The organism is Nonomuraea mesophila (assembly GCF_004352805.1).
Classification (GTDB): Bacteria; Actinomycetota; Actinomycetes; order Streptosporangiales; family Streptosporangiaceae; genus Nonomuraea; species Nonomuraea longispora.
On record NZ_SMLD01000050.1, the window covers coordinates 1 to 53,691 of the forward strand.

The following is a 53,691-nucleotide window of genomic DNA, read 5'->3' on the forward strand; positions in this document are numbered from 1 at the left end:
CCCCCGCGACCACTCCCGTGGTGCGCTGCGAACCCGAGCCCGGCGTGGCGGAGGTCACCGGCGAGCCGTGGCCCCAGCAGCGGCTGCGCTTCGATCGGGTGTGGCGGCTGACCAGGGGTGAAGGCGTGACGGTGGCCGTGGTCGACAGCGGCGTGGACGCCACGCACCCGCAGTTGTCCGGCGTGGTCGTCCGGCAGGAGGACCTCACCGGAACCGACCGACGCGACTGCGTCGGCCACGGCACGGCCGTCGCCGGGATCATCGCCGGCCGCGACCTCACCTCGCGCGGCGTGCCCGTGATGGGGGTCGCGCCGGACGCCAGGATCCTGTCGATCAAACAGACCGAGGGCCGCTCCGGCGACGTGTCGCGGCTGGCCAGGGCCATCAGGCGGGCCGCCGACCTCGGCGCGGACGTGATCAACGTGTCCGTGCAGGCCCAGGACCATCCGGCCCTGAAGTCGGCCGTGACGTACGCGCACGACAAGGACACGGTGATCGTGGCGGCGGCGGGCAACGTCAAACAGGACGACGGCGCGGTCGCGGCCGCGTACCCGGCGGAGTATCCCGGCGTGATCGCGGTCGGCTCGGCCTCGCCCGACGGCGCGAAGTCGGAGTTCTCCAACGGCGTCACCCGCATCTCGGTCACCGCACCGGGAGCCGGGATCACCAGCGCCTGGACCGGCGGCGGCTACCGTACGGAACTGGACGGCACCAGCTTCGCCGCCCCCTTCGTGTCCGGCGTGGTCGCGCTGATCAGAGCCAGGCATCCGGAGCTCGACCACTGGCAGATCAAGCGCAGGCTGGAGCGCACCGCCGAGGGCGGCGGCGCGGCGGGCACCGGAGCCGGCCTGGTCAACCCGCTGCTCGCGGTCACCTCGGTGATCCCCGCCACCGAGGAGAGAGAAGCCGCCGCCCCGCCGATCGTGCTGGCCAGAGCGCCGGTGCCGGACGCGCGGAAACAGGCCATCGCGGTCGCCATCGCCGCGGGCGCGGTCGGAGCCACCGCACTGGTGGTCTTCGTGGCGTTGATGCTGCCCAGGGCCCGTGGCAGGGGCTGGCGTGCGGGGAACGCACAGAGGCCCGCACGGGCGTCCGCACGGGAGACACGGTGACACTTACAGGAAAGTTGAAAGGGTGGATCGCCTCGTCCCGGCCCACTTACGTTGATCGGAAAGTACGGGAACCCGGTCGATTTCCGGGCCACGAGACCGAGAGGTGCACGTGCCAGAGCCCACACGGTATGAGACGGGCAGCCAGCACAGCGCCGCAGAACGCGCGCTGATCGCCCACCAGAACATCATGCAGATCCACAACCGGCTCACCCAGATCCCGGCGACGCTCGGCGCCGCGTGGCAGGGCCAGTCCGCCACCGTCTACTCGCAGGTGCTGAACGAGTGGAACCCGCAGTTCAAGAGGGTCATCGACGCGCTGCACACGATCGCGGAGAACCTGAAGGGCTCGGGCATCCAGTACGACGAGGCGAACACCAACGCGAGCGACGTCGCCGCACGGCTCAAGGCCGCGCTGAGCGCCGGCCAAGTCTGACGAACGGAGATTCACCATGAACGGTGGCGGAGAGATCATCCTCGCGAATTTCGACGAGATGGATGAGATCGCCACGGAGCTCGGCCGGGCCTACGCGAACCTGACCGGCGAACTCGCCGACCTGGAAAGCGACCTGAAGATCCTGGAGACCTGGGACGGCGCCGCCAAGGACGTCTACCTGACGGCCAAGAACGAGTGGAACAGCGCCGTGGTGGCCATGGGCGACACCATGCAGCGTTTCGGTCCCGCGCTGCACGACGCGACGCAGATCATGCGCGACGCCGAGCACGCCAACATGCGCCGCTGGGGCACCTGACCCACGGTGGACGAGCCGCTCATCGACCCGGCCACCGCGGGGGACGTGGTGAAGTGCGAGCCGGAGGCGCTCCTCGACGTGGCCGGCAAGCTGACCAGGGAACTACTGCCCCGGCTGGAGGCGGCCAGATACCAGGTGCCCGACCTGTCCCCGGCGGCTCCGGGCGACTGGGACATCGCCCAGGGGTACGCCGGCACGGTGGTCCGCGCCAGGATGGCCACCTGCGACTCGCTCGACTTCGTGCTGGAGCAGGTCCAGCGGGTCATCGACGACCTGGCGGCCACCGCCGGCACCATGCGGGACGCCGACCAGAGGGCCGCCGCTGCGCCGGGCAAGGAATAGAGGACAACGCGTGCCGGAACCGAAGCCGATCAGGAACGGCTGCCTCCAGGGCGGGAACGCCGACGGGTACGGCGGGCGCGAGGAGATCCGGCGGATGGTCATGGGGACCAGGCCGGAGGAGTTCGGGCCCGTCTCGGAGGCCTACAAGTCGGCCTCCGAACTGCTCACCACCACGATCGCGACCCTGGGCGACAGCGCGGCCCGCCTGGTGGCCGACGGCGCGTGGGGCGGGGAGTCGGCCAGGGCCATGCTCGCCCGGATGAAGCGCCTCCAGACCTACCTTCAGGCGCTGCGGGAGGGCGTGGACGCCGTCCCGCCCTCGCTGGAGAGGGTGAGCCGCGAGCTGACCTCGGCCAAGGAACGATTCGACCAGGCCACGGAACAGCGCACGTACTGGGTGGAGGCCAGTGGCATGGGAGCGGGACAGTCGATGCCGGCCAACGATCCCGACGCCGACGCGCGGGAGTTCATGACGAAGCTGAACGGCACCTACCACCAGGCGTACCAGGACATCCCGGAGCGGCTGCCCTGGGACGCGGAACTGGCGTCGCCCGCGCCGTACCTGCCGCCGTCCGAGCGGGCCGCGACGCCGCTGCGCGGCGGCCACGGGACCCCGCCGTACGACGGCACGGCTCCGGCCGCCACCGACCTGGCCGCGACGCCGGGCTCCCAGCCCGCGCCCGCCGGTTCGCCGCCGGGAGCCCTCGCCGGCGGGCCGGGACCAGGACCCGGACCAGGACCCGGATCAGGAACAGGCCCAGGACCAGGACCAGGAACAGGGCCGGGAGCAGGGCCCGGGTCGGGGAACCCGGGCGGCGGGCCGCCGACGGGGATCGCGGGCACGCCGCAGCCCGTTCCCTCCACGACAGCGACCGGGCCCGCCCCCGCGGCAGCGCGCCCTCCAGCAACGCCCCCGGCCGGCGTACCCGTGTCCGGCCCGCCCGCCACGACGCCCTCGTTCAGGCGCGACGGCGGGCCGTCCCCGTCCACGGGTCATGATCCGTCCGACTCCAGGGACCCGGCGCGTACCAGGAGCGTCGCGGCCGAGACCGGCCCCTCCGTGCGGCCGGGCACCGTGCCGGTCGTGGGCGCCTCTCCCTCCCCGGCCGTGACGCCCGCCGGCGCGCGGGAGCCGGGCGTGACGGCGAGCGGCGGAGTGCCGTTCATGCCCATGGGCGGAGCGGTCCCGCAGGACGGACGGGCGGGCCGCCGCTCGCTCGCGCCGAAGGGCGACGACGACTTCTTCCGGCCGGCGATCGACTCCGGCCCGCCGGTGGTGGGGTGAGGCCATGACCCAGAATTCGGTCGCGGCCCAGGTGGAGTCGATCCGCGAGATGGGCCGCAACATGGTCGCCGCGCCCATGCACGACCTGGAGGAGATGAGCCGGGCCATCGGGCGGGTGGAGCTCACCTCCGGAGCGTACGGCGCCTTCGGGTTGCTCGGCGGGTCGCTCGGGCAGGCCTTCGACGACGTCAAGGCGGCCGCGCGCACCTATCTGTCGGCCAAGCGCGACGAGGTGGCCGACATCCACGACAGGGCGTACGGCACGGCCAACGACTACACGGACGGCGACGCGAGCGCGGCGGGGCTGGCCGCAGGCATGCCGGCCGACCCGCGAACCCAGTCCCAGACCGGCATGCAGGCGTGAAAGAGAGGCTCCGTGCTTGAACAACCGGACTCGGTCATCGCGGGCACGGGTGCGGCGGTGTTCGGCTCGCAGCTCCTCGGCTGGAACCGCGCCCGCTACGCCACGCTGATCCTGCCCCTCATGTACGGCCTGCCCGCCCAGCAGCAGGCGGCGGCCGACGAGTGGGAGCGGCTGGCCGCGGCACTGGAGCGGCACCCCGACCGGGTGGACTCCGCCACCCGCGACGTCGAGTGGTCCGCCGCCAGCGCCGAGCTCTACAAGGACACCGTGCTGGCCTACTCCGACGACGCCGCGCAGAAGGTCGCCTCGCCGAGGGCGACGGCCGACACCCTGCGCGTCACCGCCAACGTGTACGACGTCCTCGGCAAGGCCGTCTTCGCCACCGGCACGGGCATCGCCCTGGCGGGATTGATGCACAGGTTCGCCGCCGCGAACCCGTTCACCAGGGTGGCCGCCGAGGTGGCCGCCACCGGGTTCGGCCGCAGGGCGGACCACCAGGCCGCGACGATCGCGGCCAGGGCGAGAACGTTCGCCGAGGGCGGCAAGGGCGTGCTCGGCAAGGCGGTGCAGATGATGGCGAAGACTCGGCCGCGCACGAAGGCGCTGCTGGGCGGCGGGTTCGCGCTGATGGCCGGGTGGGAAGCTCAGTCGGCGGTCGCGGGCCGGCTCAGCGACACCCGGCTGGAGAGCTCACCGCAGGCGACCACGGGCCTGCCCGGGTCCACGGGGAGCGCGGGGCTGACCGGATCCGGGACCGCGGACCAGGCCGGGCCCGGGGAGAGCGCGTGATGGCGGGGGAAAGGGTGACGGGGTGATGGCGACGTTCGAGGAGGAGGCCATCGACCGGCTGGTGGGCGAGGCACAGCGGCCCGCCGCCGAGATGGACGAGCTCTACCAGCAGGTGCTCGCCGTCACGGGCGTCGCGCGTGACCAGGCCAAGCTGGTCACGGTCGAGTGCTCCGCGCAGGGCGTCACCGGCCTGGACATCGACCCGCGCGCCATGCGGTGGGGCTCGCAGCGGCTCTCGGAGACGATCCTGACCCTGATCGCCGAGGCCCTGGCCGACATGCAGGCCAAGTCGGCCGAGCTGCTCCGCGACGTCCTGGGGGAGGGCCCGCTCGACCTGGCCGCCGAGGCCAACCCCGCCGATCTGCGCATGAGGGAGGCGCGGGAGGCGTACGAGGCCGCGATGGACCAGGCGACGGCAGAACTGGCCCGCATCCAGCGCGACCTCGGCCCCTGAGACCCGAAACCCCCGGAACCCTCGAAGTCCTTCACCCCAGGTAGGCGGTCTGGATGAGCTTCTCGCCCGACCGCCGGTCCACGTAGAGGCCGCGTCCCACCGGGAGCTTACGCGGCCGTACGTTGCCGAACAGCTGACCCTCGTCCCTCGGCCCCGACAGCAGCACGGTCGGGGAGTTCATCTCCTTCAGCCGCCGCACGACCGGGTCGAGCATGCTGCGCCCCGCACCGCCCATCGAGCGGGCCAGCACCAGGTGCAGGCCGATGTCCCTGGCCTGCGGCAGCAGGTCGCCGAGCACGGTGAGCGGGTTGGCGGAGGTGGCCACGAGGTCGTAGTCGTCCACGATCACGTACAGGTCCTGCCCGGTCCACCAGCTGCGCGTCCGCAGTTGTTCCGAGGTGAGGTCGGGCGGCGGCAGGCGCGTCTGCAGCACCTCCTGCACGCCCTGCAGCAGGGTGGCGGCGGCGGTGCTCGAGGCGGCGTAGCCGATGCGGTGCTCGGTGTCGGTGGCGTCGAGCAGCGTACGGCGGTAGTCGATGACGACGAAGCGCGCCTGCAGAGGCGTGTGCGTGTCCGCGATGCCGCCGGCGACCAGACGCAGCAGGTTGGTCTTGCCGGTCTCGGTGTCGCCGAACACGACGAAGTGCGGGTCGGCGTCGAAGTCCAGCGACACCGGCGCCAGGGCGGCCTCGTCGATGCCGATCGGCACGCGGGCCGGGTCCCCGGTGCCGCGCGGCAGCGTGTGCGCGGGCAGCAGGGCGGGCAGCAGGCGTACGGGCGGGGCCGGGTGGTCGTGCCAGGCCGCCGCGGCAGCCTCGACGAGGGCGGTCACGCCGTCGGGCAGGTCGTCCACGGTGGAACGGCCGTCGATGCGCGGCAGCGCGGCGAGGAAGTGCAGCGCCTCGCGGGTGAGCCCGCGTCCAGGAGCCCCCTCGGGCACGTTGGCCGCCGCCTTGCGGTCGATCTCGCTGTCGAACGTGTCGCCGAGCCGCAGCTCCAGCCGGGTGCCGAGCAGGTCGCGGACGGCCGAACGGAACTCCATCCACCGGTTGGCGGTGGCGACGAGGTGGATGCCGAAGCCGAGCCCGCGGGTGACGAGGTCGCCGAGGTCGGGTTCGAGCTGCTCGTACTCCTGGCGCACGATCGCCCAGCCGTCCACGACGAGGAACACGTCCCCCCAGCCGTCGCCCTCGTACGCGCCCGACGCGACCATCCTGCGGTAGGTGGCCATGGAGTCGATCCCGCGCTCCACGAACAGCCGCTCGCGGCGGTCGAGCAGCGTCTTCAGCTCGGCCACCGTCCTGCGCACCGCGTCGGCGTCGAGCCGGGTGGCGACGCCGCCGACGTGCGGCAGCCCGGACAACGACGACAGGGTGCCGCCGCCGAAGTCCAGGCAGTAGAACTGCACCTCCTTGGGGGTGTGCGTGAGCGCGAGCGAGGCGATCAGCGTGCGCAGCAGCGTGCTCTTGCCGGTCTGCGGCGCGCCGACGACGGCGACGTTGCCCCCCGCTCCCGACAGGTCCAGCCAGTACGGGTCCCGCCGCTGGTCGAACGGGCTGTCCACGATGCCGGCCACGGCGTGCAGCCGCCCCGGCCGCTCGCTCGCGACGCCCGCCGCGGTGAGGCCGTGCCCGGGGGTGGCCTCGATGGGCGGCAGCAGCCGGTCGAGCGAGGCGGGCTCCTTGAGCGGCGGCAGCCAGATGCGGTGTGCGGGGGGCCCCTGGCCGGTCAGCCGCCCGACCACGATGTCCAGCAGGCTGTCCTGTTTAGCCTGCTTCTCCTCCTCGTCCTCCCGCGGGGGCGCCTCGGTCACGGGCGGCAGGGGGACGCGCTCGGGGCCGTACCAGATGATCTTTCCGCGGTGGCCCGAGCGGGCCGGCGTCGCGCGGTTGCGCGCCGCGTCCGGCTGGTACGGCCCCGACACGTACGCGGCCTTGAACCGGGTCATGCCGGTGGTCTCGAACATCAGGTAGGCGTTGCCCGGCTCGGGCGGCAGCGAGTACGCGTCCGCCACCCCGAGCACGGCCCGGCTCTCGGCCGCCGAGAAGGTGCGCAGCCCGATCCGGTACGACAGGTGGGTGTCGAGCCCGCGCAGCCGCCCCGATTCGAGCCGCTGGGAGGCCAGCAGCAGGTGCACGCCGAGCGACCGGCCCAGCCGGCCGATCATCACGAACAGCTCGACGAACTCCGGTTTGGCCGTCAGCAGTTCGCTGAACTCGTCGAGCACGATGAACAGCGTCGGCAGCGGACGCAGGTCGGCGCCCTGCTCGCGGGCCTGCTCGTAGTCGCGCAGGGAGGCGTAGTTGCCGGCCGCGCGCAGCAGTTCCTGCCTGCGTACCATCTCGCCGTGGAGCGCGTCGTGCATGCGGTCCACCAGCGGCAGCTCGTCCTCCAGGTTGGTGATGACGGCGGAGACGTGCGGCAGCGTGTCGAGGCCGAGGAACGTGGCGCCGCCCTTGAAGTCGACGAGCACGAAGTTCAGCGTCTCGGACGAGTGCGTGACCGCCAGCGCCAGCACCAGCGTGCGCAGCAGTTCCGACTTGCCGGAGCCGGTCGCTCCGACCACCAGCCCGTGCGGCCCCATGCCGCCCTGGGCGGCCTCCTTGATGTCCAGCTCGACCGGCCGCCCGTCGGCGCCGAGCCCGATCGGGACCCGCAGCCGGTTCCTGGCCGGGCGGGGCTGCCAGGTGGAGGCGGGTGACAGGCGCCGCGCGTCGCCGATCCTGAGCAGGTCGGTGAGGGTCGTGTTCGTGGCGAACACGTCCTGCTGCTCCTCCTTGCCGCCGGTGCCCGACCGCATCGGCGCGAGCTGCCTGACCAGGGCGGCGAACGCGGGCCGCGCCATCCGGTCGGGCCGGCCGAGCCCCGTCCTCTGCTCCTTGCCGAGTTCGTCCTCGACGACCCTGACCACCTCGTCGGGACCGACCTCCAGGCGCAGGGTGAGCTGCGAGGGGGCCTGCGGAACCGTGCCGCCGAGCTCGACGACGGTGACGCCCTCGATGACGTCCAGGGCGAGCTGGCTGCCCGCGGGCACCGTGCCGCCGTCCACCACCACGACGTGGTACGGCAGCGCGTCCGGCGAGAGCCCCTTGCTGAACCGGGACCGGTCCTTCAGCTCGAAGCCCAGCAGGGTGTCCAGCTCGCCGAGGTCGCGTACGACCAGCCGCACCGGGCCCGCGCCGTCCTCCTCGGTCGGGTGCAGGGCGTGCGGCAGCCACTTCACCGGCTCCCATTCGGCGGCCCGTTCGCCGCCGGCGCACACCGAGATCCGCAGATCCTCCGGCGAGTGCAGCGCGGCCGCCTGCGCCAGCGCGGCCCGGACGAGGTCGCGCACGGCCGCGGGATCCCCGGTGACGGAGATCCTGGCGAACGAGTGCAGCGCCAGCGCGACGGGCAAGCCCGGCACGGTGGCGTGCGTGCGGACGAAGCGCCGCAGCGCCCCCGCCGTCATCGGGTCGAGGTCCTCGATCGGCTTGGTCTCCGGCGGGATCATCGGCAGCGCCAGCCGCTGTGCCGAGGTGGCGATCCTGATCTGGGCGAAGTCGTCGTCGCGCGGCCGCCGCTCCCACAGCCGGCTGGTCATCACCAGCGACCAGAGCGCGGCGGGGTCGGGATGGTTCCACGTCATGGCCCGGTGCTGCTGCGCCGCGGCGCGGCGGACCCGCTTCCTGACCTGTTCGAGGTAGCGGTAGTAGTCGCGGCGCTGGCCGTTGAGCTGGTTCTTGCGCTCGCCGGCGTTGCGCATCATCTGGCCCACGGTCATGCCGATCATGGAGACCGCGAACAGGCCGCTGGACACCATCATGATCGGGTTGCCGGTGCCGCCGCCGGTGACCATCAGCGCCATCGCCCCGGCTCCGGCGATCATGGGCAGGTACGTCAGCAGCTGCGTCAGCCCGCCGCCGGTCACGGTCTCGGGGATCTCCGGGGGCGACTCCAGCAGCACCTCGCCGGCGGGAGGCTCGGGCGGGGTGCGCCGCTCGGGCCTGCGGACCACGATCAGGCTGCCACTCATCAGGGCCCATAAAAGCCGCTGACATAGCGTTTTATGCGATATTTCAAAATTCCTCGATGTTTTTAGCGCGTCGCGCACGATGAGCAATCCATAAACTCGGCTGGATGAGTGCCACCGGAACCGACCTGTGCCGGGTCACCGTCGTGACCCCGCGCGGATTCCTGGATGTCGGCCTGCCGCCCGACATGCCGCTCGGCAACCTGCTGCCCACCCTCCTGCGCATCGCGGGGGAGGGGCTCGCGGAGGCGGGCCTGGCCCATGGCGGCTGGGTGCTCCAGCGGCTCGGCGGCCCGCCGTTCGACCTCAACGCCACGCTGTCCGAGCTGGCCGTGCGCGACGGCGAACTCCTGCACCTGCGCCCGCGCGGGCACGAGCTGCCCGAGGTCGTCTTCGACGACGTGGCCGACGCCGTGGCGACGGGCGTGCTGGAGCGCACCGGCCGCTGGGAACCCGCCACCACCAGGTCGTACGGCCTGCGCGCCGCCGCCGCCCTGCTCGGCGTGGGCGCCGCCGCGCTGCTCGCCACCGGCCCGCCCTGGACGCCCGCGGCCCTGGTCGCGGGCGTCGTCGCGCTGGTCCTGCTGCTGGTCGCGACGGCGCTGTCGAGGGCGCTCGGCGACGCGCGCTCGGGTGCGATCATCGGGTACGCCGCCCTGCCGTACGGGTTCGTCGCCGGGCTGCTCGGACCGGCCACGGACGGCGCCATCCTCCAGCCGGCCAACCTGCTGTCCGCCTGTGGCGTGGTGCTGATGCTGGCCACGGCGACCGGGTTCGCGGTCGCGGAGGGGCTGCCGGGTTTCCTCGGCGTGGCCGCCGCCGCATTCTGCGGGCTGCCGGCGTCGGGGCTGGTCATGGGCTTCGACCTGGCCGCGGCCGGAGTGGCGGCGGTGCTGGCCGCCCTCGCGGTGGGGCTGACGACGGTGATCCCGTCGCTGTCGTTCCGGCTGGCGGGCATGCCGCTGCCCGCGCTGCCGACGACGGCCGAGGAACTGCGGCGCGAGGGCGGCGACCTCGACGGCGAGCTGGTGATCGACAAGACGGTGGCCGCCGACCGCTTCTGCGCCGGGCTGCTGGGCGGGGCGGCGCTCGTCGTGCTCGCCGCCCAGGTGCTGCTCGTCCTCGACGGCGCCTGGGCCGCGACCGCGATGAGCGCGGCGTTGTCGTTGTCGATGCTCATGCGGGCCCGCGTGTTCGAGGGCCGTGGCCAGCGCGTCCGGCTGCTGACCACGGCTCTGGCGGGGGTGGTGCTGGCCGCCGCCGGGACCGTGCCCGTGGCGGCGGACGGGACGGTGCTCTACGGGATCGTCCCCGCGCTGGTGGTGCTCGCCCTGGGCGTGGCGGGCACGGCGTTGTGGCTGACGTCGGGGCGGCCGTCCCCGTTCTGGGGGCGGGTGGGCGACATCGCCGACATCCTGCTGATGATCGCGCTGATCCCGCTGGCGCTGGCCGTACTGGACCTGTACGAGACCATCCGCGGCCTGGTCGGCTAGCTCCTGTCCCTGACCACGTCATCCAGGCTCATGTCGCCGCCGGGCGTCCTGACCCGCCACTCGAAGGACCGGGCGGCGTCCGGCAGGGGCCTGCCCCGCTCGGGCTCGGCGAACGTGCCCGCCCTCGCCGTCCGGGCGGCCGCCTCGGTGAAGTCGACCGCCGCGCCCCCGTCCGGCCGCATGAAGGCGAGCTGCACGGCGGCCGAGCCGCCGATCCCGGCCGCGACGCCGCTCAGCACGTCCTTGGAGCCGAGCGAGCCGAGAAACCGCCCCAGCCGCTCGGTCGACGCGGCCAGCGCCGCGCTTGCCTGCGCGCCCGTCCTGCGCATCGCGATCCTCGCCGCCACCCTGGTCTGCGGGGCCAGCGCGAGCACCCGCAGCGCGGCCAGCCGCAGGTACGTCTCCTGCGCGATCTTGAATGCCGCTCCCCAGTAGACGGCGAAACCGTCGCCGACGCCGTCGACGTGCCCCGCCGCCCACTGCACGTTGGTGCGCAGGACGTCGAGGTGCGTCCGGAGCACGGCGGCCGCGTCGGCGAACGCCTTCTGGTCCTCGGCGATCCACCTCTGCCCCGACGCGTTGATCAGGCCGGTGAGCACGTTGTTGGCGCCCTTGTCGAGCCGGCCGCCCACGCCCGCCTGGAGGTTGGCGGCGGCCGTCCAGATGGCCGGCACGTTCGCCACTGCGGGGGCGGTGGCCGCCAGGCCGGCGAGCACGGACGGCTCCAGCCGCCCCGCCCTGCGCAGGATGTCCCGCACGGCTCCGGGGTCGGGCGGGAGCTTCGGCGAGGGGCGCAGCGGTGAGCCGTCCCTGGCCAGGCCGGCGACCCTGCGGGTCACGGCCGCCCCACCCGCCGTACGGCGAGGTCCTCGGCCGCGCGCCAGTTGTGCTCGGCGAAGCGCAGGTGCTCGCCCTCCCACGTCCTGACGACGCCGAGCGCCGCGTCGGTGTCACGGACGAACGCGTCGATGAGCGACCGGTAGAGCGCGCCCGCCGTCCACTCGCCCAGCGGCCCCCAGGCGGGGAAGTCGAGCGACCTGTTCTCCTCGAGGATCCGGCGGATCTCCGCGAAGAGCGGCAGCAGGTCCTCCCTGAGGTCGCGGCGGACCTCGCCGATCGCGTCGGGGGTGATGTAGCGGGTGTCCTGATCCACGATCATCATTGTGCGACGCCGCCGGGGGAGCGGCCGGGAACGTCATTCACCGGCCCGCTATTGTTCGCCTCTGCGATACCGTGCGGCTTCGCATCTTTTATCCCGATAAATTGGGTTTAGTAAGTACTAGTGGGAAGCAAGGGGCGTTAGTGCACAGCCAGCGCGACCTTTACCAGGCGTACCGCCTCACCATCCAGCGCATCGGGCTGGCTCTGCTGCGCGCCCAGCCCAACCAGCCCGAGTGGCCGCTGCGCCGGCAGAACATCGGGTTCCTGGCCGGGATCATGGTGGCGGTCCTGCTGTGCGTCGGCTTCGCCGTCTACGGCCTGCTGCGCCCCAGCGGCACGAAGTCGATCGAGGAGCCCGGCACGCTCGTCATCGAACGCGAGACGGGCGCCGGCTACGTCTACAGCCACGACCAGCGCAGGCTCATCCCCGTCGCCAACTACGCCTCAGCCCGCCTCGTGCTCGCCTCAGGGCAGATCAAGGAACGGGTCGTGGCGCGGGAGGCCCTGGCCGGGTACGAGCGCGGGGCGCCCATCGGCATCCCCGGCGCCCCCGACTCGCTGCCCACCCCCGAGCACCTGGCCAAGGGGCCCTGGGCGGTCTGCGTGCAGGAACGCGCTGAGCCGACCGGGCGCAAGCCGTACGTGACGCTGGTCGCCGGTCGCGGGGTCGGCGGCGAGCAGGTCGCGGACGGCGACGCGATCCTCGTCGACGTGGGCGGCCGGCAGTGGGCCATCTGGCGCGGCACCCGCATGCGCGTGGCGGGCGGCATCGCCCGCGGGCTCACCCCCACGACGCCCGCCCCGGTGCCGGTCGCCTGGCTCAACGCGCTGCCGGAGGGTCCCGACCTGGCCGCCCCCGACATCAGCGGCCGCGGCAGGCCGGTCACCGGCCCCGGGGGCAAGGCCGCCGCCGTGGGCCAGGTGTTCCGCGCCGCCGGCGTGGCCGGCGGCGAGCCCCGCTGGTACGTCATGCTGGGCGACGGGCTCGCCCCCGTCACCCAGGGCCAGGCCACGCTGCTGCTCAGCGACCCCGAGAGCAGGCAGGCCTACCGCGGCGGCGCCGTGATGGAGATCGCCATCGACGCGGCCACCGCCAACGCCGCCCCCCGCTCGCGGACCACGATCCCCGCCGACGGCCTGCCGCCCGTCATGCCGCGCATGACCGCCTACGACCCGGCCCGCCCGCTGTGCGCCGTCTACACCGACACGGGCACGGGATCCACCCGCGCCCGCCTCACCACCGGCGCCACGCTGCCGCAGGCGCACGGCGACGCCACCGACCTCGTACGCCTGCCGCCGGGCAAGGCCGTGCTGGCCGGCGTCCTGCCCGGCGACGGCCAGCTGAAGGCGGTCCGGTCCTACTACCTGGTCACCGCCGACGGACGCCGCTACGCCGTGCCGGGCGCAGACGTGCTGGGCAAGCTCGGCTACGACGCGAGCCAGGCCACGCCCGTCCCGGCGAACGTGCTCCAGCTCATCCCCGAGGGCCCCGTGCTCGACCCCGCGCGGGCGGCGAAACCCGCGTTCGAGCAGGCTCAGTAGCCGCGGTAGCCGCTGCCGGTCTTCATGCCGACCACGCCCGGCACGTTCGAGACCGAGCCGTAGCGGTCGATGGCGTAGCGCACGCCCGCGATGATGTTGTCGACCGGGTCGTAGATGTTGCCGTGTCCCGGCAGCTTGTGGGCGTCGAACGTCGGGTCGATGGTCTGCATCAGCCCTTTGGAGGGCGTGCCCTTCGCCGCGTTGGAGTCCCAGTTGTTGATGGCGTGCGGGTTCCCGCCCGACTCGTGCCTGATGATCATCCAGATGTCGTTCGCGTTCATCTTCTCCAGGGGGTAGCCGTGCGCCCTGAGAACGGCGATCGCCTGGTTGATCCAGCCGGCGACCTGGCCCTGAGGGGCGGGCCCGCCTCCGGGCGGCGGCGGGCCGCTGGGGCCGTACCCGCCGAAGCCGCCGGCACCGCCCACCGCGCCCGGCGACGAGGCCAGCGTGGTGGCGGGCGGCTTCCCCTCGGCGGGGGACCAGTCGAGCCTCCTGCCCGGGGCGGGCGCGAAGGACTGCGCGTCCGGCTCGGGCAGCTCCTTGGCGACGTCCGGGATCGTGCCGAGCGCGCTCCGGAGTTTGCCCGCCAGGTCGTCGAGCGTCTTGCCGGTGTCGGTGACCAGCTTCTGCAGCGCCGCGCGGGCCTCGCCGAGCGTCGGCCGCATGCTCTCGGTGACCTGCTGCTCGGTGGGCGGGGGAGTGCGCCCGCGCACTTCCCGTGCGGCGGCGGCGTACCCCTGGCAGGTCTCGAGCGCCAGCGTCTCCGCCGAGCCGAGTGTGCTCGCGGCGGCGTCGAGATGGCCCGCGCAGTCCCGCAGTGCCTGCTCGTAGCGCTCGCCGCAGCCCGCGAGGCGGCCCATGTAGCCGGTGAACGCGTCGGCGCCGGCCCCCTGCCAGGCCTCGTCCACGTCGGAGACCGCACCGCGCAGCGCGCCGGTGTGCTCCCTGGCGGTGCCCGCGGCGGTGCGCCAGGCAGTCGCCGCCGCGGTGATCGTCTCCGGCGTCCCGATCACCTTGGCCGCGAGGTCGGCCAGCTCGCCGCCGCCCGGCGCGGCTCTGACGTCGTCGAGAACGCTCACCGCCGGACCGCGGCGTCGTCGGCGGCGACGACCGTGCGCTCGACGGCGTCGAGAGTGCGCTCCACCGCCTCCAGACGGCCGCCCAGGGTCCTGGCCGCCTGCTCGGCGGCCCGGAGCAGGTCGCCCGCGGCCGTCGCCATCGCCGCCGACCCGGACACGTGGCCGAAGGCCGCCACGTCCGGCGCCTGGCCCGCCGGCCCCGCGAAGGCCCGTGACGCCGACCTGGCCGCGGTCGCGCAGGTCTCCAGCGCGCCGCGGTGAAAAGTGAGTCCCACGCTCACTCCCCTCTCTGTGCTCAGCGCCGGAAGAGCTCCAGCAACTCCTCCGCCCGGCGGGTGCGGGCGATCCACACCTCACGCCCGCGACGCTCCCGCGTGATCAACCGCCCGGCGCGCAGCCGGTCGCAGTGGTACGTGAGACCGCTCGGGGCGATCTTCATGTCCGCGGCCAGCATGGACATGGTCATGGGCTGGTCGAGGGCGCAGAGCAGGTCGGCCCTGATGGGGCCGACGAGCGCGGACAGCTCGTCCACCGAGGGCCTGACCGGTTTGCGCCACAACGAGTCGGCGCCCCGTACCGGATAGGCGATCCACACCGCCTCCGGGTCGTCCAGGCTGACGATCACGGAGTCCTTGCCCGCCAGCGTCGGCACCAGGACGATCCTGCGCTCGCCCAGCTCGAACCCGCCGGCTTCGAGGTCGGAGATGAGCAGGCCGCGCTCGGTGCTGACGATGCGGTCACTGAGCGAGCCGAACAGCAGTTCGGGGCCGCCGCGCACGGTCGCCACGCCGACGCGCTCGATCTCCCTTTCCAGCAGCGGGCGGGCCCGCTTCCACAGGGGCTCCGTGGTGTTCCAGACGTCGGCCAGGGCGCCGGCGTAACCACGCAGCCAGTGGCGCGGCCGTTCGGCGGCCGCGCGCCAGTGCGCGGGCGGCGTCCCCGGCCCGAACGTCTGCTCCAGGTCCTTGATCAGGGCGTCCGGCGGGGTGTCCTGGAGCGCGCTGATCTGACTCTGCACGGTGACGTCCGCGTCGATCGGGGATCTCGCCACGAGACTGTCGGGCGCGACCGTGCGACCGGGCACGGCCAGCGGTCGCACGGCCTCGTGCCCGTGCGGGCCGACGCGCGCGCTGATCGCCCTGCGCCAGAGCTCGGGCAGGCCGCGGCGACGGCCCGCGAGGGCGTCGGCGATCATGGCGAGCACGGTCAGGTGGGGGGAGATGGAGATGGAGATCTGCGGCGTGGAGGTGAAACGCAGTTCGCACCACGCCTCGGAACTCCTGACGCGAGTTCCCATGGGCCGGACTGTAGGCAGCGCTGTCATCACTAAAGCAGTGCTTCGCGAAGCTCTAGGTGATGCGGACACTCCGGACGGGTGTACGGTGGTCCGTCTGCTTTGAGGTCAACTGCATGACATGTCCTCTGTGTGGTGTCGTGTCGTCGAAGTCGTCAACGTACGCACCACCGCTAACTTCTCGCTTAAAAAGTGCCGTGCACCCCATCCGACCAGCGGTGAACCCCCGAGCCTGGCCCTGTGACCGCGGCCCCGTCAGCGCGGAGCCGTGTGGATCGCCTCGCGGCGGAAGTCGCGGGGCGAGACGCCGTATGCGCGGCGGAAGGCCCGGCTGAAGTCGGCGGCGTGCGAGAAACCCCACTTGGCCGCGATGCTGTGGATCGGCACCGCGCGCAGGGCGGGGTCGGCCAGGTCGCGCCGGGCGCGGTCGAGCCGCTGCGCCCTGATGTAGCCGCCGACCGTGAGGTCCTGATCCTGGAAGAGCCGGTGCAGGTAGCTGGTGGAGATGTGGTGCTGCACCGCGAGCGCGCGAGGGCTCAGTTCGGGGTCGCTCAGATGCTCCTGCACGAACGCCTGCACGCGCAGGATGAGCGCGTCACGGTTGGACGCCGGGACGGTGGGGCTGGTCTCGATGGCGTGCGCGAACAGCGCGGAGACCAGGTCGAGCACCACCATGCCGAGCCGCGGGCCGTCGGCCGGCCGGTAGGAGCCGGGGTTGTCCGCCAGCCCGGTGACGACGCTCGACAGTAGGGCGCCGATCCCGCGGGTGGCCGGCATGGTGTTGCCCAGCATCGCCTCCACCTGGTGCGCGGGCAGGGAGACCAGCGACCGGGGCACGTCGACCAGGGCGGCCTGGAACCTCAGCCCCCGCTTCGGCGCCCGGAAACGCGCGGCCAGCACCTGCGTCATGTCGTGCACCAGCAGGTCGCCGACGCCCGATGTCGCGTGGCCCCGGGCCCAGATGACCTGCAGCGATCCGGACAGCGGGACCAGCAACTGGCAGGTCTCCTCCAGCCGGGGGTCCATGGGATGCTCGGCCGCCCGCCACAGGCGCAGCGGCTCGAAACTCCTGCGCGACACGGTCACGGCCCCGAACTGCGCGGTGGTGTCGCGTACGTCGAGAACCGGCGCGGGCTGAGGGAGGCCGTCTTCGACGCGATGGTTGTCGTATGGCTCGGCCAACGGCATACCGGCAAGCCTATGTCGATCAGGCGCGTCGCGAGCGGGCCCGCACGCGAGTGGCCGCCGGCGCGGGTACCGCACCCGGGCGGGGAGGGCATCTTTGCACCGAGGCTCAAAGATCGACGCCCGCGAGTTGCATTTCCCACCCGGACGCGGAGGGACGGCGCTGGCCTGTACGGCCGCCCGATGGAAGGCTTCCCCGCAACCGCCCCGGTCCGCCTGCGAACGGGGGGCCGGGGCGGATCCTCCGCAACGTAGTGAAAGGAGTGCTGCAGATGACCTACGACGCCGGCCGCGTCGCGGCCAAGCGGATCAACGACCACGTGGAGGTGGTCCACGTCGACCACCCCGACACGGTGCTGGAAGTGCCCCGCCGCGACTGGGCGGCCTTCACCGCGGCCGTCAAGTCGGGTGCGTTCGACCTCGAGACCCTCGAGCGGGCGCGGGAAGAGAACGTGGCCTGACGCGGCACCACCGGCGCCCGCCCGCCCCGCCGGCGAGCGGGCGCCTTCCCGGCGCCGTCTTCGGCGGGACGCTCAGGGCAGGCGCAGTTCGGCGAAGACGCCACGGTGGTCGGTGTTCGGCACGTCGAAGATCTCCACGCGGCGCACGCTCACCCGCCGGTCGGCCAGGATGTGGTCGATCGAGATGATGGGCGGGACCTTCCTGAAGTTCGGCCAGGTCGGCACCAGGCCCATGCCCACCTGGTCGGCGGCGTCCACGTAGCCGCGGCCGAGCAGGTCGCGCATGGCGCGGTGGTCGAGGCTGGCGTTGAAGTCGCCCGCGAGCACCCGGATCGTCGACGAGGTGGTGGCCGCGGGCAGGGCACGCAGTGCGGCGTTCCATTCCTCGGTCTTGCGGCCGAGCGGCGGGTTGGGATGCACCGCCACGAACTCGACCGTGCCCCCGCCCGGCAGCGTCACGGTGGCGGCCGGCATGTTGTGCCCGATCGGCGTGAACAACCCCGTCAGCTCCTTGACCGGATGTTTGGAGAAGATGCCGCTGCCGGTGGCGCCGAAGGAGGGCTGCAGCACCCGGTGCGGCAGGAGCCGCCCCAGCCCGGCCGCGTCCAGCCTCTCCACCTCGGCGTGACTGAGCTCCAGGGCGCTGAACACCTCCACGTCGTGCTCGCGCACCAGGTCGACCACGGTCTCGGCGTCGGCCCTGGCGAACAGATTGATCGTCAGCACCCGCAACGGGGTGCCCCGCGCCGCCGGCTGCTCCGCGGCCACCGCGCGCGGCGCCACGACGGAGACCATCACCGCGCACACCACGGCCGCGGCGAGCGCGGCCGGGCGGTTGCGCCTCAGCAGCGACAACACCGCGGTCAGCGCCGCGATCCCCGCCCCGATGGGCGTCACGGTCATCAGCTGCGTCAGGAACGATCCCTGCTCCAGGCCGCCCGCGCGGATGACGGCCCAGACGGCGAGCAGCGTGACGACCGTCCAGGACAACCACCGCCTGCGGCGTCTTCCCCGAACCGGCGCGGGAGCGCCCGTCGTGACCTCCCCGGCGCCGACCGCCGCGCTCACTGCGCCGTCCTGTCCCGAAACCGCTTCACATGTTGAATCTTAAATGGCTATGGAACGGATCAAGCAGACGCGTTGCCATCGATCGATCGATGTTCCGGTCTGTGCCCCCTCGGCGCCGTGCCCGCCGGTGTGTCACGCCGCGTCGAGCCCGTCACCGTACGAGGCTCGACCCGTTCACGCGGTGACCACGTCCGCGATGATCACCGTGGCGTCGCCCTCGGGTTCGAGGGCGGCCATCTCGTCGTACAGGCGGTCCAGACAGGCCGCGGGCGAGGACCGGCTCGCGAGCAGCGCTTCGAGCCGGTCCGTGCCGAGGGCGCGGGTGACGCCTCCCGTGACGATGGCCACGCGGTCGCCGGAGCGCAGGGGCAGCGTGCCGATCTCCGGGGCGAGCGCCGCCGGCAGGCCGAGCCCGCGCGTCATGGCGCCGCTGTCGCAGACGTGCGCCGTCGTGATCGGCCGCGGCTCCGCACCCTTCGCGCAGTGCCAGATGGCGCCGTCGCCGATGTGGGCGTAACGCAGGCGGGAATGCTCGTCCTGGTCGAGCACGACCAGGTCCAGCGAGCTGGCCACGCCGTGCCCGTCACGCTCGGACGAGCCCGGCCCTGCCGGGGCGCACTCGACTGCGGCGCGTACCGCGCGATGCGCCGCCTCGGTGCACTCGCCGAGGTCCGCCTCCCGCGCCCCCGCGTGCTGCGGGCGGGCGGCCACCACCGCGGCCAGGGCCAGGGCGGCAGCGGTGTGGGCGAGGTCCGCGTTTCCCGTTCCACCTGCGCCGCCCTCGCCGCTCGTGCTCTGCGCGCCGCCGGGGGCGGGGGCGCCGTGGGCCGCCGCGATGAGGCGTTCCTGGATGACGTACGCGTCCGACGACTGTCCGCGCGTGCCGTCGTACGTGCCGCCCGCCGCCACCAGTCTCGGGCGGGCCACCGGCGCGCCGGTCTGCCAGCTCTCCCTGCGGCCGCGGACCGTCATGACGGACAGGCAGCCCACCAGGATGGGGATCACCACGAAGGTCATCAGGTTTGCCTCTCTTCCGTGTTCCCAGCGGCCCGGGCATCAGTACAACGCGTGTACAAGGAGACACGACTGACGGCTGTTCGGACGTCGTGGCGGATGACGGCCGATCAGCCGTCATGCCGCAGGAGGAACAGCGGATCAGGGTCAGGGAGGGCGGTGATCGACCGCCGCCGAGCCGGCCCGAGGAAGCGACCATGCCACCCATCCCCTTACCCGCCGAGACGGCCGGCGCGATCTTCCCGTACACCCCTGCGGCGTGCGTTAATCTGAGACTCGTCCTGTGCTCTCACTGCGAGCGGGCGGCGCATGTCTCACCGCGGTTCCACGAGGTACGACTCGGCGGCCAGGCAACTGGAGCAGGCCGCCGCGCGCATCGGGTCCGGCTCCCGCGCCGTGATCGGCCTGGTGGCGATCGTCGCGGCGGTTCTCGGCGCCGTGCCCCCCGTCAGGTGGTCGTGGCTGGTGCCCGCGCTGACGGTTCATGTGCTCTGGACCGTTCTCTTCCTGCGGGTGGCCTGGCTGCGCGGGCCGCTGCCTTCCTGGCTGGCGGCCGGTGATGTCACGATCACCGTCGCGTTCTGCCTGGCCCAGCGTCACCTCGTGGCGCTGGACGCGCTCGCCGCGAACGCGAGCTGGGTCTCCGGGCTGGTCACCATGAGCGTGGTCGTCGCCGGCATCGCCTGGCGGCCCTCGATCGCCGTGCCCGCGGGGCTGGCCGTGGCGGCGGCGTACCTGATGGGGGCCCGGTTCGCGGCGCCGCAGCAGGACGTCGTGAGCACGCTCGCGATCCACCTCCTGCAGATCCTTTCCATCGCGGTGCTGATGACGATGCTGCGCCGATCGGCCGCCTCGGCCGACACGTCCCTGCGCGACAGCGCCCGTGCGCAGGTCGCGCTCATGGTCGAGCGGCTGCGCCGCGAGGACGAACTACGCCAGGTCGGCAGCGTCCACGAGACGTCGTTGCACACGCTGACCATGGTCGGCCTCGGCACGTACGAGGGCCCGTCGGACACGCTGCGCCGCCAGGCGGTGACCGACCTCGCGGCCCTGGAACGGCTGCGCGACACGCCGCACGCCGGTGCCGCGGCCATCGCTCTCGACGCCCTGCTCGACGAGGTGGCCGGCCGGGCCACGAACCTGGAGGTGCGCAGAAGCCTGACGCCGGAGACGGTGCCGGGGGAGGTCGCGGAGCGGTTCGCCCGCGCCGTCAACGAGGCGCTGGCGAACATCACCCGGCACGCCGGCGTGCGCGAGGCCGAGCTGGTCTCCAGCAGCCGCGACGGCGAGATCCGGGTAGAGGTCGCCGACGCGGGCGCGGGCTTCGACGTCGAACGGGTGCCGTCCGACCGGTTCGGCGTACGCGGCTCGATCCTCGGCACGATGCGCTCCCTGCCGAACGCCGGCGCCGACATCCGCTCGGGCAGCGAGGGCACCCGGGTGAGCCTGTGGTGGCGGCCATGACCGGTGACATCGAGGAGGTGGCGCACCGCTACACGCTCTACACCGCCATCGGCGCCATCGTGATCACCACGGTCTGGCACACCGGCTACGACCTCACCGTCACCGTCACCGGCTGGGACTCCTTCCGCTGGCCCCTGCTCGCGGCGGCGGCCTGGATCGCCTACACCGTGATCGGCGTCGTCGCCGCGCTGTCGTTGTTACGCACGTACACCGGGCCGGCCCGGGCACGTGAGCTGGCCGTCGCCGTGCTCGTCATCGACGTCGCGGTGATCGTGGCCTGCCGGCCGCAGGACCTGATCGGTCCCATCGACTGGGGATGGGGGTCGGTGGGGTGGCTCGGCGTCATGCTGCTGTGGAACCGGCCGCGCTGGCGGGCCGAGGCCATCGCGTTCCTGTCGGCCAACGCCGGCATCATGCTGGCGGCGATGATCGCCACGGGCACGGTCGACCGCGTCTCCCTGGCCAAATACCTGATGGTCATCGTCGGCGGTGTCACGCTCCAGCTCGGCTACATGACCGGCTGCCACATCCTGCGCGTACGCGCCGAGGACGCCGCGCTGCTGGCCCGCAAACTCGCCTCCGACGACGCCTGGCGCCTGTCCGCCCAGCGCATCCACACCGACCGGCTGCGCCGCTACGAAGCCATCCGCGAGGTGGCGGAGTCGATGCTCAAGCAGCTCGCGGACGGCGCCGACCCCGGCGACCCCCGCGTGCGCGACGACTGCACCTCCGGCGCCATGCGGCTGCGGCGCCTCATCACCGAGCGCGAGGAGGTGCCGGACGAGCTGGTGTCCGCGCTGCGCGAGCGCATCGACGCGGCCGAGCGCCGGCAGGTCCTGGTGACGGCGCCGCCGTTCGGCGAGCGCATGCCCGCGCTGCCCGACGGCGTACGCGAGGACCTGCTCAAAGCACCCGTCGCGGCCCTGGACGGCGCGCGGACGAGGGCCAGGGTGACCGTGTCCGCGATGTCGGCCATGGTGAGCGTGGCGGTCGTCGCCGACAACGACGACCTGCAGGTCAGCCCCGATCCGGTGCACGAGCCGAGCGGGGTCGTCGTCACCTATCAGCGGCAGGGAGGGGAGGTATGGGTCAACAGCATCTGGCAGCCGGCATGACGGGACCCGTGACGGTGGCGCTGGTGGAGGACCACCAGGTCGTGGTGGACGGCGTGCGCTCATGGTTCGGCTCGTACGGCCAGGTGGAGCTGGTCGCGCAGGGGCCCACCATCGAGTCGGTCCGCGGCACGCCCGCCGACGTGCTGCTGCTCGACCTCAACCTCAACGGCACCATGGTCATCGACCGGGTGGCCAAGCTGTGCGCGGGCGGGCAGCGGGTCATCGTCTTCTCCGAGCACGAGGAGCCGGAGACGGTGCGCGCGGTCCTCGACGCGGGCGCCTCGGCCTTCATCGGCAAGGGACGGGCGACCCGCGAGTCGTGCCTGGAGACGATCCTGGAGGTGGCCGCCGACCGGCCGAGCGTGACGCCGCCGATGGCTCAGGCCATCGCCACGGACGAGGGGCCGCACCGGCCGCAACTGTCGGACAAGGAACGGGCGGCGCTGCTGTTCTGGTTCCAGTCGATGTCGAAGGCCTCGGTGGCGGCGCGAATGGGGATCAAGGAACGGACCGTGCGGCAGTACATCGACCGGGCGAGGGTCAAGTACGCGGCGGCCGGCCGGCCCGCGCCCACCAAGGAGAAGCTGCTCATCTGCGCCATCCAGGACGGTCTGCTCCAGCCGGACGAGGTGACCGTCTACACGTCGCTGGCCGCTCGCACACCATCCGATCGGGGATGACGCCTGGCCTCGGTCCTCCCGGCAGGAGGGGGCCGGCAGGGCCGAGGACCAGGTCAAGACGTGTGCTCAGCGCCGCCCGCGGACGAGCTCGGCGGGATCGAAACCGACGGCGAACGGTGTCGTCAGGTGCGCGACATCGCCCGCCTTGTAGGCGACCGGTGGATCGTACGTGTCGCCGTTGAGTTCGTGAACGTAGAGCGTCGGCTCGTTTGCCAGCTCGATGCGCCAGTAAGAGGGGACGCCCGCCTTCGCATAGAGGATGGCCTTGGTGCCTTCGTCGACCATGATGGTGCTCGGACTGCCCACCTCAACCGCCAGGAGCAGGTCGGCGGGCGAGAACATGAGCCCCACGGTCTCCGATGCCTCCTCGGGCACCACGACGAGGTCCGGGATGACGAAATCCTTGTCGGTCAGCCTGACGTTGACCGTCGACAAGGGCTCCAACTCGGGCGGCGACGCATCATCGAGGATACGCTGCAGACGATAGAGGGCCCGCTGGTGTGGGGGTGCGGGGGAAGGGCTCACTAGTAGGCTCCCGTTGAAGAGCTCGTATCGGTTCCCGTCGTCGGGGAACTCGAGCAGGTCATCGACGGTGAACGGCGGCGCACCAGGGAGAACCGTGCGCCCAGTCGTCGGCTCGTCCGCGGCCGATTCGCTCTTCGGTTCGATCGTCGCCATTGCGGTCACCCACTCAGTATCGGGAATCTCGCCCTCGCCCACATGCTACTTACCCGATTCCCGCTACTCGCGGTAACGAAAAAACCACTCTGCGAGTGGGGTGCCATCCCCCGCGGGACTGAAACTTTCATCCCCTGCCTGAGCTGCATGGAAAGCCCTTTCCACAGCTCATCCCGGTAAGTCCCCGGAAATGGCGAGAAGCTGACACGTCCAGTTATTTGTACGACCTTCCCCGGTCAGATACCGTCCCGGCGGGAGCGCTCCCAACCATCGGAACCCCCCGTCCGGAATACGGAGACCGCCATGCCCCGAGTCCGATCCCACCCGCGGCGCGTCCTGGCGCTGCTGCTGTCCGTGGTGACGCTCTGCGCCATCGCACTGTACGGCCCCATGACCGGCACGGCCTCGGCGCACGGCTCGGTCATCGACCCGGCCTCGCGCAACTACGGCTGCTGGCTGCGCTGGGGCAGCGACTTCCAGAACCCCGCCATGCAGCAGCAGGACCCGATGTGCTGGCAGGCCTGGCAGGACAACACGAACGCCATGTGGAACTGGAACGGGCTCTACCGCGACAACGTCGGCGGCAACCACCAGGCCGCGATCCCCGACGGCCGGCTCTGCAGCGCCGGCCACACCCAGGACGGCCGCTACCGCTCGATGGACACGCCGGGGCCGTGGACCACGACCACGCTCGGCGGCACCTTCGACATCCGGCTGCACGACCAGGCCCGCCACGGCGCCGACTACATCAGGGTCTACATCACCCGTCAGGGCTACGACGCCACCACCACGCCGCTGGGCTGGAACCACCTGGAGCTCGTCCGCGAGACCCCGCGCTACGCGCCGGGCGAGACGTACCTGATCAACGGCATCGGCAAGGGCTCGCGCACCGGCCGCCACGTGGTCTACACGATCTGGAAGGCCTCGCACATGGACCAGACGTACTACATCTGCAGCGACGTCGACTTCCGCTGAGCCGCCACCCGCGCCGGGCATTCGTGCCCGGCGCGTCAGCGGCGGGTCGAGGCGCGTACGGCCAGCTCTATCGGGTGCAGGCGTTGCGTGCCCGCCGGGGCGGCCCCCGCCAGCAGCTCGAACAGCAACTCGGCGCAGCTCGCCCCGGCCTCGCGCGGACGCAGGTCGATCGCGGTGATCGGCGGGTCGGCCAGACGGGTGGCGGCGCTGTCGACGCACGAGGCGAGCAGCACGTCGCCGCCTGACTCGCGCAGCAGGGGCGCCACCTCGGTCGCCGCGCCCGCGGGCGCGCACACGAGGGCGTCGAGCGGTGCGGAACGGAGCAGGTCGCGGGCGGCGGCGCGCACCTCGTCGCCCGTCGCGTCGAAGGACACCCGCCGTACGAGCGGCGCCACCCCCTGGCCGGCGCACCAGCCGAGATAACCCTGGTGCAGGCTGGCCGCCCAGTCGCTCTCGTCGCCCGCCACGATGAGCGCGGGCCGCGCCGCCCCGGCCGAGCGCAGGTGGCCGAGCAGCCGGGTGAGCATCTCGGCGTGCTCGGACCACACGACGCCGTCGGCCTGCCGGTCGCCGGGGAAGCGTTCGCAGGAGACCGTGGGCAGGCCCGTCGCCATCAGGCGCTCCACCACCGGGTCGCCGCCGAGCGGGTCGCCGAGCACCAGGCCGTCGACCCGCGGCGGGCGCGGGCGCCGCTGGCCCGAGGTGATCAGGGTGACGTCGTAGTCGTGTCGCGCGGCCCGCTCGACCACGCCGAACACGAAGGACATGTAGTAGGACGAGCGGGTGAGCACCTCGGGCACGTGCAGGCCGATGGTGCCGGTGCTGGCCCTGCGCAGGTGGCGGGCCGAGCCGTTGGGCACGTAGCCCAGCCGCTCGGCGACCTGGGCGACCGTGGCGCGCGTCGCCTCGGACACCCGCCCGGAGCCGCGCAGCGCGTCGGAGGCCGTCGTCTTGGACACCCCCGCCTCCTTGGCGACGGTGAGGATGGTGACCGGCTCGTCTGTCTGCACGCCCGCATCGTAGCCCGCCCGGTAAACGATGTGTTTCACCTGGGCTCGGGGTCTTGTCCCGCTCCCGCGTTCCGCATTAGGTTGGCGCGAAACCGTTGCCGGAACGTTCCGGCATACGAAAGGGGCGGAGCGTTGCACCTGACCACGGGGAAGCGTCCCCATCCTCTCGATCCCCTCGCCGCGCAGGAGATCGACGAGGTCAGGCGGATCCTGATCGAGGAGGGCCTGCTGACCGAGTCGGTGCGCGTGGCCTACCTCGGCCTGGAGGAGCCGCCGAAGGACGAGGTGCTCGCCGGCGGGGAGAGCACGCCGTCCGGCCGCCGCGCCCGGGTGTTCCTCATCGACCTCGCCACCGAGGTCTCCTCCGACGTGATCGTGTCGCTCGGCGACGGAGAGGCGGGCGCGCGGATCGAGTCGCGCACGCCGATCGACCCGGCCGTCAGCGGCCAGGTGCCGATGCTGGACGAGGAGCACGCGCTGGTCAGGCGGGTGCTCAGGGAGGACGCCGGCTGGGCCGAGGCGCTTGCGCGGCGCGGGATCACCGACCCGGCGGGCGTCTATCTGGCCGCGCTCAGCGCGGGCCACTACGGCCTGCCGGCAGAGCGGGGCCGCCGGGTCGCCCGGGTCCTGGCGCACGTGATGCCCACGCCGCAGAGCCTGCCGTGGGCGCACCCGGTGGACGGCCTGGTCGCGTACGTCGACCTGGTCAAGGGCGCGGTCCTGGAGATCGTCGACACCGGGCCGCAGCCCGTGCCCGCCGAACCCGGCGACTACACGCAGGGACCCCACCGCACCACGCAGAAGCCGATCCGCATCACCCAGCCGGAGGGCCCGAGCTTCACCGTGGACGGCCCGCACGTCACCTGGGAGAAGTGGAGCCTGCGGCTCGGCTACGACATGCGCGAGGGCCTCACCCTGCACCAGATCGGCTTCGAGGACGGCGGCCGGGTCCGGCCGGTCGTCTACCGGGCGTCGGTGGCCGAGATGCTGGTGCCGTACGGTGACCCGAGCCCCGTGCGGTTCTGGCAGAACTACTTCGACACCGGCGAGTACCAGCTCGGCAAGCTGGCCAACTCGCTGGAGCTCGGCTGCGACTGCCTCGGCGAGATCACCTACTTCGACGCGGTCGTCACGGACGGCGCCTGCGTGCCCAAGGTGATCACGAACGCGATCTGCATGCACGAGGAGGACTACGGCGTGCTGTGGAAGCACACCGACCCGGCCAACGGCTCCAGGGAGACCCGCAGGCAGCGCCGCCTGGTCATCTCGTTCTTCGTCACCGTGGGCAACTACGACTACGGCTTCTACTGGTACCTCTACCTCGACGGCACCATCGAGCTGGAGGTCAAGGCCACCGGCATCGTCTTCACCGCCGCCTACGACGACCGGGCCGCCCCGTACGCGTCGGAGGTCGCGCCCGGCCTCGCGGCCCCCTACCACCAGCACCTGTTCGGCGCGCGGCTGGACATGACGGTGGACGGCGTGGCCAACGCGGTGGAGGAGGTCGAGGTGGTCCGTCATCCGATGGGCCCCGGCAACCCGTACGGCAACGCCATCGGCAGGGCCGCCACCCGCCTGCGCACGGAACGCGAGGCCCGGCGCGACGCCGACCTCGCCGCCGAGCGCACCTGGCACGTCGTCAACCCCTCGGTGCGCAACCGCCTGGGCCGCCCGGTCGGCTACGCCCTGTTCCCCGAGGGCAAGCCGACCCTCCTCGCCGCCGAGGGCTCCTCGATCCGCAGCCGCGCGGAGTTCGCCACGCGGCACCTGTGGGTCACCCGCTACCACCCAGCGGAGCGTTATCCCGCCGGGGACCTGGTCAACCAGCATCCCGGCGGCGCGGGCCTGCCCGCCTACACCAGGGCCGACCGCGACATCGACGGGCAGGACATCGTGCTGTGGCACACGTTCGGCCTGACGCATTTCCCCCGCGTGGAGGACTGGCCGATCATGCCGGTCGACACGTGCGGGTTCGTACTGAAGCCGGTCGGGTTCTTCGACCGCAACCCCACGCTCGACGTCCCGCCGAGCGCCGCCGAACGTTCCTGCCACTAGAGGAGTAGAGGCCCATGCGTCCCATACGCCTGGCCTGCGGTGTCGCGGCCGCCCTGCTGGCCACGGCCTGCGCCGCCACCGGAACGACCACCCAGCCCTCCACCGGCCCCCAGGCGGAGGCCGCGCCCGGCTACCTCGCCGTGGCCGACGACGCGCTGCCCTCGGGCGGCACGCTCAATGTGCAGGTCCACATCGACAGCGGCGCGGCCACCGGCTACGACCCGCAGCTCGCCGACGTCGCCACCACCTGGCAGCTGCTCTCGCTGTCCTACGAGACCCTCGTCACCGTGGGCCCCGACTTCGGCATCGAGCCGCTGCTGGCCGAGAAGTGGGAGACGCCCTCACCCACCGAGTACGTCTTCCACCTGCGCGAGGACGTCTCGTTCAGCAACGGCAGGAAGATGACGGCCGACGACGTGGTGGGCAGCTTCGAGCGGCTGCTCGCGTCCGAGTCGGTGTGGCGCGGCCAGCTCGGCCCGGTCAAGTCGGTCGCCAAGGACGGCGACCACACGGTGAAGGTCACGCTGAAGGAGCCGTACACGCCGTTCCTGGCGGCCCTCGCCAACGTGCCCGCCGCCGTCCTGCCGATGAAAGAGATCGAGGACAAGTCGGTCGATCCGGCCACCACGCTGCTCGGCACCGGGCCGTACGTGGTGGAGGACCACCGCCAGGACGTGTCGTGGACGTTCAAGCGCAACGAGAAGTACTGGGCGAAGGGCAAGCCCGCGGCCGACACCCTCAACATCACCATCGCCCCTGAGGAGGCCGCGCGCATCGCCGCCCTGCAGAACGGCAGCGCCGCCCTGGCCACGCTGGGCAACGTCGACTCGGCCGGCATGCTGGCGGGCGCCCGTGACGTGCAGGTCGTCACCCAGGCCACCACGGACTTCTACTACCTGATGCTCAACACGAAAGCGCCTGATTCCAAGTTCGCCGACCCCAAGGTGCGCCAGGCGATCAACATCGCGCTCGACCCGCAGCAGATCGCCGACATCGCGCTCGGAGGCAAGGGGAAACCGAGCGCCGTCACCCCGGCCGGCCTGCCGGGCGCCTGCGACCCCGCCGCGCTGCCGTCCGCCTCCAAGACCATCGACGAGGCCAAGAAGCTGCTGGCCGAGGCGGGCGCCGAGAACCTGACGTTCACGCTCAGCATCTACTCCACCCAGCCGGCCCCCGCCGTCGCCCAGGTGATCCAGCAGAACCTCCAGCAGGCCGGCATCACCGTCAAGATCGAGCAGATGGACGAGGCGAGCTGGTCGGGCAAGGTGTACGGCAAGGCGCCCGCCGAGTTCGACGCCGCCCTGTCGTGGTTCGCCGGCTACGCCGACCCCGGCATGGTCACCAAGTGGTGGAACCCGGAGGAGGCCGGCTTCAACGTCGGCTTCATGACGCCCGGCAAAGAGCTGAACGCCCTCATCGGCGCGGCCGGCAAGGAGCCCGCCGGCGCCGCGCGCGAGAAGGCGCTGGCCGCCGTGTGCGCCGCGGCCGACGCGGACGCGCAGATGATCCCGCTGGTCACCCGCCCCGCCACGGTCGCCTACAGATCCGACGCGCTCAGCCCCAGCCTCTACTCCACCGAGGGCTACGGCAACGTGCTGCGCCTGGTCGCCGACGCCCGCGTGAAGAAGTCCCAGTAACCATGCGGCTGCTGATGTGGTGGTCCGGCCGGGCGCTCAGCTCGGCCGCGACGCTCCTGGGCGTCTCCGTGCTGATCTTCGCGGCCGTCCGCCTGATGCCCGGCGGCTTCGCGGAAACCGTGCTCGGCCCGTTCGCCACCCCCGAGCAGAAGGCGGAGCTGGCCACCCGCTACGGGCTGGACCAGCCGGTGTTCATGCAGTACGGCCACTGGCTGGCCGCCGTCGCGGGCGGCGACTTCGGCATCTCCATGATCAGTCGCCAGCCGGTCGGCGCGGAGCTGCTGGCCCGCCTGCCGGTGACCGCCGAACTGTCCCTGCTGGCCGTGGCCGGCAGCGTGCTGGCCGGGGTGCCGCTCGGCGTGCTCACCGCCGTACGCGCGCGGCCGGGCGGCGGCGGGGCGGCCGGCCGGCTGCTCAGCGGGCTCGGCGTCAGCGTGCCGGAGTTCGTGCTGGGCAGCCTCGTCGTCTTCGTCTTCTCCCGGTACGCGCTCGGCCTGGAGATCGGCGCGTGGGTGCCGTTCACCGAGGACCCCGCCCGCAACCTGGCCACGATGGTGCTGCCGGCCGCCGTCCTGTCGGTGTTCGCCATCTCCGTCACCGCCAGGACCACCCGCGACGCCGTCATGGGCGTGCTCGTCGAGCCGTACGTCACGGCGGCCGTCGGGCGCGGCGAGTCGCCGTGGTTCATCGTCAGGCACCACATCCTGCGCAACGCCGCCGCGCCGGTGGTCACGCTGCTCGGCACGATCATCGCGTACCTGCTGGGCGGGGCACTGATCGTGGAGCACGTGTTCAACCTGCCGGGCATCGGCTCGTACATCGTGCAGGCCGTCGGCCGCCGCGACTACGCGGTCGTGCAGGCGGGCGTGCTGCTGGCGGCCGGCGTGTTCATCGTGATGAACGTGGTCATCGACCTGCTCGTCGGGGTGCTCGATCCCCGGCTCGGCGTCACGGCGGGGAGGCGCTCATGAAGAGGCTGGACCGGCTGTCCATCGGCGGGCTGGCCTGCCTGCTCGTGCTCGTGCTGCTCGCCCTGGGCTCGCTCGCCGGGGCCGGGGGCGACCCGGACGCGATCGTCGGCCCGCGCCTGCAGCCGCCGGGGCCCGGCTGGTGGCTGGGCACCGACAACCTGGGCCGCTCGATGGCGCCGCGCGTCATGGAGGGCGTGGGCACGACGCTGCTGCTGTCGTCGCTCGCCGTGCTGGTGACGGCGGCGGTCAGCGCGACGTTCGGCATCGTCGCCGGATACCGTGGCGGCTACCTGAACGAGCTGGTGATGCGCCTGGTGGAGGTGCTCTACTCCTTCCCGGCCATCGTGCTGGCCGTCCTGGTCGCCGCCGTGCTCGGCCCCGGCCAGGTCGCGGCGCTGGCCAGCATCGTGCTGGTGACGATCCCGCTCATGACGCGGCTGGTGCGGGCCGCCGCCGTGGCCGTCTCGCAGCGCGACTACGTCACCTCCGCCGTCATCAGCGGCGCCCGGCTGCCCCGCGTGCTCGGGCGTCACGTGCTGCCGAACGTGGCCGGCACGATCGCCGTGCAGGGCACGTACGCGCTGTCCGTCGGCATCGCGGTCGAGGGCGGGCTGAGCTTCCTCGGCTTCGGCGTGCAGCCGCCGCAGGCCTCGCTCGGCGTGCTCATCCAGCAGGGCGGCACGTACATGATCGCCGCGCCCTGGCTGGTCCTCGGGCCCGGCGTGGTGCTGGTGGCGGCCATCCTGGCGATCAACGTGGTGGGCGACGGGCTGCGCGACCGGCTCGAACCCCAGGAGACGAGGTCACTGACATGAGCCTGCTCTCAGTGCGGAATCTGGTGATCGACTACGCGGAGACCCGCGCCCTCGACGGCGCCGACCTGGACGTCGCTCCGGGGGAGAAGGTCGGGCTCGTGGGCGAGAGCGGTTCCGGCAAGTCCACGCTGGGCTCCGCCGTCGGGCGGTTGCTGCCGCGGACGGCGCGGCGTACCGGCGGGGAGGTGCTGGTCGCGGGGGAGCCGGTGTTCGACCTGCCGCCGGCCGCGCTGCGCCGGCTGCGCAGGAGACACCTGGGGTTCGTCTTCCAGGACCCGATCGGCTCGCTCGACCCCACCATGCGCGTCGGCGCCCAGCTCCGGCTCGTGCTCGGGCGCGGCGCCGATGTGAACCCGCACCTGGAGCGGGTCAGGCTCGACGACCCCCGCGTGGCGCGCGCGTACCCGCACCAGCTGTCGGGCGGCATGGCGCAGCGGGTGGCGGTCGCCATGGCCATGGCCGCCTCGCCCGAACTGCTCGTCGCCGACGAGCCGACCGCCGCGCTGGACAGCCAGGTGCGCGAGGAGGTGCTGAACGTGGTGTTCTCACTGGCCGCCGACGCGGGGACGAGCCTGCTGTGGCTCAGCCACGACCTGCCCGCCGTGGCCCGCCGCTGCGACCGCGTCGCGGTCATGTACGGTGGCCGCGTCGTCGAGCACGGCCCGGCCCGCGAGGTGCTCGGCAAGCCCGGCCACCCGTACACGGCGGCGCTGGCCGGGTCGGCCCCCGCGGCGGCGGCCCACGGCGCCCGCCTGGAGCCGGTGCCGGGACGCCCGCCCGTGCTGACCGGGCCGTCGCCGGGCTGCGCGTTCGCCCCGCGCTGCGCGCTCGCCGTCGACCGCTGTCACCACGAGCGCCCCGGCCCGGTCCGGGTACGCGACCAGGACGTCCTGTGCCACCGGGCCGGCGAGGTGACGGCATGACCGGCACGCGGGCGATCCTCGAACTCGACGACGTGACCGTCACCTTCACGGCCGGGCCGCCGCTGCGGCGCATCCGGCTGAACGCCATGAGGCACGTCTCCCTGTCCGTGGCCAAGGGGGAGACCCTCGGCCTGGTGGGGGAGTCGGGCTCGGGCAAGACGACCACCAGCCGGGTGGCGCTGGGCCTGCACCGGCCCACCGGCGGCACCGTCAGGTTCGACGGCCGCCCCTTCCCCAGGCGGCGGCGCGAGCTCGCGGGCCGGACGCAGGCCGTGCTCCAGCATCCGCACTGGTCGCTCAACCCGAGGATGCGCGTCGGCCAGAGCGTCGCCGAGCCGCTGGCGGTGCTCGGCCGCCCCGTGGGCGATCTCGTCACCGAGATGCTCGGCCACGTCGGCCTGGAGGAGTCGTTCGCCGGCCGCTATCCGCACGAGCTGTCCGGCGGCCAGCGGCAGCGGGTCTCCATCGCCCGCGCGCTGGTCACCAGGCCCGACTTCATCGTCTTCGACGAGGCGGTCAGCGCCCTGGACGTCTCCGTACAGGTGCAGATCCTCAACCTGATCCGCGACCTGCAGAAGGAGTACGGCTTCAGCGCGCTGTTCATCTCCCACGACCTCGGCGCGGTCCGCTACGTCGCCGACCGGATCGCGGTGATGCGCGCGGGCGAGGTCGTGGAGACGGCCGACACCGCCACCTTCTACACCGCGCCCGCCCACGAATACTCCCGGCAACTCTTGGAGGCCCTGTGACCGACCAGCCACGGCTCGCCCAGCCGTCCGCGTTCGCCGCGGGGGTGCCGCGCAACGCGGACCTGCCGCTGACCCCGCAGCCCAGCCCGGGGCGCGGGTCCGTGCCCTTCGACCTGCCCGGCGTGCACGTCGGCACCGCCGAGTACGGCGAGGGCCCCACCGGCTGCACGGTGATCCACGTCCCGGCGGGCGCGCGTACGGCGGTGGACGCCCGCGGCGGCGCGGTCGGGATGAGCGGCGGCTACGACTTCAACCACGCCGTCTGCCTGGCGGGCGGCTCGGTCTACGGGCTGGCCGCCGCGACGGGCGTGAGTGACGAACTGCTCGCCCGCAGGGAGAACCGGACCAGGTGGGACGACCTGCAGCTCGTGTCCGGCGCGGTCATCTACGACTTCTCCTGCCGCGACAGCGCCGTCTACCCGGACGCCGAGCTGGGCAGGGCCGCGCTGCGCGGGGCGCGGGAGGGCCTGTTCCCGGTGGGCCGGTGCGGCGCGGGCCGCACGGCCAGCGCGGGCAAGGTGGAGTTCGGCCGGGCCGAGTTCGCCGGCCAGGGGGCCGCGTTCGGGGCGTTCGGGGAGGCGAAGGTGCTGGTCGCGACCGTGGTCAACGCCGTGGGCGCGGTGGTGGACCGGAACGGCACGATCGTACGCGGCAACTACCACGCCGGCGAGGGCGCCCGGCGCCACCCGCGCGACGACTATGCCGCGACGATCGGCGAGCCCGCTCCCGCCGTCATGGGCAACACCACGCTGACCGTGATGGTGACGAACGTACGGTTGACGGACGGCGAGCTGCTCCAGGTGGGCAGGCAGGTGCACAGCTCCATGCACCGCGGCATCCAGCCGTTCCACACCCTGACGGACGGCGACGTGCTGTTCGCGATGACGACCGACGAGGTGGATCTGGCGGGCGTCAAGCCGACGGCGCTCGGGACGCTGGCGTCCGAGGTCGCGTGGGACGCGATCCTGAGCGCGGTGGAGTAGGCGTGCACACCTTCCCCCGGTACGCCGCCGCCGACCCGGCGCAGGTGACCGCCCTGGTCAGGGAGAACCCGTTCGCGCTGGTCGTGAGCACGGTCGACGGCGTGCCCGTGGCCACGCACGTGCCGGTCGTCCTCGAAGGAACCGCCGTCGCCGGCGGCACGCTGCTCGGCCACCTGGCACGCGCCAATCCGCACTGGCGCTCGTTCGCAAGCTCGCCCGACGTGCTGGTGATCTTCTCAGGACCGCACGGGTACGTCTCGCCCACCGTGTACGCCACCGACCCGGCCGTGCCGACCTGGGACTACGCGGCCGTGCACGTGACCGGCCGGGTGGAGCTCCTGGACGACCCGCTCGACGCGCTCGACGTGGTGGAGCGCACGGTCACGGCCCTGGAGTCGCTGCGGGAGCCGGCCTGGGAGCCCACCGCCGCCTCCCGTGACCGGTTCCGCGCGCTGCTGCCCGGGGTGGTGGCCTTCCGGGTGCACGTACGTACGGAACAGAGCATCTTCAAGCTGAGCCAGGATCTCGACGCGGAGCGTTACTCCCGGGTCCGCGACGCGGCGGCCGCGCGGAACCTGGGCCTCGCCGAGCAGATGCGCAGGGCCGGGTGCGGGGCGCTCAAGGAGAGGCCCGACGGCTGGCCGGTGGACGGGCCGGTGGACAGGGCTGTGGGACAGGGCTGAGGGTTAAATCATGACATTTCCTGCTTTTGTGTCCAGTCAGAGTGAACCCCGTGCCCGCGGCGAGGAACTCGGCTCCCGTCGCCGTACGGCCATCGCCGCCAACCTGGCCGGCTACACCGACCTGTTCAGGGCCGCGGGCGCCACCCCGGCGCAGGTCCGCGCGTGGGGCGAGCAGGCGCTCGACCGCAGCGCCGCCTGGGCGCCCCGGCTGGCCGACGAGATGGCCGGGATCGCGTCAGGGGCCGGGCTGGAGCCGTGGCAGGTCGCCGTGGTCAACGCCAGGACCGAGATCCTGGCCGCCGTCCACGCGAGCGGCGAGGGGGAGTGCTCGACCTCCGTCGTGCTGTCGGGGCCCGGCCTGCCGCCGCGTACGGTGCAGACCTGGGACTGGCACGATCACCTGCGCGACGCCCCCATGGTGTGGGAGCTGGAGCCCCGCCCGGGGCACGTCGTGCGCACGTTCACCGAGGCGGGGGTGCTGGCCAAGATCGGGGTGAACACGGCGGGCCTCGGCGTGCACTTCAACATCCTGCGCCACGACACCGACACCGCCGAGGTGGGCGTGCCCGTGCATCTCATCGCCCGCCGCATCCTGGAGGAGGCGGCCACCGTCGAGGAGGCCGCCGCGATCGCCCGTTCGGCCACGGTCTCGGCCTCCACCGTCATCACCGCCGTGACCGGCGAGGGCGCGGGCGCGATCGAGATTTCGCCGGCCGGCGTCGCGGTCGTCCCGCCCGGCCCCGGCGGCGTCCTGCTGCACTGCAACCACTTCTTGGACCCGGCGCTGGCCGAGGGGGAGCGGCACGCCACGGAGCGGCCCGGCACCTACGATCGCCTGCGGCACCTGCGCGACCACGCCGTCGAGCTGGGCGGCGACGACCTCACCGAACGGGCGCTCGCGATGCTCAGCCACGCGCCCGAGGGAGCCCCCGTGTGCGCCCATCCCGACCTGTCGCAGCCGATCGACCAGCGCTGGGAGACGCTGGCCACGATCGCGCTCGACCTGACGGCGGGGCGGCTGCGGGTGCACCAGGGCGGTCCCTGCCGGGTGACCGAGGCGACCTGGCAGACGTTCTGAGCACCGGCCCGTCAGCTGAACGCGCCGATCCCGGTGAGCGCCTTGCCGAGCACCAGCGTGTGGATCTCCGACGTGCCTTCGTAGGTCAGCACGGACTCCAGGTTCACGGAGTGCCTGATCACGGGGTATTCGAGGGTGACGCCGTTCGCGCCGAGCAGCGTGCGGCACTTCCTGGCGATCTCCAGGGCCTCGCGCACGTTGTTCAGCTTGCCGGCGCTCACCTGCTCGGGGGTGAGCGTGCCGGCCTCCTTCAGCCGCCCGAGGTGCACCGCGAGCAGCAGGCCCTTGCCCAGCTCCAGCGCCATGTCGGCGAGCTTCTCCTGGGTGAGCTGGAAGGAGGCGAGCGGCCTGGCGAACACCTCGCGGTCGCCCGCGTACGCGATCGTGGTCTCCAGGCAGTCGAGCGCCGCCCCCATCGAGCCGAACACGATCCCGAACCGCGCCTCGTTGAGGCAGCCCAGCGGCCCGGACAGGCCCCCGGCGCCCGGCAGCATCGCCGCGGCCGGCAGCCGCACGCCGTCGAGCACCAGCTCGCTGGTCACGCTGGCGCGCAGCGAGATCTTGTGCTTGACGTCGTTCACGGTGAAGCCGGGCGTGCCCGCGGGGACCAGGAACCCCCTGACGCCCTCGTCCGTGCGGGCCCAGACCACCGCGACGTCCGACACGGAGCCGTTGGTGATCCACATCTTGGTGCCGTTCAGCACCCAGTCGCCGCCCTCGCGCTTGGCCGTGGTGCGCATGCCCGAGGGGTCGGAGCCGAAGTCGGGCTCGGTCAGGCCGAAGCAGCCGATGCGCTCCCCGGCCGCCATCGCGGGCAGCCACTCCTGCTTCTGCTCCTCGCTGCCGTACTTCCAGATCGCATACATGGCCAGCGACCCCTGCACCGACACCAGGCTGCGCAGCCCGGAGTCGGCCGCCTCCAGCTCCAGGCAGGCCAGCCCGTACGACACCGCGCCCATGCCCGCGCAGCCGTAGCCGTCGAGGTGCATGCCGAGCACGCCGACCGAGCCCAGCGTGCGCGCCAGTTCGCGCGCGGGCAGGTCGCCGTCCTCGAACCAGCCGGCGACGTGCGGCCTGATCTCGCGGTCGCAGACGCGCCTGACCGTGGTCCTGATCTCGCGCTCTTCCTCGGTCAGCAGCGTGTCGAGGGCGAACAGCTCGGTGGGTGCGATCATGACTTCTCCGGATTTTGGATCCAATATTGAAAATCCAATATGCCACGGTTAGGGTGCGTTGACCATGGACGTTCTGAATCTCATCGACGGCCGCTGGGTCGAGGGGGACGGCGATGAGTTCGCCGACACCAGCCCCGCGCGACCGGGCGAAGTGGTGGCACGCGGACGCTTCGCCTCCGGCGACGAGGTCGAGCGCGCGGTGGCCGCGGCCAGGAAGGCCGCACCCGGCTGGGCGGCCACCCCTCACCACGCCCGCGCCGCCGTGCTCACCGCCGCCGCCGGCCTCGTGGACGCCGAGGCCGAGACGTGGGGCGCCGAGTTGGCCCGCGAGGAGGGCAAGACGCTGCCCGAGGCGGTCGCCGAGGTGCGCGGCGCGGCCCGCATCCTGCGCTACCACGCCGCCGAGGCCGACCGGGAGAACGGCGAGGTCTACGCCTCCCCGCGCCCCGGAGAGAACGTGCTCGTCGTCCGCAGGCCGATCGGCGTCGCCGGCCTCATCACGCCGTTCAACTTCCCCATCGCCATCCCCGCGTGGAAGATCGGCCCCGCGCTCAGCCACGGCAACACCGTCGTGTGGAAGCCGTCCTCGCTGGTGCCGCTGCTGGCCTACCGGCTGGCGCGGGCGCTGACCGAGGCCGGCCTGCCCGACGGCGTGCTCAACCTCGTGTACGGCGAGGCCGCCGCGGGCTCCGCCATCGTGGACCACCCCGCCGTGGACGCCGTGTCGTTCACCGGCTCCACGGCGGTCGGCCGGGCCGTCATCGCCCGCTGCGGCGAACTCGGCAAACCCGTGCAGACGGAGATGGGCGGCAAGAACGCCTCCGTCGTGCTCGCCGACGCCGACCTCGACCACGCCGCCGAGCAGGTGTGCCTGGGCGCGTTCCGCTCCACCGGGCAGAAGTGCACGGCCACCTCGCGGCTCATCGTCGACTCCGTCGTGGCCGACGACCTGCTCGAACGGGTCGCCGAACGCGCCGCGCGGCTGGTCGTCGGCGACCCCCTGGAAAGCGGCGTCGACATGGGCCCCCTCGTCAGCGCGGCGGCCCGCGACCGGGTGAACGCCGGCGTGACCCGGGCCGTCGGCGAGGGCGCGAGGCCGCTGGCCGGCGCGGAACCGCACCCCGGCGAAGGATGGTTCGTGCCGCCGACGGTGCTCGACCTGCCGGGCACCGGCGTGGACTTCTGGCACAGCGAGCTGTTCGGGCCCGTCGTCGGAGCCGTACGCGCGTCCGGCGCGGAGGAGGCGCTCGGCCTGGCGAACCTCAGCGACCACGGGCTGTCCGCCGCGATCTTCACCCGTGACCTGGGCGTCGCGCTGTCCGCCGTGGACCGGGTGGAGGTCGGCGTGCTGCACATCAACTCCGAGTCGGCGGGAACGTTCCCGCATGTGCCGTTCGGCGGGTTCAAGCAGAGCGGTTTCGGGCCCAAGGAGCAGGGACGGGCGGCCAGGGAATTCTTCACCCGTACGGTGACCGTCTATCTCGGGGCGCCGGCGTGAGCGGCGGGGCGCTGTCCGGGCTGCTGGTGGCCGACTTCAGCCGGGTGCTGGCCGGTCCCTACGCCACGATGCTGCTGGCCGACCTGGGCGCGGAGGTCGTCAAGGTGGAACGGCCGGGCACGGGGGACGACACCCGCGCCTGGGGGCCGCCGTACGCGCCGGGCGGGCAGGCGACCTACTTCCTCGGCGTCAACCGCAACAAACGCTCGATCGCCCTCGACCTCAGGGACGAGGCGGACCTTGAGGTGGCGCGGGCGCTGGCCGCGCGGGCCGACGTGCTGGTGGAGAACTTCAGACCGGGCACGATGGACCGGCTCGGGCTCGGCCATGACGCGCTGCGGGCGCTCAACCCCGGGCTGGTGTACTGCTCGATCACCGGGTTCGGGTCCGGCGCGGGGGCCGGGCTGCCGGGGTACGATCTGATCGCGCAGGCCGTGGGCGGCTTGATGAGCGTCACGGGAGAGCCGGACGGCTCCGGCACCAAGGCGGGCGTGGCCCTGGTCGACGTCATCACCGGCCTGCACGCCGCGCTCGGCGTCCTCGCCGCCCTCCGCCACCGCGACCACACCGGCGAGGGCGGCCACCTCACCGGGAACGGGCAGCGGGTCGAGGTGTCGTTGCTCTCCTCCCTGCTGTCGGCGCTGACCAACCACTCCTCCGCCTACGCCGCCGCCGGCGTGGTGCCGGAGGCCATGGGCAACCGGCATCCCAGCATCGTCCCGTACGAGGTGTTCCAGGCCGCCGACCGCCCGCTGGTGATCGCGGCCGGGAACGACCGCCAGTTCCAGGCGCTCTGCGCGGTGCTCGACCGGCCGGACCTCGCCGCGGACCCCCGGTACGCCACCAACGCGGGCAGGGTCGCCGCCCGCGACGGCCTCGTCGCCGCGCTCGACGACGCCCTGCGCGAACGCCCTGCGGACGAGTGGTTCGAGCTGCTCACGGCCGCCGGGGTGCCGTGCGGCCCGATCAACGACCTGGCCGCCGCGTTCGCCCTCGCCGAGGAGCTCGGCCTGGAGCCGTCCGTACAACTCGACGGGGGCGGCCAGGTCGCGGCCCCCGTACGCCTCAGCGCCACCCCGCCCTCCTACCGCCGTCCGCCGCCGGAGCTCGGGCAGGACGACGCCTGGGTTCGTGAGATATTGGGGCCGTGAATCCGGACGGGGCAGGGCGAAGGCCACCGACGGCCCAGCAGTTCGTGCTGGCCGAGCTGCGCCGCGCCATCACGACCGGCCGCCTGCGCCCCGGCGCGCCCATCAGGCAGGACGCGCTGGCGGAGGAGCTCCAGGTCAGCCGGGTGCCGCTGCGCGAGGCGCTCAAGACGCTGGAGGGCGAGGGCCTGGTCACCCACCAGGCGCACAAGGGCTACTGCGTCGCGACGCTCTCGCTCGACGACCTGCGCGAGGTCTACCGCATCCGGGAGCTGCTGGAGGAGGAGGCCGTGCGGCGGGCCGTGGCCCGTCTCACCGACGCCGACCTCGACCGGCTGGAGGCCGCCCAGGACGACGTCGAGCGGGCCGCCGCGGCGGGTGACGTGCTCGCCATGGCCACGGCCAACCGGTTGTTCCACATGACGGTGTTCGACTGCGCGGGCATGCCCCGGCTGGCCCGGCTGATCAGGACGTTGTGGGACGCGACGGACGCCTACCGGTCGATGTACTACGGCGACGGCGGCAACCGCGAGCGGGTCGTCAAGGAACACCGGGCCACCCTCGACGCCCTCCGCCGCCGCGCCGCCGACGAGGCGGTCGCCACCCTCAACGTCCACCGCGACCACGCGGTCACCAAGCTGGAGTCCCTGCTCCCCGCGTCACCCTGACCCGTGGTCCCGGTTCTCTCCACGTCCCCCGCCGAGTCCCCCGCCGACCGGGGCGCGGTCACTTCCGGCGCCAGGGAGAAGACGCATCAGCCGGTGCGGGGTGCCAGGCTCGCGGCGACGCCGTCGAGCACCAGTCTCAGCTTGCGGTCGAACCATGTCGCGGCCGGGTCCGTGAGCGCCCGCCGCATGAGGGGAGCCACCTCCGCCCCCACCGCCTCGGCCCAGGCGTCGGCCGTGCTGTCGCGCACGATGCTCCGGCCGGCCGGCGCGTCGAGCTGCTTGCCCCTGCTGAACACGTCGATCGTCAGGTCGAAGACGGTGTCGACGGCGAGGAAGGCGTTCTCGGCCGTGAAGCCGTAGCCGATCAGGCTGCGCACCGACGCGCCGAAGCGGCGCATCACCTCCTCGGGGAAGCGGGTGAGCTTGAGGAACTCCTTGACCAGCCCCGGGTGCCGTTCGAGCACGTGCCAGACGGCGGCGGCCTGCGCCTCCAGGTCGGGGCGCCACTCACCGGCCGGCTCCGGCCAGGGGGCGGCGGCGACGGCCCGGTCGATCGCCACCATGACGAGCTCCTCGCGGTCGGCGACGTGGCGGTAGAGGGCCGAGTGGGCGACCTGGAGCCGGTCGGCGACGGTGGCCAGGGTGAGGTTGTCGAAGCCGACCGCGAGGGCGGCGTCGGCGATGGCGGGCCTGGTGATGCGCGGGGGACGACCGCGCGGGCGGCCGCGTACGCGCCATTCCCGCCCGCTCGCCCCGCGGCCGGGGTCCGCGCCACGGACGCCGTGGCCCGTCTGCTCGCCGCCCATCACGCTCCCCGGTCGTCGCCCGTGCGCCCGCCGGCCCGTCGCACGTCGTGGTGCGGGCCGCTCGCCGGCCTCATGCGGGCTGGGTCAGCCGCCAGCCGCGGGCACGCTTGCGTTCGGTCCAGAACGCAGCGTACCGGCCGCCGAGATCGAGCAGTTCCTGGTGGGTGCCGCGTTCCACGACGGCGCCGTCCCCCAGCATGACGATCTGGTCGGCGGCGGCGATCGTGGTCAGGCGGTGCGCGATGACCAGCAGGGTGCGGTCGCGGGCCAGCGTGGCGAGCGCGTCGATGAGGGCGGACTCGTTCTCGGGGTCGAGCGCGGCCGTGGCCTCGTCGAGCAGCACGATCGGGGCGTCCTTCAGCATGGCGCGGGCGATGGACACCCGCTGCCGCTCGCCGCCCGACAACGTCGCGCCGGCCTCGCCGATCCTGGCCTGCCAGCCGCCGGGCAGGCGTGCGGCGATCTCGTCGACCCGGGCGAGCCGGCCCGCCTCGCGCACCTCCTCGTCGGTGGCCTCGGGACGGCCGAGCCTGATGTTGTCCTCCAGGGTGCCCTCGAACAGGTAGACGTCCTGGAACACGATCGACAACTGCGCCATCAGGTCCTCGGGCGCGTAGTCGCGCACGTCGTTCCCGGACACCCGCACCACACCCGCGTCGGCGTCCCAGAAGCGGGCGATGAGCCGGGTGAGCGTGGTCTTGCCGGAGCCCGACGGACCGACCAGGGCGGTCACCGTGCGGGGGGCGACGGTGAAGCTCACGTCACGCAGCACCGGGCGTTCCGCGTAGGAGAAGCCGACGCCGTCCAGTTCGATCGACGGCTCGCCCGGCCGAGCCCTGCCGGTCGCCGGGCCGGTCACCGGCAGCGGCGGGGTGTCGAGCACCGCCTTGATACGGCGCAGGCCGCCGCGCGCCATCCGCAGCTCGCCGCCGACGTCGGCGGCGGCGAGCAGCGGCTCGGTGAACCGCACGGCCAGCACCAGCACCCCGACCAGCTCCGGTACGTCCACCGCGCCGCCGAGCGCCAGCGAGCAGCCCACGATGAGGATCGCGGTGAAGGCGAGCTGTACGGTCAGCGCGACCGTGCCCAGCCCCGGCAGCGCGGTGCGCAGCAGCCGGCGCAGCGTGCTGCGCTGCCGCGCCAGCGCGTCGTCGAGCAGGTCGTAGCCGTCGGCGGTGCGCCCGAACGCCCGCAGCGAGGGCTGCTGCCTGGCGAACTCCACCACCCGGTCGGCCCCCTCCGCGCCCGCGTCGTCCATCGCGGTGTCGCTGCGCTGCACCAGGCTCTGCGTCCACCGGAACGCCAGCCACAGGAACGGCGCCGTGAGCAGGGCCGCCAGCCCGAGCCGCCAGTCGAAGACGAACATGCACACCAGCACGGTCGCGGGCGCCGCCACCGCGCTCACCACGACCTGCAGCAGGTGGGCGGGCACGCTCATGACGTCCATGACGCCCTTGCCGACGAGCTGCCCGAGCCGCCCGACGCGGTCGGCGCTGAACCAGCCGACCGGCAGCCCGGCCACGTGGTCGCCGAGCCGGTGGTAGAGGGTGCGCAGGGCGGCCAGGCCGACCGCGTAGCCGTACTGGGCCTGCACGTAGGAGGCGACGGCGGTGGCCACGACCACGACGGCGAACCCGGCCAGCCACGGGCCGACCGCCTCCCCCGACAGCAGCGCCCGCAGCACCGGCACCAGCATGGCGAACGACAGGCCCTGCAGCACGCCGTACGCGGTCATCGCGAGCAGGCTGCGGCGCAGGCGCGCGCCGTGTTCCGGGCCGAGCACGGCCCCCAGCTCTCCGATCATCTCCTGGTCCAATCCCGCTCGTCGTCGCGTACGTGCGCCGCCCACATCCGGGCGTAGAGCCCGCCGGCGGCGAGCAGTTCGTCGTGGGTGCCGCGTTCGGTGATCCGGCCGCCGTCGAGCACGGCGATCTGGTCGGCGCCGGTGATGGTGCTCAGCCGGTGCGCGATGACCAGCAGCGTGCGCCCGGCCACCAGCGTGGACAGGGCGTCCTGGATGGCCGACTCCGACTCGGGGTCGGGGAAGGCGGTGGCCTCGTCCAGCACCAGGATCGGCGTGTCGGCCAGCAGCGCGCGGGCGATCGCGACGCGCTGCGCCTCGCCGCCCGACAGGTGGGCGTCCTCGCCGATCACGGATTCGTAGCCGCGGGGCAGCTCCGCGATCCGGTCGTGGATCTGCGCGGCGCGGGCCATGCGCTCGATCTCCTCGCGTCCCGCTTCCGGGCGGCCGAGCGCGATGTTGTCCGCCACAGAGGTGCGCAGCAGCTGCACGTCCTGCAGGACGAAGCCGACGTGGTGGTAGAGCTCGGCGGAGCCGATGGCGCGTACGTCGGCGCCGCCGACCAGGATCTGTCCTTCGCCGGGGTCGTAGAAGCGGGGCAGCAGCTTGGCCAGCGTGGACTTGCCGGAGCCGGACGGCCCGACGAGCGCGGTGACGGTGCCCGGCTCCAGCGACAGGCTCACCTCGCGCAGCACCGGAGTCGTGCCGTCGTAGGAGAACGACACGTCGCGGAAGTCGACCGCGTGGCCGACCGGGCGCATCGGGGTCCCCGGCTCGGGCAGCGGCGGCGTGTCGAGCAGCGCGGCCACCCGCCCCGCGGACTCGGCCGCGCTCCTCAGCCGCATCGAGCCCATGTCGAGGGCCAGGAACGGCGCGGTCAGCGCCACGCCGACCAGCACGAACGGCAGCACGTCGACCGGCGCGACCCAGCCGTTGGCGGCGAACAGCGCGCCACCGGCGGCCGACACCAGCAGCATGGCCGGCGGCGAGATGAACGCCATGGACAGGCCGCTGAGCCGCAACATGGGGCGCACCCAGGCGGCGAAGAAGTCGGCGAAGTCGTCGGCGGCCTCGGCGAAGCGCCGGTAGGAGCGCCGGGTCTGGCCGAACGTCTTGATCACGGCGATGCCCTGCACGAACTCGACCACGGCCGAGCTGATCCTGCTGTTGGCCTCGCTCCAGCGCCGCATCTGCTCGTCGTAGCCGCGCATCATGATCGCGAACGCGGCGGCGAACAGCGGCACCGGGATGAGCACGACGAGGGTGAGCCGCCAGTCGACGTACAGCAGGTAGGCCAGCGCGGCCAGGGGGGTCACCACGGCCGCGAGCAGGTCGAGGGCCGCGTGCGCGACCAGGTGGTGCATCTCCCTGACGTCGTCCTGCAGCACCTTCTTGACGTGGCCGGAGTTGCGCTCGCCGAACCAGCCGAGCGGCACCCGCGACAGGTGGGCGGCCATCCGGCGGCGCAGGTGGAGCTGGAGGTCGGCGTCGGCGAAGTGGCTGATCGCGCCGGCGACCCCGAACGAGAGGAACCTGACCAGCAGGCCGGCGACGGCCAGGGCGGCGATCGGCCAGACCCGGCCCGCGCCGCCGGCGTCCGGGCTGAGCAGCACGCGGGCCAGCTCGGCCACGCACACGAAGGGGACGAGCGCCGAGACCGCGTACACGACCTGGAACGCGGCGGCGGTGATGAGCCGTGGCCTGATGGGGGCGAGCAGCGCGATGAGCGCGGCGCGGCCGGGGGCGGGCTTGTCGCCGCCGTCCGGCGCGGGCGCCGCGGGGGCGGCCGTCTCGGCGGTGATGGTCATGGGATGGGCCTCCAGCGGTTCGCGGGGTGCCCCTTATTTTGTTACAGGCTGTCTTGAATAGGCAAGGGTTGCCTAACCGTGATCGGGGTGGTCAGGGGTGGGGGGCCCAGCGCCTGGTGATCATGCGCTGACCAGGTGTGATTTATGGACAGTTATCGCGTTCCATTATGGAAAGCCATCGCGAAGCGCCCACGAATGGCCTTACCTTGTCGATCGCCATCTGGCACGAACCTCAGAGGAGGATCATGTTCACCCAGCATCGACGGGTGGGATTCACCGCGGTGATCGCCGTCGCCCTGTCACTCGGCACGACGGCGGCGGCGTCCGCGCGTTCCTTACCCGTGCGCTCCTTACCCGCGCACACGTCGCCGGCCGCGTTATCCGGCAAGACCGCCACCATGGCGGAAACGGTCACCATCCCCGCCACGGACGACATGTTCGTCAGCCAGGCCGAGCCCTCCAAGAGCTTCGGCACCGCCACGTGGATGTCCGTCTGCGGCGCCACCTGCGGCGGCAAGAGCTCCGCGCAGCGGCTCGCGCTCACCCGCTTCAAGGTCTCCGGCATCCCCGCCGACGCCACGGACGTCAAGGCCACCCTTGAGGTCACCTCCGCCAGGACGACGAGCACGAAGGTGTCCGCCCGCACGGTCACCGGCGACTGGACGGAGAGCGGGACCTGGAAGAACCGGCCCGAGACCGGCGACGTGATCGACTCGCACAGCGGCTTCACCGAGGGCCGCAAGGCCGAGCTGGACGTCTCGTCCGCCGTCACCGGCAACGGCACCTACTCCTTCGCCCTCACCGGGACCGACGAGACGACGACGGTCCTGTTCTCCTCGCGCGAGACGGGCGACCGCGGCCCCCAGCTGACCGTCACCTACACCACCGGCGGCGCCTCCGCGCCCTGCGCCGCGCTGCCCTTCGACAAGCCCTCGGTCTCCACGCTGCGCTCCTCCGCCAAGAAGGCGTTCGCGTTCTACTTCCCGCCCTTCCCCGTGTCCATCGACAACAAGGACCCCGCGAAGGACCAGTACGCCTCCTGGCTCGACCCCGACGGCTCCGGCGGCCAGTACAAGAACAGGGGCGGCCTGCACAGGGACCGTCCGCTGACCCGCTCCGTACGGCCCGAGTCGCACTGGCGCAGGCTCGACTTCGAGATGGAAGTGCGCCAGGCCATCGCGCAGGGCCTCGACGGGTTCATCTACGAGCACCACACCTCCAGCGACCAGCGCTGGAACCACCTGCCCGAGCTGCTGGACGCGGCCAGGAACGTGGACCCCGGCTTCAAGATCATGCTCAGCCCGGACTTCCCGACGGAGGAGGGCGCGTCCGTCTCGAAGGTGGTCTCCGACGTCCTGCTGGTCAAGGGCCATCCGTCGCTGTACACGCAGCCGGACGGCAGCGTGCTGCTCGCGCCCTACCACGGCGACCGCCAGCCGCCCGCCTGGTGGAAGAAGGTACGCGACCAGCTGTCCGCCAAGGGCATGAAGACCTCGCTGCTGATGATGTTCAACTACTGGAGCGGCAGCGGTAAGACCCAGTGGGACGACCACGTCGTCGGCTACTCCTCCTGGGGAGCCAACCGGCCCGAGGTGACGGACGCGTTCCGCCGCGCCTCCGAGGCCACCCACCAGCGCGGCCTGACGTACATGGCCCCGATCGGCTTCGAGGACACCAGGTCCAAGGAGCTGCACTACTGGGAGGCGCAGAACAGCACCACCCTGCGCGGCTCGTGGAAGGCCGCGATCGACGGCAAGGCCGACTGGGTGCAGCTCGTCACCTGGAACGACTACGGCGAGTCGCAGCAGGCGCCCTCCAAGGTGCGCGGCAAGGTGCTGGCCGACGTGAACACGTACTACACGACGTGGCTCAAGACGGGCAAGGCTCCTGCGATCGTCCGCGACGGCCTCTACTACTTCCACCGCAGCCACAAGGCCAACGCACCGTACGACACCAGCAAGCAGACGGCCGGGAAGTTCACGATTCCGGCGGGTCCCGGACCGGTCGACGACGTCGAGCTCCTGGCCTTCGTCAAGGAGCCGGGCAAGCTGGTCATCAAGCAGGGCTCCGACGTGAAGACCAAGGAGGTCACCAGCGCGGGCGTGGTGTCCTTCAAGGCGGCGATGGTGCCGGGCACGACTCCGGTCTTCGAGCTCCAGCGTGACGGCAAGACCGTCCAGACGCTGAAGAGCAAGACGCCGATCAAGGCGAGCGTCACGTACCAGGACATGATCTACCACGCGGGCGGCGGCACCGCCTGCTCCGGCTAGGCACGCACGACGGTCCTGGCGCGCACGCCGCGCCAGGACTACCGCCGCCGGACCTGCCCGGCCAGCTCGACCACGGCCTCGATGAGGTCCTGGCCGGCCAGCAGGGCCAGGTCGTTGTGCCCGGCGCCGGGCACCTCGACGGTCGTGACGGGGCCCGCCGCCGCCTTCGCGACGGCCCTGCTCAGCCGGGGCGGCACGATCGTGTCGGCCGTGCCCCACACGACCACGGCCGGCACGCGTATGTGCGAGACGTGCTCCGTGACCGGGAACCGGTCACGGAGCAGCGCGCTGACCGGCAGGAACGGATAGGCCACCTGTCCTGCGGCGGCCAGGTCGGTGAACGGGGAGCGCAGCACCAGCCCCGCCGGGGGCCGCTCGCGCGCCAGCCGGGTCGCCACCGCCGCGCCCAGGCTCTCACCGAAGTAGACGACCCGCGTGTCGCCCAGGAAGGCCCGCGCCGCGAGCAGGTCGAGGTGCAGGCCCTCCTCCGTGGGCGTGCCCGGGTTGCCGCCGTAGCCGCGGTAGTCCATGAGCAGCACCGGCAGCCCGTACGCCGCCAGCGCCCTGGCCAGCGGCGCCCGGTGCAGCCGGTTGCCCGCGTTGCCGCCGGCGACCAGCACGGTCACGTCGTGGTCGCCGGGCACGTACCAGGCTCCCAGCCTCAGCCCGTCGCGCGTGGTGAACGAGACGTCACGCGCATTGGGGATCACCTGGCCCGCCGACGGCACCCGCGTGCCGTCGGGCAGGTAGATGAGCCGCCGCTGGAAGATCCAGAGCAGCCCGAGCAGCAGGATCAGCACCGCGACGATCACCAGAGCGGTGCGCGCCATCGTCGTCACCCTGCCCACGGTACGCACCAGGCGCCGGCTCAGGCGATCGCGCCCGCCTGCACGACGTGGCGGATGTGCTCCGGGTCGGCCAGCACGCCGGCGTCGGCGAGCGGGTCGGCGTCGAGCACCAGCAGGTCGGCGTGCGCGCCCACGGCCAGCGTGCCGATCTCGCCCGCCAGGCCGGCCAGCTCCGCCGCGACCGTCGTGGCCGAGCGCAGCACGTCGATCGGCCGCTGCACCTCGCAGCGCAGCCGGAACTCGCGGTTCTGGTGCCGGTGCATGCCGCCGAGCAGGTCGGTGCCGTAGACCAGGCGAACGCCGCCGCGGGCGGCGCGCTCCAGCGCGGCCAGCCCCGCGCCGAGCACCTCGTCGACCTTGCGCACGCTCCCCTCCGGCAGGCCGAACGCGCGGCCCTCCTCCTTGAGCGCCCAGTACGTCACCAGCGTCGGCACCAGGAAGGCGTCGTGCCGCAGGAACAGCTCCACGCTGCCGTCGTCGATCAGGTTGCCGTGCTCGATGGAGCGGATGCCCGCCTCCAGCGCCCGGTTGACGGCCCGCGCCGTGTAGGCGTGGGCGGCGACGTACCGGTTGGCGGCCTCGGCCTCCTCGACGGCGGCGCGCAGCTCGTCCATCGAGTACTGGGTCGAGTCGATCCTGTCGGTCGGTGAGGCCACGCCGCCGGAGGCCATGACCTTGATGTGGTGGGCGCCCTTGCGCAGCTCGTCGCGGGCGGCGGCGCGCACCGCGTCGGCGCCGTCGGCGACCCGGCCGAGTCCGGCGCAGCACGGGTGCTCGTCGTGCAGGTGCTCGCCCCGGCCGCGGAAGTCGGCGTGGCCGCCCGTCTGGCTCAGCCCCTTGCCGCAGAACAGCAGCCTGGGGCCGCGGATCAGCCCCTCCGCCTGGGCGTCGGCGAGCCCGAAGTCCGCGCCGGACGCGTCGCGGACCGTGGTGAAGCCGCGGTCGAGCATGCCGCTCATGATGCGGGCGCTGTGCGCGGCCACGTACGACGGCGCCATGGAGCCGATGGAGCCGAGGTCGGCGGTGGAGGCGGTGACGTGCACGTGGGCGTCGATGAGGCCGGGGACGACGTGCGCGCCCGCCAGGTCGAGCACGCGGGTGCCGTCGGGCGCGCTCAGCCCGTGGCCGGTCTCGGCGATGCGGCCGTCGGCGCAGCGCAGGTCTGCTTCGGCGTACGTGCCGGTCGTCACGTCGAGCAGCAGGCCGTTGCGCAGCAGCAGGCTCATGCGTCACCTCCCTGGAGGGCCGCGCGCAGGGCGGGCACGGCGGAGGGGGCGAGCGACCGGGCGGCGGTCACCGACGCCTCGTCGTAGCGGCCTTCGGCGTCGAGCAGGTTGAGCACGCCGATCACACGGCCGTCGTCGGTCACGGGCACGTTGACGACCGCCCCGCACCCCAGGCTCTCGATCAGCTCGTGGTCGGCGAAGATCTCGCGTACGGCGGCCCGGTCCGCGCCGAGGTAGGGCTGCCCGCCCTCGACGCACTGCGCCAGCCAGCCCTGGGCGACCTCCACGCTCTTCTCGCCCCCCACCGGGTACTGCTCAGGATGGCTGCTGTGGACGCGGCGCAGCGTGCGCCGCCCGGGGATCCAGGCGAGCACCGTGAACAGCCGCACACCCACCTCCCGCCGCACGTTCTCTTCCAGCTCGGTGAATCCGTTCATGGGGTCGCCTCCTTGGCGGGTTCGGTCAGTTCCTCCAGCGACCGGCCGGCCGTGGCCAGTCCGAACACCAGCACGCAGATCACTCCGGCCGCCAGCACCGCCGTGGTCAGGCCGAACACGCCGCCGAAGCCCAGGGTCGCGGCCGACAGGCCGATGATCGTGGGGGCGAGGATGCTGCCGACCCGCCCGAACGCGCTCGACAGGCCGGTGCCGGTGGCCCGGATCCAGGTGGGGAACACCTCGGGGGTGTAGGAGTAGACGCCCGCGTACGTGCCGTTGAGGAAGAACGACAACACCGCGCCGGCGAGCGTGATGGTGACGGGGCTGTCCATCTGCGACAACCAGAACGCGCTGACCGCGGCGCCGGACAGGTAGAGCGCGATGGTGTTCTTGCGGTCGATGCGCTCCGACAACCAGGCCGCGGAGAAGTAGCCGGGGATCTGCGCCAGATAGATGATGATCGAGAACTCGAAGCTCTTGGTGACCGTGATGCCGCGCTGCACGAGCAGCGTGGGGATCCAGGAGAAGAACCCGTAGTACGAGAACGTGATCACGAACCACACCAGCCAGATGATCGCGGTGCGCCGGGCCATGGCCGGGCTCCACAGGAACCTGAGCGCGCTCCACAGGTTGACCTTGGGCGTCCGCGCGGCGGGCGCGGTGGCGGTGGCGGGCACCGGCGGCAGCGGCCGGCCGGTGGCGCGCTCGACGCGGCGCTCCAGGTCGGCGACCACGGCCTCGGCCTCGCCGGCGCGGCCCTGCTGGAGCAGGAAGCGCGGCGACTCGGGCAGCGAGCGCCGCCACCACAGCAACATGACGATGGGCACCGCCGTGATCACCTGCGCGACCCGCCAGCCCTCGTCCATGGTCGGCACGACGAACCGCCCGATCAGCGCGGCCAGCACGAACCCGAACGAGAAGAACCCGGCCAGCGCGCCGATGAACCACCCGCGCCGCTTGGCCGGCACGAACTCGGACAGGAACGGCGCGATGATCGCGCTCTCCGCCCCGGCGCCCGCTCCGGCCAGCACCCGCGCGCCGAGGAACACCTCGTAGTTGGGGGCGAACGCGGCGACCACGGAGAAGAAGGCGTAGAAGGCGAGCGCGTACATCATCACCCTCTTGCGGCCGATGCGGTCGCCGAGCAGGCCCGCGGCCGTCGCGCCGAAGAGGAAGCCGAACGGGGTGGCGGACCCGATGACGCCGAGCTGGCCGTTGGACAGTCCCCAGGCATCCTGCGCGCTGGGCAGCAGGAATGCGACGACGGCGCTGTCCATGCCGTCGAAGGTGTAGCCGAGCCCGCCGATGAGGAGGAGCAGGTAGTGCGGGCGGCTCAGCGGGAGCCGGTCCAGCCGGGCCAGCAAGGTCATGGGGCAAGCCTCTCCCAGGTCGTGGCCGAGTAGGTCGAACGCGAAGCAACATATAGTGCGAAATGTCAAAATTGCAATTGTCTTTGCATGCCGGCTCGTGGCGGCACTGTAGGGCTCGCCGGACAAGTGGCGTGCCGGTCCAGGCCCGCGCACTTCACGCTCGCATCCGCCGTGGGCACGTAGCATGATTCCGGCTAAGTGAGGATCCACGTGGAAGAGCGCGCTACGGACAGTTTCGACGACTGGCTGCGCTCACGCCTGCCCGGACGCGGGCTGCGCGGCAAGGCCGCCGCCGTGCTGGAGGTGCTGCTCTCGCAGCCGCGCCGGGCCTCGTTCGGGTCGGCCAGCGAGCTGGCCCAGCTGGCCGGGGTCAACGTGGCGACCGTGACGCGCACGGCGCAGGCGCTCGGGTTCACCGGCTGGCCCGCGCTCCAGCAGGAGCTGCGCGCCCGCTACCTGTCCTCGCTCAGCGCCGGCCAGGTCGCCGCCGAGCACAGCGGCAACGGCTCGCCCAGCGCCCGGTCGCTCCGCCGCGACCTCGACAGCCTCGCGCTGCTCAACCGGCGCATGGACGAGGGGGTGCTGCTCACGATCGCCGAGGCCGTCGCCGCCGCCCGCCGTACGGTGATCGTCGCCGACGGCAGCTACGCCGCGGTCGGGCTGGCGCTCGCGCACAACGCCCGGCTGGCGGGCTATCCCGTCACGGCCGTGACGCTGGGCGACGCCGAACTGGCCAACACCGTGGCCGCGCTCGGGCACGGCGACGTGCTGGTGGCGATCAGCTTCTGGCGGCTGTACGAGAGCACGGTCCTGGCGGCGAACCTGGCGCGCTCGCGCGGTGTGCGGGTGTTCGCGGTGACGGACGCCGCCAGCCCCGCCCTGGCCGAGGCGGCCGAGGAAGTGGTGATGGTGCCCGCCGAGGGGGAGGCGTTCTTCCCGTCGCTGACGGCCGGCATGGCGGTGGCGCAGGCGCTGGTCACCCAGCTCGCCGCCGTCGACCCCGCGCGTACGGGCGCCTCCATCGAGGCGGCGGAGGCCATGTGGGCCCGCTTCGGCCTCCTGCACCGCCGCCCCGTCACAGGCGAACACCCCTGACCGTCCCGCGCACGTGGTCGGCCCGCGCACGTGGTCGGCCCGCGCACGTGGTCGGCCCGCGCACGTGGCCGGCCTCGCACGCCTGACCGTCGAGCCCGCCGGCGGGCGCCCGCGCGGTTCATGGAGCCGGCCGGCGCCCGGGTGGGTCCTTTCTAGAGCCAGCTGGCGCGTACGCTGGTCGCCGGTTCGGCGCCGGGCGGGGTGCCGAGCCGGCCCGCCCGCACGTCGTCGAGCATCCGGCCGACCGTTTCCACGATCTCCGGCGCGCGCTCGCGAAGCCCGGCCACGTCGGCGGGGCTCGCCTCGTCACGGTCGGCCCCGGCCCGGTCGAGAACGTCTTCGAGGTCGGCGAGGCGTTCGGCCAGCCACTTCAGCGGCTCGGAGGACAACTGCCGGTCGAACACCCGCTCGCCGGGCTCCCACCCGCTGGTGCCGGGGTGGTGGTGGGTGCGGTCGAAGCTGCCGGGCGTGCCGTCGACCGACTCCAGCAGGTCGACCCGCCAGATCGGCCGATCGATGGTGACGGGTCTGGCGGAGTAGATCGACCCGTTCAGCTCGCCCGGTTCGAGCCTGCGCAGCTCCAGGCGCACGCCGTGCTCGGGGCCTTCCTGGCCTTTGGCGGGGTTGGGGTCGACGAAGTAGATGTCGCTCACGGCCACGCCGATCCGATCGAAGCCGAAGAGGTAGAGCACGGGGAACCACATCCTCACACGTGTTCTGGGGGCTCTGCGGTCACCGTACCCGCCGGGGGTGGAGGCTAGCCGTCCTTGAAACTCAGGTGCTTCTCGGCCCACTCGGAGATCTGGTGCAGCGCGGGCATGAGCGCCTTGCCGCACTCGGTCAGCTCGTAGGAAACCGAGACGGGCGGGCCCTCGTCGACAGTGCGCGCGATCAGGCCTTCCTTGGTGAGCTCGGACAGCCGGTCGGACAACACCGAGTCGCTGAGGCCGTCGATGGCCCGTGACAGCTCGCGGAACCCGGCGGGGCCGCTGCGCAGGCTGCCGAGCACGACGGCGCTCCATCGTTTGCCGAGGATCGTGAACGCGCGGGTCAGCGCGGCGTCGCTGCGGACGCACGCGCTCGTGTCATGCGTAGATGCCGTCCCCATACCTCCAAACTAGCGCATGCAATGCCGCTTTGATTTTCCTAGCGAGTATGATTACTGTAGCTTCATCTCGATTAGGAGTTACTTCCAAGCAAGGAGACGGTGATGGTGGAGAGTGCCGTTACGCGCCCGAGCGTCGTCGTCCTCGGCGGTGGCTACGGCGGTCACAAGGTGGCCAAGCTGCTCGACGACGTGGCCGACGTGACCCTGGTGGACCCGTCGGAGTCGTTCGTGCACAACGTGGCGTCATGGCGGGCGCTGGTCGAACCGCAGTGGCTGGACCAGATCTTCCTTCCCTACAGCCGCCTGCTGGTCCACGGGCGATACCTGCGCGATCGTGCCGTGGAGGCGGACGGCCGCCGGGTGAGGCTCGCCTCGGGCCGCGTCCTCGAGCCCGACTACCTGGTCCTCGCGACGGGCACGTCGTACCCGTTCCCCGCCAAGATGGAGGAGCCCGGCACCGAGGCGGCCAAGGCCCGGGTGCGGAACGCGCACGAGGCCCTGCGCGGTGCGGAGCGCGTGCTGCTGATCGGCGCCGGCCCTGCCGGTCTCGAACTCGCGGGGGAGATCAAGGCGGTCTTCCCCGGCAAGCACGTGACCCTCGCCGACGCGGCGCCCGACATCCTGCCGGGCCCGTTCGGCCAGGAACTCCGCGACGAGCTGCGCAAGCAACTCGCCGCCCTCGGTGTCGAGCTCAAGCTCGGCAGCCGGCTGCGCGAGCTTCCCGGCGTCGCCCCCGCCACCGCCACGCCCGTCGCGATCGCCACGGAGACGGGGGACAAGCTGACCGCCGACATCTGGTTCCGCTGCTTCGGCGCGACGCCGCGCACGGAATACCTCGGCGGGTCACTCGCGCTCGCCCTGGACGGGCGGGGACAGGTGCGGGTGGACGAGTACCTGCGCGTCCAGGGCCACGACCGGGTCTTCGCGATCGGCGACATCTCCGACGCCGACCGCGACATGGCCGCGTTCGCCGGCGCCCAGGGCGAGCTCCTCGCGGCGAACCTCCGTGCGCTGATCACCGGCGAGGGCGAGCCGGCCGCCTACGAGAAGCAGCCGACCGTGATCCTCGTCCCGCTCGGGCCCGAGGGCGGCGCCGGGCAGCTGCCCGGGCAGGACGGCATCGTCGGCCCCGAGACGGCCGCCGAGATCAAGGGGCGCACCATGCTGGTCGAGCGGGCGGCCGCCCTGTTCGACGCCCACCCCGCCTGACGCC

General features: G+C 72.7%; 51 protein-coding genes. 30 read left to right on the forward strand and 21 right to left on the reverse strand.

Going from position 1 to position 53,691, the window contains the following annotated elements; all coding sequences use genetic code 11:
* The 8 genes from mycP to E1295_RS20155 all read left to right on the forward strand — a co-directional run.
* Positions 1–1,112, forward strand: a 1,112-nt coding sequence (gene mycP, locus E1295_RS20115; protein ID WP_132631870.1) for a type VII secretion-associated serine protease mycosin, incomplete at its 5' end; no start/stop codon positions are given.
* 109 nt (positions 1,113–1,221) lie between these two features.
* Positions 1,222–1,545 carry a WXG100 family type VII secretion target gene (locus E1295_RS20120; protein ID WP_132631871.1) on the forward strand — a complete coding sequence of 108 codons (324 nt, stop codon included), beginning with the start codon at positions 1,222–1,224 and terminating at the stop codon, positions 1,543–1,545.
* Positions 1,546–1,561: 16 nt separating this feature from the next.
* Positions 1,562–1,861, forward strand: a complete 300-nt coding sequence (locus E1295_RS20125; RefSeq protein WP_132631872.1) for a WXG100 family type VII secretion target — start codon at positions 1,562–1,564, stop codon at positions 1,859–1,861.
* A 6-nt stretch (positions 1,862–1,867) separates the two neighbouring features.
* Positions 1,868–2,203 (forward strand): hypothetical protein, encoded by a 336-nt coding sequence (locus E1295_RS20130; protein WP_132631873.1) that lies wholly within the window; start codon positions 1,868–1,870, stop codon positions 2,201–2,203.
* Between the two features lie 10 nt (positions 2,204–2,213).
* Complete coding sequence (locus E1295_RS48800) at positions 2,214–3,488, forward strand: WXG100 family type VII secretion target (protein WP_166427316.1); 1,275 nt, start codon at positions 2,214–2,216, stop codon at positions 3,486–3,488.
* A 4-nt stretch (positions 3,489–3,492) separates the two neighbouring features.
* Complete coding sequence (locus E1295_RS20145) at positions 3,493–3,852, forward strand: hypothetical protein (protein WP_132631876.1); 360 nt, start codon at positions 3,493–3,495, stop codon at positions 3,850–3,852.
* Positions 3,853–3,864: 12 nt separating this feature from the next.
* Complete coding sequence (locus tag E1295_RS20150) at positions 3,865–4,641, forward strand: hypothetical protein (protein WP_132631877.1); 777 nt, start codon at positions 3,865–3,867, stop codon at positions 4,639–4,641.
* 25 nt (positions 4,642–4,666) lie between these two features.
* The gene (locus E1295_RS20155) at positions 4,667–5,095 is read left to right on the forward strand and encodes a YbaB/EbfC family nucleoid-associated protein (RefSeq protein WP_132631878.1); all 429 of its coding nucleotides are present in this window, start codon (positions 4,667–4,669) and stop codon (positions 5,093–5,095) included.
* A gap of 31 nt (positions 5,096–5,126) precedes the next feature.
* Here E1295_RS20155 and eccCa read toward each other — a convergent pair whose 3' ends face one another.
* Positions 5,127–9,110 (reverse strand): type VII secretion protein EccCa, encoded by a 3,984-nt coding sequence (gene eccCa / locus E1295_RS20160; RefSeq protein WP_132631879.1) that lies wholly within the window; start codon positions 9,108–9,110, stop codon positions 5,127–5,129.
* Between the two features lie 104 nt (positions 9,111–9,214).
* Here eccCa and eccD point away from each other — a divergent pair, with 104 nt between their 5' ends.
* Complete coding sequence (eccD, locus tag E1295_RS20165) at positions 9,215–10,600, forward strand: type VII secretion integral membrane protein EccD (protein ID WP_132631880.1); 1,386 nt, start codon at positions 9,215–9,217, stop codon at positions 10,598–10,600.
* On the opposite strand, the gene E1295_RS20170 is transcribed toward eccD, so the two are convergent.
* Positions 10,597–11,439 (reverse strand): hypothetical protein, encoded by an 843-nt coding sequence (locus E1295_RS20170; protein WP_132631881.1) that lies wholly within the window; start codon positions 11,437–11,439, stop codon positions 10,597–10,599. The two genes, eccD and E1295_RS20170, sit on opposite strands and share 4 nt — an antisense overlap.
* Positions 11,436–11,753: a hypothetical protein gene (locus E1295_RS20175; RefSeq protein WP_132631882.1), complete on the reverse strand. Its 318-nt coding sequence runs from the start codon at positions 11,751–11,753 to the stop codon at positions 11,436–11,438. The genes E1295_RS20170 and E1295_RS20175 overlap by 4 nt, the downstream gene beginning before the upstream one ends.
* A gap of 149 nt (positions 11,754–11,902) precedes the next feature.
* Here E1295_RS20175 and eccB point away from each other — a divergent pair, with 149 nt between their 5' ends.
* A complete protein-coding gene (gene eccB / locus E1295_RS20180; RefSeq protein ID WP_132631883.1) occupies positions 11,903–13,303 on the forward strand; it encodes a type VII secretion protein EccB in 1,401 nt (466 codons plus the stop codon).
* On the opposite strand, the gene E1295_RS20185 is transcribed toward eccB, so the two are convergent.
* The 4 genes from E1295_RS20185 to E1295_RS20195 form a co-directional block, all read right to left on the reverse strand.
* Positions 13,297–14,382, reverse strand: a complete 1,086-nt coding sequence (locus E1295_RS20185; RefSeq protein WP_220448805.1) for a transglycosylase SLT domain-containing protein — start codon at positions 14,380–14,382, stop codon at positions 13,297–13,299. The genes eccB and E1295_RS20185 overlap by 7 nt on opposite strands.
* A complete protein-coding gene (locus tag E1295_RS48805) occupies positions 14,379–14,657 on the reverse strand; it encodes a hypothetical protein (protein WP_166427317.1) in 279 nt (92 codons plus the stop codon). The genes E1295_RS20185 and E1295_RS48805 overlap by 4 nt, the downstream gene beginning before the upstream one ends.
* A 20-nt stretch (positions 14,658–14,677) precedes the next feature.
* The gene (locus tag E1295_RS20190) at positions 14,678–15,679 is read right to left on the reverse strand and encodes an ArsR/SmtB family transcription factor (protein WP_132631884.1); all 1,002 of its coding nucleotides are present in this window, start codon (positions 15,677–15,679) and stop codon (positions 14,678–14,680) included.
* A 252-nt stretch (positions 15,680–15,931) separates the two neighbouring features.
* The gene (locus E1295_RS20195; RefSeq protein WP_132631885.1) at positions 15,932–16,864 is read right to left on the reverse strand and encodes a helix-turn-helix domain-containing protein; all 933 of its coding nucleotides are present in this window, start codon (positions 16,862–16,864) and stop codon (positions 15,932–15,934) included.
* Between the two features lie 269 nt (positions 16,865–17,133).
* Between E1295_RS20195 and E1295_RS20200 the strand changes: the two genes are divergently transcribed.
* Positions 17,134–17,322: a hypothetical protein gene (locus tag E1295_RS20200; protein WP_132631886.1), complete on the forward strand. Its 189-nt coding sequence runs from the start codon at positions 17,134–17,136 to the stop codon at positions 17,320–17,322.
* Positions 17,323–17,394: 72 nt separating this feature from the next.
* Here E1295_RS20200 and E1295_RS20205 read toward each other — a convergent pair whose 3' ends face one another.
* Both E1295_RS20205 and E1295_RS20210 read right to left on the reverse strand, forming a co-directional pair.
* A complete protein-coding gene (locus E1295_RS20205) occupies positions 17,395–18,390 on the reverse strand; it encodes an endonuclease/exonuclease/phosphatase family protein (RefSeq protein ID WP_132631887.1) in 996 nt (331 codons plus the stop codon).
* A gap of 174 nt (positions 18,391–18,564) precedes the next feature.
* Positions 18,565–19,407, reverse strand: a complete 843-nt coding sequence (locus E1295_RS20210; RefSeq protein WP_132631888.1) for a SpoIIE family protein phosphatase — start codon at positions 19,405–19,407, stop codon at positions 18,565–18,567.
* A 306-nt stretch (positions 19,408–19,713) separates the two neighbouring features.
* On the opposite strand from E1295_RS20210, the gene E1295_RS20215 reads away from it, so the two are divergent.
* Genes E1295_RS20215 through E1295_RS20225 form a run of 3 tightly spaced genes read left to right on the forward strand, consistent with a single transcriptional unit; the run spans position 19,714 to position 22,663 of the window.
* On the forward strand, positions 19,714–20,868 hold the full coding sequence (locus E1295_RS20215) for an ATP-binding protein (RefSeq protein WP_132631889.1): 1,155 nt from the start codon (positions 19,714–19,716) through the stop codon (positions 20,866–20,868).
* Positions 20,865–21,983: a hypothetical protein gene (locus tag E1295_RS20220; RefSeq protein WP_132631890.1), complete on the forward strand. Its 1,119-nt coding sequence runs from the start codon at positions 20,865–20,867 to the stop codon at positions 21,981–21,983. The genes E1295_RS20215 and E1295_RS20220 overlap by 4 nt, the downstream gene beginning before the upstream one ends.
* The gene (locus tag E1295_RS20225; RefSeq protein WP_181958017.1) at positions 21,980–22,663 is read left to right on the forward strand and encodes a response regulator; all 684 of its coding nucleotides are present in this window, start codon (positions 21,980–21,982) and stop codon (positions 22,661–22,663) included. The genes E1295_RS20220 and E1295_RS20225 overlap by 4 nt, the downstream gene beginning before the upstream one ends.
* 66 nt (positions 22,664–22,729) lie before the next feature.
* On the opposite strand, the gene E1295_RS20230 is transcribed toward E1295_RS20225, so the two are convergent.
* Complete coding sequence (locus E1295_RS20230) at positions 22,730–23,341, reverse strand: Uma2 family endonuclease (protein WP_132631892.1); 612 nt, start codon at positions 23,339–23,341, stop codon at positions 22,730–22,732.
* Positions 23,342–23,644: 303 nt separating this feature from the next.
* Between E1295_RS20230 and E1295_RS20235 the strand changes: the two genes are divergently transcribed.
* The gene (locus E1295_RS20235; protein WP_132631893.1) at positions 23,645–24,316 is read left to right on the forward strand and encodes a lytic polysaccharide monooxygenase auxiliary activity family 9 protein; all 672 of its coding nucleotides are present in this window, start codon (positions 23,645–23,647) and stop codon (positions 24,314–24,316) included.
* A 35-nt stretch (positions 24,317–24,351) separates the two neighbouring features.
* Here the strand turns inward: E1295_RS20235 and E1295_RS20240 are convergent, their stop codons facing one another.
* The gene (locus E1295_RS20240) at positions 24,352–25,326 is read right to left on the reverse strand and encodes a LacI family DNA-binding transcriptional regulator (RefSeq protein WP_220448806.1); all 975 of its coding nucleotides are present in this window, start codon (positions 25,324–25,326) and stop codon (positions 24,352–24,354) included.
* A 132-nt stretch (positions 25,327–25,458) separates the two neighbouring features.
* Between E1295_RS20240 and E1295_RS20245 the strand changes: the two genes are divergently transcribed.
* Genes E1295_RS20245 through E1295_RS20285 form a run of 9 tightly spaced genes read left to right on the forward strand, consistent with a single transcriptional unit; the run spans position 25,459 to position 35,220 of the window.
* Positions 25,459–27,381, forward strand: coding sequence for a primary-amine oxidase (locus E1295_RS20245; RefSeq protein WP_246080155.1), 1,923 nt, complete (start codon positions 25,459–25,461; stop codon positions 27,379–27,381).
* A gap of 14 nt (positions 27,382–27,395) precedes the next feature.
* Complete coding sequence (locus tag E1295_RS20250) at positions 27,396–29,018, forward strand: ABC transporter substrate-binding protein (RefSeq protein ID WP_132631895.1); 1,623 nt, start codon at positions 27,396–27,398, stop codon at positions 29,016–29,018.
* A 2-nt stretch (positions 29,019–29,020) separates the two neighbouring features.
* Entirely contained in the window at positions 29,021–29,989 is a 969-nt protein-coding gene (locus E1295_RS20255) for an ABC transporter permease (protein WP_132631896.1), read from the forward strand.
* Positions 29,986–30,804 carry an ABC transporter permease gene (locus E1295_RS20260; protein ID WP_132631897.1) on the forward strand — a complete coding sequence of 273 codons (819 nt, stop codon included), beginning with the start codon at positions 29,986–29,988 and terminating at the stop codon, positions 30,802–30,804. Before E1295_RS20255 ends, E1295_RS20260 begins: the two co-directional genes overlap by 4 nt.
* Positions 30,801–31,727: an ABC transporter ATP-binding protein gene (locus E1295_RS20265; protein WP_132631898.1), complete on the forward strand. Its 927-nt coding sequence runs from the start codon at positions 30,801–30,803 to the stop codon at positions 31,725–31,727. The genes E1295_RS20260 and E1295_RS20265 overlap by 4 nt, the downstream gene beginning before the upstream one ends.
* Positions 31,724–32,476, forward strand: a complete 753-nt coding sequence (locus E1295_RS20270; RefSeq protein ID WP_132631899.1) for an ABC transporter ATP-binding protein — start codon at positions 31,724–31,726, stop codon at positions 32,474–32,476. The genes E1295_RS20265 and E1295_RS20270 overlap by 4 nt, the downstream gene beginning before the upstream one ends.
* Complete coding sequence (locus E1295_RS20275) at positions 32,473–33,459, forward strand: P1 family peptidase (RefSeq protein WP_181958018.1); 987 nt, start codon at positions 32,473–32,475, stop codon at positions 33,457–33,459. The genes E1295_RS20270 and E1295_RS20275 overlap by 4 nt, the downstream gene beginning before the upstream one ends.
* A gap of 2 nt (positions 33,460–33,461) precedes the next feature.
* Entirely contained in the window at positions 33,462–34,142 is a 681-nt protein-coding gene (locus E1295_RS20280; protein WP_166427318.1) for an FMN-binding negative transcriptional regulator, read from the forward strand.
* A 28-nt stretch (positions 34,143–34,170) separates the two neighbouring features.
* Entirely contained in the window at positions 34,171–35,220 is a 1,050-nt protein-coding gene (locus E1295_RS20285; protein WP_246080157.1) for a C45 family autoproteolytic acyltransferase/hydrolase, read from the forward strand.
* 11 nt (positions 35,221–35,231) lie between these two features.
* Here the strand turns inward: E1295_RS20285 and E1295_RS20290 are convergent, their stop codons facing one another.
* Positions 35,232–36,395, reverse strand: coding sequence for an acyl-CoA dehydrogenase family protein (locus tag E1295_RS20290; RefSeq protein WP_132631902.1), 1,164 nt, complete (start codon positions 36,393–36,395; stop codon positions 35,232–35,234).
* 64 nt (positions 36,396–36,459) lie between these two features.
* On the opposite strand from E1295_RS20290, the gene E1295_RS20295 reads away from it, so the two are divergent.
* Genes E1295_RS20295 through E1295_RS20305 form a run of 3 tightly spaced genes read left to right on the forward strand, consistent with a single transcriptional unit; the run spans position 36,460 to position 39,709 of the window.
* On the forward strand, positions 36,460–37,893 hold the full coding sequence (locus E1295_RS20295) for an aldehyde dehydrogenase family protein (protein ID WP_220448807.1): 1,434 nt from the start codon (positions 36,460–36,462) through the stop codon (positions 37,891–37,893).
* Complete coding sequence (locus E1295_RS20300) at positions 37,890–39,044, forward strand: CaiB/BaiF CoA transferase family protein (RefSeq protein WP_132631904.1); 1,155 nt, start codon at positions 37,890–37,892, stop codon at positions 39,042–39,044. Before E1295_RS20295 ends, E1295_RS20300 begins: the two co-directional genes overlap by 4 nt.
* Positions 39,041–39,709, forward strand: a complete 669-nt coding sequence (locus E1295_RS20305) for a GntR family transcriptional regulator (RefSeq protein ID WP_132631905.1) — start codon at positions 39,041–39,043, stop codon at positions 39,707–39,709. The genes E1295_RS20300 and E1295_RS20305 overlap by 4 nt, the downstream gene beginning before the upstream one ends.
* A gap of 86 nt (positions 39,710–39,795) precedes the next feature.
* Here E1295_RS20305 and E1295_RS20310 read toward each other — a convergent pair whose 3' ends face one another.
* From E1295_RS20310 to E1295_RS20320, 3 genes are all read right to left on the reverse strand, one after another.
* Positions 39,796–40,515, reverse strand: coding sequence for a TetR/AcrR family transcriptional regulator (locus E1295_RS20310; RefSeq protein WP_132631906.1), 720 nt, complete (start codon positions 40,513–40,515; stop codon positions 39,796–39,798).
* Between the two features lie 70 nt (positions 40,516–40,585).
* Positions 40,586–42,319, reverse strand: coding sequence for an ABC transporter ATP-binding protein (locus E1295_RS20315; RefSeq protein ID WP_132631907.1), 1,734 nt, complete (start codon positions 42,317–42,319; stop codon positions 40,586–40,588).
* Positions 42,316–44,124: an ABC transporter ATP-binding protein gene (locus E1295_RS20320; protein WP_132631908.1), complete on the reverse strand. Its 1,809-nt coding sequence runs from the start codon at positions 44,122–44,124 to the stop codon at positions 42,316–42,318. Before E1295_RS20320 ends, E1295_RS20315 begins: the two co-directional genes overlap by 4 nt.
* Before the next feature lie 245 nt (positions 44,125–44,369).
* Here E1295_RS20320 and E1295_RS20325 point away from each other — a divergent pair, with 245 nt between their 5' ends.
* A complete protein-coding gene (locus tag E1295_RS20325; protein ID WP_166427319.1) occupies positions 44,370–46,394 on the forward strand; it encodes a glycoside hydrolase family 71 protein in 2,025 nt (674 codons plus the stop codon).
* Between the two features lie 38 nt (positions 46,395–46,432).
* On the opposite strand, the gene E1295_RS20330 is transcribed toward E1295_RS20325, so the two are convergent.
* From E1295_RS20330 to E1295_RS20345, 4 genes are read right to left on the reverse strand one after another with little or no spacing between them, the layout of a single operon-like run.
* The gene (locus tag E1295_RS20330) at positions 46,433–47,224 is read right to left on the reverse strand and encodes an alpha/beta hydrolase (protein ID WP_132631920.1); all 792 of its coding nucleotides are present in this window, start codon (positions 47,222–47,224) and stop codon (positions 46,433–46,435) included.
* Positions 47,225–47,262: 38 nt separating this feature from the next.
* Complete coding sequence (locus E1295_RS20335) at positions 47,263–48,468, reverse strand: metal-dependent hydrolase family protein (protein ID WP_132631910.1); 1,206 nt, start codon at positions 48,466–48,468, stop codon at positions 47,263–47,265.
* Positions 48,465–48,905, reverse strand: coding sequence for a GAF domain-containing protein (locus E1295_RS20340; protein ID WP_132631911.1), 441 nt, complete (start codon positions 48,903–48,905; stop codon positions 48,465–48,467). Before E1295_RS20340 ends, E1295_RS20335 begins: the two co-directional genes overlap by 4 nt.
* Entirely contained in the window at positions 48,902–50,275 is a 1,374-nt protein-coding gene (locus E1295_RS20345; protein WP_132631912.1) for an MFS transporter, read from the reverse strand. The genes E1295_RS20340 and E1295_RS20345 overlap by 4 nt, the downstream gene beginning before the upstream one ends.
* Before the next feature lie 210 nt (positions 50,276–50,485).
* On the opposite strand from E1295_RS20345, the gene E1295_RS20350 reads away from it, so the two are divergent.
* The gene (locus E1295_RS20350) at positions 50,486–51,370 is read left to right on the forward strand and encodes a MurR/RpiR family transcriptional regulator (protein ID WP_132631913.1); all 885 of its coding nucleotides are present in this window, start codon (positions 50,486–50,488) and stop codon (positions 51,368–51,370) included.
* 152 nt (positions 51,371–51,522) lie between these two features.
* On the opposite strand, the gene E1295_RS20355 is transcribed toward E1295_RS20350, so the two are convergent.
* Both E1295_RS20355 and E1295_RS20360 read right to left on the reverse strand, forming a co-directional pair.
* A complete protein-coding gene (locus tag E1295_RS20355) occupies positions 51,523–52,062 on the reverse strand; it encodes a hypothetical protein (RefSeq protein WP_132631914.1) in 540 nt (179 codons plus the stop codon).
* Positions 52,063–52,127: 65 nt separating this feature from the next.
* The gene (locus tag E1295_RS20360) at positions 52,128–52,478 is read right to left on the reverse strand and encodes a winged helix-turn-helix transcriptional regulator (protein WP_132631915.1); all 351 of its coding nucleotides are present in this window, start codon (positions 52,476–52,478) and stop codon (positions 52,128–52,130) included.
* 102 nt (positions 52,479–52,580) lie between these two features.
* Between E1295_RS20360 and E1295_RS20365 the strand changes: the two genes are divergently transcribed.
* Positions 52,581–53,687 carry an NAD(P)/FAD-dependent oxidoreductase gene (locus E1295_RS20365; protein ID WP_132631916.1) on the forward strand — a complete coding sequence of 369 codons (1,107 nt, stop codon included), beginning with the start codon at positions 52,581–52,583 and terminating at the stop codon, positions 53,685–53,687.
* Positions 53,688–53,691: the final 4 nt, after the last annotated feature.

Excerpts from the sequence above, each read along its gene's own strand:
- E1295_RS20360 (WP_132631915.1), bottom strand. The coding sequence starts at position 52,478 with ATGGGGACGGCATCTACGCATGACACGAGCGCGTGCGTCCGCAGCGAC.
- E1295_RS20155 (WP_132631878.1), top strand. The coding sequence starts at position 4,667 with ATGGCGACGTTCGAGGAGGAGGCCATCGACCGGCTGGTGGGCGAGGCA.
- E1295_RS20270 (WP_132631899.1), top strand. The coding sequence starts at position 31,724 with ATGACCGGCACGCGGGCGATCCTCGAACTCGACGACGTGACCGTCACC.
- E1295_RS20325 (WP_166427319.1), top strand. The coding sequence starts at position 44,370 with ATGTTCACCCAGCATCGACGGGTGGGATTCACCGCGGTGATCGCCGTC.
- E1295_RS20195 (WP_132631885.1), bottom strand. The coding sequence starts at position 16,864 with ATGCCGTTGGCCGAGCCATACGACAACCATCGCGTCGAAGACGGCCTC.
- E1295_RS20345 (WP_132631912.1), bottom strand. The coding sequence starts at position 50,275 with ATGACCTTGCTGGCCCGGCTGGACCGGCTCCCGCTGAGCCGCCCGCAC.
- E1295_RS20235 (WP_132631893.1), top strand. The coding sequence starts at position 23,645 with ATGCCCCGAGTCCGATCCCACCCGCGGCGCGTCCTGGCGCTGCTGCTG.
- E1295_RS20250 (WP_132631895.1), top strand. The coding sequence starts at position 27,396 with ATGCGTCCCATACGCCTGGCCTGCGGTGTCGCGGCCGCCCTGCTGGCC.
- E1295_RS20335 (WP_132631910.1), bottom strand. The coding sequence starts at position 48,468 with ATGAGCCTGCTGCTGCGCAACGGCCTGCTGCTCGACGTGACGACCGGC.
- E1295_RS20365 (WP_132631916.1), top strand. The coding sequence starts at position 52,581 with ATGGTGGAGAGTGCCGTTACGCGCCCGAGCGTCGTCGTCCTCGGCGGT.
- eccD (WP_132631880.1), top strand. The coding sequence starts at position 9,215 with ATGAGTGCCACCGGAACCGACCTGTGCCGGGTCACCGTCGTGACCCCG.
- E1295_RS20145 (WP_132631876.1), top strand. The coding sequence starts at position 3,493 with ATGACCCAGAATTCGGTCGCGGCCCAGGTGGAGTCGATCCGCGAGATG.
- E1295_RS20315 (WP_132631907.1), bottom strand. The coding sequence starts at position 42,319 with ATGATCGGAGAGCTGGGGGCCGTGCTCGGCCCGGAACACGGCGCGCGC.
- E1295_RS20210 (WP_132631888.1), bottom strand. The coding sequence starts at position 19,407 with ATGACCTTCGTGGTGATCCCCATCCTGGTGGGCTGCCTGTCCGTCATG.
- E1295_RS20260 (WP_132631897.1), top strand. The coding sequence starts at position 29,986 with ATGAAGAGGCTGGACCGGCTGTCCATCGGCGGGCTGGCCTGCCTGCTC.
- E1295_RS20200 (WP_132631886.1), top strand. The coding sequence starts at position 17,134 with ATGACCTACGACGCCGGCCGCGTCGCGGCCAAGCGGATCAACGACCAC.
- E1295_RS20225 (WP_181958017.1), top strand. The coding sequence starts at position 21,980 with ATGACGGGACCCGTGACGGTGGCGCTGGTGGAGGACCACCAGGTCGTG.
- E1295_RS20220 (WP_132631890.1), top strand. The coding sequence starts at position 20,865 with ATGACCGGTGACATCGAGGAGGTGGCGCACCGCTACACGCTCTACACC.
- E1295_RS20190 (WP_132631884.1), bottom strand. The coding sequence starts at position 15,679 with ATGGGAACTCGCGTCAGGAGTTCCGAGGCGTGGTGCGAACTGCGTTTC.
- E1295_RS20125 (WP_132631872.1), top strand. The coding sequence starts at position 1,562 with ATGAACGGTGGCGGAGAGATCATCCTCGCGAATTTCGACGAGATGGAT.
- E1295_RS20310 (WP_132631906.1), bottom strand. The coding sequence starts at position 40,515 with ATGGGCGGCGAGCAGACGGGCCACGGCGTCCGTGGCGCGGACCCCGGC.
- eccCa (WP_132631879.1), bottom strand. The coding sequence starts at position 9,110 with ATGAGTGGCAGCCTGATCGTGGTCCGCAGGCCCGAGCGGCGCACCCCG.
- E1295_RS20340 (WP_132631911.1), bottom strand. The coding sequence starts at position 48,905 with ATGAACGGATTCACCGAGCTGGAAGAGAACGTGCGGCGGGAGGTGGGT.
- E1295_RS20330 (WP_132631920.1), bottom strand. The coding sequence starts at position 47,224 with ATGGCGCGCACCGCTCTGGTGATCGTCGCGGTGCTGATCCTGCTGCTC.
- E1295_RS20255 (WP_132631896.1), top strand. The coding sequence starts at position 29,021 with ATGCGGCTGCTGATGTGGTGGTCCGGCCGGGCGCTCAGCTCGGCCGCG.
- E1295_RS20230 (WP_132631892.1), bottom strand. The coding sequence starts at position 23,341 with ATGGCGACGATCGAACCGAAGAGCGAATCGGCCGCGGACGAGCCGACG.
- E1295_RS20320 (WP_132631908.1), bottom strand. The coding sequence starts at position 44,124 with ATGACCATCACCGCCGAGACGGCCGCCCCCGCGGCGCCCGCGCCGGAC.
- E1295_RS20265 (WP_132631898.1), top strand. The coding sequence starts at position 30,801 with ATGAGCCTGCTCTCAGTGCGGAATCTGGTGATCGACTACGCGGAGACC.
- E1295_RS20295 (WP_220448807.1), top strand. The coding sequence starts at position 36,460 with ATGGACGTTCTGAATCTCATCGACGGCCGCTGGGTCGAGGGGGACGGC.
- E1295_RS20215 (WP_132631889.1), top strand. The coding sequence starts at position 19,714 with ATGTCTCACCGCGGTTCCACGAGGTACGACTCGGCGGCCAGGCAACTG.
- E1295_RS20290 (WP_132631902.1), bottom strand. The coding sequence starts at position 36,395 with ATGATCGCACCCACCGAGCTGTTCGCCCTCGACACGCTGCTGACCGAG.